This window comes from Cyanobium sp. WKJ7-Wakatipu, from assembly GCF_024345355.1.
GTDB classification, from domain to species: domain Bacteria; phylum Cyanobacteriota; class Cyanobacteriia; order PCC-6307; family Cyanobiaceae; genus Cyanobium_A; species Cyanobium_A usitatum.
This window is the reverse complement of sequence record NZ_JAGQAY010000006.1, coordinates 52,374-106,360: the sequence shown is the minus strand read 5'-3', so window position 1 is coordinate 106,360 and position 53,987 is coordinate 52,374. Positions and strand designations below refer to the sequence as shown.

General features: G+C 64.1%; 61 protein-coding genes and 2 tRNA genes (2 of these 63 cut by a window edge). 36 read left to right on the top strand and 27 right to left on the bottom strand.

What is annotated here, in order from left to right:
• The 3 genes in view from KBY83_RS05950 to KBY83_RS05940 are tightly spaced (each overlapping or abutting the next) and all read left to right on the top strand, a layout consistent with a single transcriptional unit that may run on beyond the window.
• On the top strand, nt 1-570 hold the 3' portion of the coding sequence (locus KBY83_RS05950) for an ABC transporter ATP-binding protein (protein ID WP_255018716.1). Its footprint begins 195 nt before the window's first position; the window shows 570 of its 765 coding nt (coding positions 196-765); the start codon falls outside the window, past its left edge; it ends in the stop codon at nt 568-570.
• Entirely contained in the window at nt 567-1,283 is a 717-nt protein-coding gene (locus KBY83_RS05945) for an ABC transporter ATP-binding protein (RefSeq protein ID WP_255018715.1), read from the top strand. Before KBY83_RS05950 ends, KBY83_RS05945 begins: the two co-directional genes overlap by 4 nt.
• Nucleotides 1,284-1,979: a phosphoribosylanthranilate isomerase gene (locus KBY83_RS05940; RefSeq protein ID WP_255018714.1), complete on the top strand. Its 696-nt coding sequence runs from the start codon at nt 1,284-1,286 to the stop codon at nt 1,977-1,979.
• 32 nt (nt 1,980-2,011) lie between these two features.
• Here KBY83_RS05940 and ggt read toward each other — a convergent pair whose 3' ends face one another.
• From ggt to KBY83_RS05925, 3 genes are read right to left on the bottom strand one after another with little or no spacing between them, the layout of a single operon-like run.
• Entirely contained in the window at nt 2,012-3,820 is a 1,809-nt protein-coding gene (ggt, locus tag KBY83_RS05935) for a gamma-glutamyltransferase (RefSeq protein ID WP_255018713.1), read from the bottom strand.
• Nucleotides 3,817-7,608: a hydantoinase B/oxoprolinase family protein gene (locus KBY83_RS05930; protein ID WP_255018712.1), complete on the bottom strand. Its 3,792-nt coding sequence runs from the start codon at nt 7,606-7,608 to the stop codon at nt 3,817-3,819. The genes ggt and KBY83_RS05930 overlap by 4 nt, the downstream gene beginning before the upstream one ends.
• The gene (locus KBY83_RS05925) at nt 7,592-8,080 is read right to left on the bottom strand and encodes a YajQ family cyclic di-GMP-binding protein (RefSeq protein ID WP_255018711.1); all 489 of its coding nucleotides are present in this window, start codon (nt 8,078-8,080) and stop codon (nt 7,592-7,594) included. The genes KBY83_RS05930 and KBY83_RS05925 overlap by 17 nt, the downstream gene beginning before the upstream one ends.
• A 55-nt stretch (nt 8,081-8,135) precedes the next feature.
• On the opposite strand from KBY83_RS05925, the gene KBY83_RS05920 reads away from it, so the two are divergent.
• From KBY83_RS05920 to KBY83_RS15470, 3 genes are all read left to right on the top strand, one after another.
• Complete coding sequence (locus tag KBY83_RS05920) at nt 8,136-8,393, top strand: hypothetical protein (protein ID WP_255018710.1); 258 nt, start codon at nt 8,136-8,138, stop codon at nt 8,391-8,393.
• Complete coding sequence (locus KBY83_RS05915; RefSeq protein ID WP_255018709.1) at nt 8,390-8,557, top strand: hypothetical protein; 168 nt, start codon at nt 8,390-8,392, stop codon at nt 8,555-8,557. Before KBY83_RS05920 ends, KBY83_RS05915 begins: the two co-directional genes overlap by 4 nt.
• 80 nt (nt 8,558-8,637) lie before the next feature.
• Entirely contained in the window at nt 8,638-8,913 is a 276-nt protein-coding gene (locus KBY83_RS15470) for an NUMOD4 domain-containing protein (protein ID WP_396093507.1), read from the top strand.
• Here the strand turns inward: KBY83_RS15470 and KBY83_RS05910 are convergent.
• Nucleotides 8,895-9,191 (bottom strand): hypothetical protein, encoded by a 297-nt coding sequence (locus KBY83_RS05910; protein WP_255018708.1) that lies wholly within the window; start codon nt 9,189-9,191, stop codon nt 8,895-8,897. The two genes, KBY83_RS15470 and KBY83_RS05910, sit on opposite strands and share 19 nt — an antisense overlap.
• A 139-nt stretch (nt 9,192-9,330) precedes the next feature.
• On the opposite strand from KBY83_RS05910, the gene KBY83_RS05905 reads away from it, so the two are divergent.
• From KBY83_RS05905 to KBY83_RS05890, 4 genes are all read left to right on the top strand, one after another.
• A complete protein-coding gene (locus KBY83_RS05905) occupies nt 9,331-10,512 on the top strand; it encodes a hypothetical protein (RefSeq protein ID WP_255018707.1) in 1,182 nt (393 codons plus the stop codon).
• Nucleotides 10,513-10,766: 254 nt separating this feature from the next.
• A complete protein-coding gene (locus KBY83_RS05900; RefSeq protein WP_255018706.1) occupies nt 10,767-11,300 on the top strand; it encodes a hypothetical protein in 534 nt (177 codons plus the stop codon).
• Nucleotides 11,301-11,453: 153 nt separating this feature from the next.
• A complete protein-coding gene (locus KBY83_RS05895; protein ID WP_255018705.1) occupies nt 11,454-11,708 on the top strand; it encodes a hypothetical protein in 255 nt (84 codons plus the stop codon).
• The gene (locus tag KBY83_RS05890; RefSeq protein ID WP_255018704.1) at nt 11,708-11,896 is read left to right on the top strand and encodes a hypothetical protein; all 189 of its coding nucleotides are present in this window, start codon (nt 11,708-11,710) and stop codon (nt 11,894-11,896) included. The genes KBY83_RS05895 and KBY83_RS05890 overlap by 1 nt, the downstream gene beginning before the upstream one ends.
• A 48-nt stretch (nt 11,897-11,944) precedes the next feature.
• Here KBY83_RS05890 and KBY83_RS05885 read toward each other — a convergent pair whose 3' ends face one another.
• Nucleotides 11,945-12,955 carry a hypothetical protein gene (locus KBY83_RS05885; RefSeq protein WP_255018703.1) on the bottom strand — a complete coding sequence of 337 codons (1,011 nt, stop codon included), beginning with the start codon at nt 12,953-12,955 and terminating at the stop codon, nt 11,945-11,947.
• Between the two features lie 239 nt (nt 12,956-13,194).
• Entirely contained in the window at nt 13,195-15,924 is a 2,730-nt protein-coding gene (locus tag KBY83_RS05880; RefSeq protein ID WP_255018702.1) for a DNA methyltransferase, read from the bottom strand.
• A 504-nt stretch (nt 15,925-16,428) separates the two neighbouring features.
• Between KBY83_RS05880 and KBY83_RS05875 the strand changes: the two genes are divergently transcribed.
• Genes KBY83_RS05875 through KBY83_RS05845 form a run of 7 tightly spaced genes read left to right on the top strand, consistent with a single transcriptional unit; the run spans nt 16,429 to nt 20,794 of the window.
• Nucleotides 16,429-16,716, top strand: a complete 288-nt coding sequence (locus tag KBY83_RS05875) for a hypothetical protein (protein ID WP_255018701.1) — start codon at nt 16,429-16,431, stop codon at nt 16,714-16,716.
• Nucleotides 16,716-18,215, top strand: a complete 1,500-nt coding sequence (locus KBY83_RS05870) for a terminase large subunit domain-containing protein (RefSeq protein WP_255018700.1) — start codon at nt 16,716-16,718, stop codon at nt 18,213-18,215. Before KBY83_RS05875 ends, KBY83_RS05870 begins: the two co-directional genes overlap by 1 nt.
• 52 nt (nt 18,216-18,267) lie before the next feature.
• Complete coding sequence (locus KBY83_RS05865; protein ID WP_255018699.1) at nt 18,268-18,852, top strand: hypothetical protein; 585 nt, start codon at nt 18,268-18,270, stop codon at nt 18,850-18,852.
• A 59-nt stretch (nt 18,853-18,911) separates the two neighbouring features.
• Entirely contained in the window at nt 18,912-19,229 is a 318-nt protein-coding gene (locus KBY83_RS05860) for a hypothetical protein (protein ID WP_255018698.1), read from the top strand.
• Complete coding sequence (locus KBY83_RS05855; protein WP_255018697.1) at nt 19,226-19,420, top strand: hypothetical protein; 195 nt, start codon at nt 19,226-19,228, stop codon at nt 19,418-19,420. Before KBY83_RS05860 ends, KBY83_RS05855 begins: the two co-directional genes overlap by 4 nt.
• Nucleotides 19,410-19,943: a hypothetical protein gene (locus tag KBY83_RS05850; protein WP_255018696.1), complete on the top strand. Its 534-nt coding sequence runs from the start codon at nt 19,410-19,412 to the stop codon at nt 19,941-19,943. The genes KBY83_RS05855 and KBY83_RS05850 overlap by 11 nt, the downstream gene beginning before the upstream one ends.
• On the top strand, nt 19,901-20,794 hold the full coding sequence (locus KBY83_RS05845) for a sigma-70 family RNA polymerase sigma factor (protein WP_255018695.1): 894 nt from the start codon (nt 19,901-19,903) through the stop codon (nt 20,792-20,794). The genes KBY83_RS05850 and KBY83_RS05845 overlap by 43 nt, the downstream gene beginning before the upstream one ends.
• On the opposite strand, the gene KBY83_RS05840 is transcribed toward KBY83_RS05845, so the two are convergent.
• The gene (locus KBY83_RS05840) at nt 20,791-22,119 is read right to left on the bottom strand and encodes a recombinase family protein (protein ID WP_255018694.1); all 1,329 of its coding nucleotides are present in this window, start codon (nt 22,117-22,119) and stop codon (nt 20,791-20,793) included. The genes KBY83_RS05845 and KBY83_RS05840 overlap by 4 nt on opposite strands.
• Nucleotides 22,120-22,399: 280 nt before the next feature.
• Between KBY83_RS05840 and glsA the strand changes: the two genes are divergently transcribed.
• Nucleotides 22,400-24,109, top strand: coding sequence for a glutaminase A (glsA, locus tag KBY83_RS05835; protein WP_255018693.1), 1,710 nt, complete (start codon nt 22,400-22,402; stop codon nt 24,107-24,109).
• 24 nt (nt 24,110-24,133) lie between these two features.
• Complete coding sequence (locus KBY83_RS05830) at nt 24,134-24,559, top strand: MAPEG family protein (RefSeq protein ID WP_255018692.1); 426 nt, start codon at nt 24,134-24,136, stop codon at nt 24,557-24,559.
• Between the two features lie 10 nt (nt 24,560-24,569).
• Here KBY83_RS05830 and KBY83_RS05825 read toward each other — a convergent pair whose 3' ends face one another.
• From KBY83_RS05825 to ebsA, 3 genes are read right to left on the bottom strand one after another with little or no spacing between them, the layout of a single operon-like run.
• Nucleotides 24,570-25,082, bottom strand: coding sequence for a DNA-protecting protein DprA (locus tag KBY83_RS05825; protein ID WP_254931240.1), 513 nt, complete (start codon nt 25,080-25,082; stop codon nt 24,570-24,572).
• A 36-nt stretch (nt 25,083-25,118) separates the two neighbouring features.
• Nucleotides 25,119-26,216: a phosphotransacetylase family protein gene (locus KBY83_RS05820; protein ID WP_255018690.1), complete on the bottom strand. Its 1,098-nt coding sequence runs from the start codon at nt 26,214-26,216 to the stop codon at nt 25,119-25,121.
• Nucleotides 26,217-26,252: 36 nt separating this feature from the next.
• Nucleotides 26,253-26,630, bottom strand: a complete 378-nt coding sequence (ebsA, locus tag KBY83_RS05815; protein ID WP_255018689.1) for a type IV pilus biogenesis protein EbsA — start codon at nt 26,628-26,630, stop codon at nt 26,253-26,255.
• Nucleotides 26,631-26,709: 79 nt separating this feature from the next.
• On the opposite strand from ebsA, the gene KBY83_RS05810 reads away from it, so the two are divergent.
• The gene (locus KBY83_RS05810) at nt 26,710-27,450 is read left to right on the top strand and encodes an NAD-dependent epimerase/dehydratase family protein (protein WP_255018688.1); all 741 of its coding nucleotides are present in this window, start codon (nt 26,710-26,712) and stop codon (nt 27,448-27,450) included.
• On the opposite strand, the gene map is transcribed toward KBY83_RS05810, so the two are convergent.
• Nucleotides 27,447-28,304 carry a type I methionyl aminopeptidase gene (gene map, locus KBY83_RS05805; RefSeq protein WP_254998145.1) on the bottom strand — a complete coding sequence of 286 codons (858 nt, stop codon included), beginning with the start codon at nt 28,302-28,304 and terminating at the stop codon, nt 27,447-27,449. The two genes, KBY83_RS05810 and map, sit on opposite strands and share 4 nt — an antisense overlap.
• Before the next feature lie 149 nt (nt 28,305-28,453).
• On the opposite strand from map, the gene rplS reads away from it, so the two are divergent.
• From rplS to gltX, 4 genes are all read left to right on the top strand, one after another.
• Nucleotides 28,454-28,963: a 50S ribosomal protein L19 gene (rplS, locus tag KBY83_RS05800; RefSeq protein WP_255018687.1), complete on the top strand. Its 510-nt coding sequence runs from the start codon at nt 28,454-28,456 to the stop codon at nt 28,961-28,963.
• 92 nt (nt 28,964-29,055) lie between these two features.
• A tRNA-Trp gene (locus tag KBY83_RS05795) sits at nt 29,056-29,128 on the top strand.
• 352 nt (nt 29,129-29,480) lie between these two features.
• Nucleotides 29,481-29,554, top strand: a tRNA-Asp gene (locus tag KBY83_RS05790).
• A gap of 74 nt (nt 29,555-29,628) precedes the next feature.
• Complete coding sequence (gltX, locus tag KBY83_RS05785) at nt 29,629-31,062, top strand: glutamate--tRNA ligase (protein WP_255018686.1); 1,434 nt, start codon at nt 29,629-29,631, stop codon at nt 31,060-31,062.
• Here the strand turns inward: gltX and KBY83_RS05780 are convergent.
• From KBY83_RS05780 to KBY83_RS05770, 3 genes are read right to left on the bottom strand one after another with little or no spacing between them, the layout of a single operon-like run.
• The gene (locus tag KBY83_RS05780; RefSeq protein WP_255018685.1) at nt 30,994-32,244 is read right to left on the bottom strand and encodes a cation:proton antiporter; all 1,251 of its coding nucleotides are present in this window, start codon (nt 32,242-32,244) and stop codon (nt 30,994-30,996) included. The genes gltX and KBY83_RS05780 overlap by 69 nt on opposite strands.
• Nucleotides 32,241-32,483 (bottom strand): hypothetical protein, encoded by a 243-nt coding sequence (locus tag KBY83_RS05775; protein WP_254959672.1) that lies wholly within the window; start codon nt 32,481-32,483, stop codon nt 32,241-32,243. Before KBY83_RS05775 ends, KBY83_RS05780 begins: the two co-directional genes overlap by 4 nt.
• Nucleotides 32,441-33,028 (bottom strand): DUF1643 domain-containing protein, encoded by a 588-nt coding sequence (locus KBY83_RS05770; RefSeq protein WP_255018684.1) that lies wholly within the window; start codon nt 33,026-33,028, stop codon nt 32,441-32,443. The genes KBY83_RS05775 and KBY83_RS05770 overlap by 43 nt, the downstream gene beginning before the upstream one ends.
• Nucleotides 33,029-33,061: 33 nt before the next feature.
• On the opposite strand from KBY83_RS05770, the gene KBY83_RS05765 reads away from it, so the two are divergent.
• Genes KBY83_RS05765 through cysS form a run of 4 tightly spaced genes read left to right on the top strand, consistent with a single transcriptional unit; the run spans nt 33,062 to nt 38,362 of the window.
• Nucleotides 33,062-33,400 carry a nucleotidyltransferase domain-containing protein gene (locus KBY83_RS05765; RefSeq protein ID WP_255018682.1) on the top strand — a complete coding sequence of 113 codons (339 nt, stop codon included), beginning with the start codon at nt 33,062-33,064 and terminating at the stop codon, nt 33,398-33,400.
• A complete protein-coding gene (locus KBY83_RS05760; protein WP_255018681.1) occupies nt 33,397-33,789 on the top strand; it encodes a HEPN domain-containing protein in 393 nt (130 codons plus the stop codon). The genes KBY83_RS05765 and KBY83_RS05760 overlap by 4 nt, the downstream gene beginning before the upstream one ends.
• A gap of 41 nt (nt 33,790-33,830) precedes the next feature.
• Complete coding sequence (gene polA / locus KBY83_RS05755; protein WP_255018680.1) at nt 33,831-36,905, top strand: DNA polymerase I; 3,075 nt, start codon at nt 33,831-33,833, stop codon at nt 36,903-36,905.
• A gap of 11 nt (nt 36,906-36,916) precedes the next feature.
• Complete coding sequence (gene cysS, locus KBY83_RS05750) at nt 36,917-38,362, top strand: cysteine--tRNA ligase (protein ID WP_255018679.1); 1,446 nt, start codon at nt 36,917-36,919, stop codon at nt 38,360-38,362.
• A gap of 29 nt (nt 38,363-38,391) precedes the next feature.
• Here the strand turns inward: cysS and KBY83_RS05745 are convergent, their stop codons facing one another.
• Nucleotides 38,392-38,616 (bottom strand): hypothetical protein, encoded by a 225-nt coding sequence (locus KBY83_RS05745; RefSeq protein ID WP_106633117.1) that lies wholly within the window; start codon nt 38,614-38,616, stop codon nt 38,392-38,394.
• Between the two features lie 19 nt (nt 38,617-38,635).
• Nucleotides 38,636-39,316 carry an RluA family pseudouridine synthase gene (locus KBY83_RS05740; protein WP_255018678.1) on the bottom strand — a complete coding sequence of 227 codons (681 nt, stop codon included), beginning with the start codon at nt 39,314-39,316 and terminating at the stop codon, nt 38,636-38,638.
• A gap of 44 nt (nt 39,317-39,360) precedes the next feature.
• Between KBY83_RS05740 and KBY83_RS05735 the strand changes: the two genes are divergently transcribed.
• Both KBY83_RS05735 and KBY83_RS05730 read left to right on the top strand, forming a co-directional pair.
• Nucleotides 39,361-40,611, top strand: a complete 1,251-nt coding sequence (locus KBY83_RS05735) for a 1-deoxy-D-xylulose-5-phosphate reductoisomerase (protein WP_255018677.1) — start codon at nt 39,361-39,363, stop codon at nt 40,609-40,611.
• Nucleotides 40,608-40,946 (top strand): ferredoxin, encoded by a 339-nt coding sequence (locus KBY83_RS05730; RefSeq protein ID WP_255018676.1) that lies wholly within the window; start codon nt 40,608-40,610, stop codon nt 40,944-40,946. The genes KBY83_RS05735 and KBY83_RS05730 overlap by 4 nt, the downstream gene beginning before the upstream one ends.
• Here the strand turns inward: KBY83_RS05730 and KBY83_RS05725 are convergent.
• From KBY83_RS05725 to KBY83_RS05705, 5 genes are all read right to left on the bottom strand, one after another.
• The gene (locus KBY83_RS05725; protein WP_255018732.1) at nt 40,930-41,922 is read right to left on the bottom strand and encodes an alpha/beta fold hydrolase; all 993 of its coding nucleotides are present in this window, start codon (nt 41,920-41,922) and stop codon (nt 40,930-40,932) included. The genes KBY83_RS05730 and KBY83_RS05725 overlap by 17 nt on opposite strands.
• A complete protein-coding gene (locus tag KBY83_RS05720; protein ID WP_254959678.1) occupies nt 41,919-43,346 on the bottom strand; it encodes an NAD(P)(+) transhydrogenase (Re/Si-specific) subunit beta in 1,428 nt (475 codons plus the stop codon). Before KBY83_RS05720 ends, KBY83_RS05725 begins: the two co-directional genes overlap by 4 nt.
• On the bottom strand, nt 43,346-43,651 hold the full coding sequence (locus tag KBY83_RS05715) for an NAD(P) transhydrogenase subunit alpha (protein WP_106633123.1): 306 nt from the start codon (nt 43,649-43,651) through the stop codon (nt 43,346-43,348). The genes KBY83_RS05720 and KBY83_RS05715 overlap by 1 nt, the downstream gene beginning before the upstream one ends.
• Complete coding sequence (locus KBY83_RS05710; protein ID WP_241518373.1) at nt 43,651-44,784, bottom strand: NAD(P) transhydrogenase subunit alpha; 1,134 nt, start codon at nt 44,782-44,784, stop codon at nt 43,651-43,653. Before KBY83_RS05710 ends, KBY83_RS05715 begins: the two co-directional genes overlap by 1 nt.
• 103 nt (nt 44,785-44,887) lie before the next feature.
• Complete coding sequence (locus KBY83_RS05705; RefSeq protein WP_255018675.1) at nt 44,888-45,076, bottom strand: hypothetical protein; 189 nt, start codon at nt 45,074-45,076, stop codon at nt 44,888-44,890.
• 127 nt (nt 45,077-45,203) lie between these two features.
• Between KBY83_RS05705 and KBY83_RS05700 the strand changes: the two genes are divergently transcribed.
• The 3 genes from KBY83_RS05700 (at nt 45,204) to trxB (ending at nt 48,535) form a co-directional block, all read left to right on the top strand.
• The gene (locus KBY83_RS05700; protein WP_255018674.1) at nt 45,204-46,661 is read left to right on the top strand and encodes a DEAD/DEAH box helicase; all 1,458 of its coding nucleotides are present in this window, start codon (nt 45,204-45,206) and stop codon (nt 46,659-46,661) included.
• Nucleotides 46,662-46,786: 125 nt separating this feature from the next.
• Nucleotides 46,787-47,011 carry a hypothetical protein gene (locus tag KBY83_RS05695; RefSeq protein ID WP_254936627.1) on the top strand — a complete coding sequence of 75 codons (225 nt, stop codon included), beginning with the start codon at nt 46,787-46,789 and terminating at the stop codon, nt 47,009-47,011.
• A gap of 144 nt (nt 47,012-47,155) precedes the next feature.
• Nucleotides 47,156-48,535 (top strand): thioredoxin-disulfide reductase, encoded by a 1,380-nt coding sequence (gene trxB / locus KBY83_RS05690; protein WP_255018673.1) that lies wholly within the window; start codon nt 47,156-47,158, stop codon nt 48,533-48,535.
• A 9-nt stretch (nt 48,536-48,544) separates the two neighbouring features.
• On the opposite strand, the gene infA is transcribed toward trxB, so the two are convergent.
• Nucleotides 48,545-48,811 carry a translation initiation factor IF-1 gene (gene infA / locus KBY83_RS05685; RefSeq protein WP_094560946.1) on the bottom strand — a complete coding sequence of 89 codons (267 nt, stop codon included), beginning with the start codon at nt 48,809-48,811 and terminating at the stop codon, nt 48,545-48,547.
• A gap of 197 nt (nt 48,812-49,008) precedes the next feature.
• Between infA and KBY83_RS05680 the strand changes: the two genes are divergently transcribed.
• Nucleotides 49,009-49,707, top strand: a complete 699-nt coding sequence (locus KBY83_RS05680) for a pseudouridine synthase (RefSeq protein WP_255018731.1) — start codon at nt 49,009-49,011, stop codon at nt 49,705-49,707.
• Nucleotides 49,708-49,713: 6 nt separating this feature from the next.
• Here the strand turns inward: KBY83_RS05680 and KBY83_RS05675 are convergent, their stop codons facing one another.
• The 4 genes from KBY83_RS05675 to KBY83_RS05660 form a co-directional block, all read right to left on the bottom strand.
• Nucleotides 49,714-49,929 (bottom strand): hypothetical protein, encoded by a 216-nt coding sequence (locus KBY83_RS05675; protein WP_254936629.1) that lies wholly within the window; start codon nt 49,927-49,929, stop codon nt 49,714-49,716.
• A gap of 66 nt (nt 49,930-49,995) precedes the next feature.
• Nucleotides 49,996-50,958, bottom strand: coding sequence for an NAD(P)H-binding protein (locus KBY83_RS05670; protein WP_255018672.1), 963 nt, complete (start codon nt 50,956-50,958; stop codon nt 49,996-49,998).
• Nucleotides 50,959-51,039: 81 nt separating this feature from the next.
• On the bottom strand, nt 51,040-51,141 hold the full coding sequence (petM, locus tag KBY83_RS05665; RefSeq protein WP_106633132.1) for a cytochrome b6-f complex subunit PetM: 102 nt from the start codon (nt 51,139-51,141) through the stop codon (nt 51,040-51,042).
• A 23-nt stretch (nt 51,142-51,164) separates the two neighbouring features.
• The gene (locus tag KBY83_RS05660) at nt 51,165-52,271 is read right to left on the bottom strand and encodes a N2,N2-dimethylguanosine tRNA methyltransferase (protein WP_255018671.1); all 1,107 of its coding nucleotides are present in this window, start codon (nt 52,269-52,271) and stop codon (nt 51,165-51,167) included.
• Nucleotides 52,272-52,329: 58 nt separating this feature from the next.
• Between KBY83_RS05660 and KBY83_RS05655 the strand changes: the two genes are divergently transcribed.
• A complete protein-coding gene (locus KBY83_RS05655; protein ID WP_255018670.1) occupies nt 52,330-53,304 on the top strand; it encodes an alpha/beta fold hydrolase in 975 nt (324 codons plus the stop codon).
• 36 nt (nt 53,305-53,340) lie between these two features.
• Complete coding sequence (ilvN, locus tag KBY83_RS05650) at nt 53,341-53,871, top strand: acetolactate synthase small subunit (RefSeq protein ID WP_106633134.1); 531 nt, start codon at nt 53,341-53,343, stop codon at nt 53,869-53,871.
• On the opposite strand, the gene KBY83_RS05645 is transcribed toward ilvN, so the two are convergent.
• Nucleotides 53,868-53,987, bottom strand: partial view of a peptidylprolyl isomerase gene (locus tag KBY83_RS05645; RefSeq protein WP_255018730.1) — the 3' end only. The gene runs 594 nt beyond the window's last position; only the last 120 of its 714 coding nucleotides appear in the window; its start codon lies off the right edge, out of view; the stop codon is at nt 53,868-53,870. The two genes, ilvN and KBY83_RS05645, sit on opposite strands and share 4 nt — an antisense overlap.

The following is a 53,987-nucleotide window of genomic DNA, read 5'->3' as shown; positions in this document are numbered from 1 at the left end:
AGCCTTGCTGGCCTCAGCAGCCACCGCATTGCCCGCCTCGGCATCGCTCGCACCTTCCAGAATCTGCGGCTATTCAGCAGCATGAGCTGCCTTGAAAATGTGCTCGTGGGAATGCATCAGCACGCCCGTCAGCAGCCCCTCGCAGCCCTGCTGCAAACCCAGTCCTTTCGCCGCCGCGAATCCCAGCTGCAGCAACAGGCTCTAGATCTGCTTGCTCTATTCCAGCTGGAAGCCGCCGCCCACCAAGACGCCGCCAGCCTCTCCTATGGAGACCGACGCCGGCTGGAGATGGCCCGGGCCCTGGCCAGCCGTCCCCAGCTCCTGCTGCTCGATGAGCCGGCCGCTGGCATGAACCCCTCAGAGAAGGATGAGCTGCGGGAGCTGATTCGGCGCATCCGGGACCAGTTCAAGCTGACGGTGCTGATCATTGAGCACCATGTGCCCTTGATGTTGGGCCTGTGCGACCGGCTGGCGGTGCTCAACTTCGGCCAACGCATCGCCCTGGGCAGCCCCGACCAGGTGCGGCGCGACCCGGCGGTGATCGAGGCCTATCTCGGAGGCACCCCATGAGCGCTCCCCTGCTCGAACTGCGCCATCTGGTAGTTCGCTACGGCAGCATCACCGCCCTGCATGGCATCGATCTGACGGTGCAGGCCGGCGAGCTGGTGACCCTGCTGGGAGCCAATGGTGCAGGCAAAAGCACCACCCTGCGGGCCATTTCCAAGCTGATTCCAGCCGCCGAAGGCGAGATCCTCTGGCACGGCGGCTCGATCCTCCGCCTCCGCACCGAACGCACCGTGAAACTGGGGATCAGCCACTGTCCCGAAGGCCGGCGGGTGCTCAGCCGCCAGTCGGTGGCCGACAACCTGGCCCTCGGCGCCTGGTTGCGTCGCGACCGGGCCAATATCGCCGCCGACCTGGACCACTGCTACTCCCTGTTCCCGAGGCTGGCGGAACGACGCCAGCAACTGGCCGGATCCCTCTCCGGCGGCGAGCAGCAGATGCTGGCCATTGCCCGCTCCCTGATGGCCCGGCCCACCCTGCTGATGCTGGATGAGCCCAGCCTGGGTCTGGCCCCGAAGCTGGTGGGTGAGGTGATGGCGGCCCTGGCCCAACTGCACCGAGATGGCCTCACGATCCTGCTGGTGGAGCAAAATGCCCAGGCAGCCCTGGCCATCGCCGATCGGGGCTACGTGCTCGAAGCCGGCCAGTTGACCCTGCAGGGGCCGGCAGCCCAACTGCTGGCGGATCCGAGCCTGCGGGCGGCCTATCTGGGCGGCTAGGTGCAGGTGAGTCCCTGGACGGCTCCTCTGAGGGTCAAACTCTGCGGCATCCGCAGCCGGAGCGATCTGGCTGCGGCCCTGAACGCCGGCGCCGATGCGCTGGGCTTCATCGTCGGTGCCCGCCACCGCACCGAAGACGAGCTGACTCCAGCAGCAGCGGCGGCGCTGGTGGCCCTCCTGCCGCCGTTCACGGGCAGCGTGATGGTGACCCATCTGCAGCAGGCAACGCCGATCATCGAGCTGATCCGGGAGGTGGGCGCCACCACCCTGCAGCTGCAGGATGGGATCGCACCCCAGGAGCTGCAGGCCATCCGCAGCGCCCAACCTGGCGTGAAGCTGATCCAGGCGATCCATGTGGGCGATGGCGACCAGTCCATCGCCGCAGCCATCGCAGCCGAGCCGCTGGTGGATGCCCTCCTACTGGATTCCCGCACGGCCGATCGCATCGGCGGCACCGGCTTGCCCCACGACTGGAGCGTCAGCCGCCGCATCGTGGAGCAGATCGGCAAGCCGGTGATCCTGGCGGGCGGCCTGCGGCCGGAGAATCTGCAGGCCGCACTGGAGACGGTGCGCCCCGCGGCAGTGGATGTGAACTCGGGCATCGAAACTGCCAGCGGAGCCAAGGATCCGCAGCGCGCTGAGGCCTTCGTGCAGATCTGCCGCCGCTGGGGCCCGCTGCCGCTGCCGCCCCGTTGATCGCCGCATGGGCTCCTGCCCCCCCATCCCGATTACGGCACCGAGCCAACCGGCGGCTTGAGCTGCAGCTCGCCAATGGCGGCGGCATCGAGACGGCGGGGATCCGCCACTCCCAGGCTTCCCCCCTCGGCCAACACCTCCACGCTGTTGGCCGAACCCATGGCGGCGGCCACCACCACCCGGTGACCCTGCCCTTCCAGCAGGCGCAGGGTGTCAGGGCTCAGTCCCTGTTCCACGCTGATCTGATCGGGCCATAGCTGGGAGTGAATGCGGGGGCTGGCCACGGCTGAGGCCAGGTTCAGGCCATGCACCATGCGGTTGAGCAGCACCTGCAACACGGTGGTGATGATGCGACTGCCGCCAGGGCTGCCGGTAGCCAGCCAGGGCCGGCCATCGGGGCGAAACACCAAGGTGGGCGTCATCGAGCTAAGTGGTCGCTTCCCCGGGGCGATGGCGTTAGCGCTGCCCTGCACCAGCCCGTAGGCATTGGCAACGCCGGGCTTGGCAGTGAAGTCGTCCATCTCGTTGTTGAGCAGGAAACCAGCGCCGGGAACGCTGATGCCACTGCCATAGGCGAAGTTGAGGGTGGTGGTGAGGGCCACCATCCCCCCTTGGCGATCGGCCACTGAAAGATGGGTTGTGTTGGTACCACCTGCCTGGAGGCCCTGGGCCGCTAGCTCGCTGGCGGGGCGATGGCGCTGAAGCTGGATCTGGGCCCGCAACCGCTCCGCATGGGCCGCACTCAGCAAGCGCTCCAACGGCATCTCCACCTGATCGGGGTCGCCTAGCCAGTGGTTGCGATCGCGATAGGCAAGGTTCATCGCCTCCACCATCCGGTGCAGGCTGGCGGCGCTGTTGAGACCCAGCTCAGCCAGGGGCATGGGCTCGAGCACCTGGAGCAGTTGCAGCAAAGTGACGCCACCACCACTGGGGGGCGGCATGGTGAGCACCGGATGGTTGCGGAATCTCACCTGCAGGGGGCGCACCAGCTGAGCCCGGTAGCCCTTGAGGTCGGCATGACGAATCAGGCCGCCCCGTTGGCGCATCAAGGTCACCAATGCGTCAGCGATCGGCCCCTCGTAGAAGCCCGGCTCGCCCTGGGCGGCGATGCGCCGCAGGCTGGAGGCAAGCAGGGGCTGGCGCCACAGCTGGGCAGGCCGCAGGTGGCGCTTGAGAAACAGCTCGCTGGAGGTGGGGTCTGCCTGCAGCAGGGGTGTGGCCTGGCGCAGGGAATCGGCTAGTTCCTTGCCCACAGGAAAACCGCGGCTGGCCAGGCGGATCGCCGGCGCCATCACCGCGGCCCGAGAGAGCCGGCCGTAGCAGCGCTGGCTCAGCAACAGACCGGCTGGGCTGCCAGGAACGGCCACACTCAACAGGCTGCGGGTGGCCCGCTCACGATCCACCTCGCCTTCGGGGCCGAGGAACATCTCAGCGGTGGCTGCTAGGGGCGCCGTCTCGCGAAAGTTCACGGCCACTGCCGTGCCACGGCCAAGGCGCAGCTCCTGGGCGCTGGGGCAGCCGCGAGCCGCAGCCGGTGATGGCCCCGGCAGCCACAGCAGCAAAAAACCACCGCCGCCGAGGTTGCCCGCCTGGGGCAGGGTGACCGCCAGGGCAAAGGCCGTGGCTACCGCCGCATCCACCGCATTGCCGCCGCTGGCCAGGATCTCAGCGCCCGCCAGCGATGCCCAGCGCTCCTGGCTGGCCACCATGCCGGCAGCAGACCACTGGGGGTGGAAGCGCTGGCTGCGCTCCTGCAGCACCTCTGCCTGGGCTGGTGAGGTCAGCAGCGTCGCCAGCGCCAGCCACGACCAATTCGACCAATTAATGGCAACAGGGCTCATGGCCTGCTGGGGGCGCCGAAGCCCCCACCCCCCGGGGTCTCAATGCGCAGGGCAACACCTGGCTGGAGCTCCAGTTCGCAGCAGCCATCGAGCTGCCGGCTCGAGCCATCAACACCGATCCAGGTGTTGCGGCCGCAGGCGCCCGGCAGCCCGCCGGCCAACCCCGCGGGAGCCACCCGCCGCGCACCGGAGATCAGGGCAACGGTCATCGGGGCCAAAAAACGCAACTGCCGCACCGCCCCATCGCCGCCACGAAACCGCCCATCCCCGCCCGATCCGGCCCGGATCCCAAAGCGCTCCAACCGCACCGGAAAGCGCGTTTCCAAAATTTCCGGGTCGGTGATGCGGGAGTTGGTCATGTGGCTCTGCACCGCAGCCGCACCATCAAAGCCGGCACCACCGGGGCGGATGCCAGCACCACTGCCCCCACCGATCGTTTCGTAGTACTGGCATTGGCCATTGCCAAAGCTGAGGTTGTTCATCGTGCCCTGGGCGGCGGCTTGCACCCCCAGCGCCGCAAACAGAGCGTTGGCTGCCGCTTGGGAGATTTCCACATTGCCGGCAACCACCGCCGCTGGCGGATTGGGATGCAGCAGGGAGCCCGGCGGCACGATCAGCTCGATCGGCTCGAAGCAGCCAGCATTGAGGGGGATCTGTTCGCCCACCAGGCAGCGAAACACGTAGAGCACCACAGCCTTGGTTACGGCTAGAGGGGCGTTGAGATTGCCGCTGTGCTGGGGCGAGGTTCCGCTGAAATCAACCTGGACCCGGCGAGCCTCAGCGTCGATGCGAACAGCTACCTGGATGAAGGCGCCGTGGTCGAGCTCCACCCGGGCAGACCCGTCGCTGAGGTGAGCAAGTGCCTGGCCCACCGCCTCGGCACCATGGGCTTGCCCGTGGGCCATGTAGGCCCGCACCTCGTCGAGGCCATGGCGCTCAATCAAGCGCCCCAGCTCCTGAACACCCAGCCGGTTAGCCGCCGCCTGGGCCTGCAGATCGGCAAGCAACTGGTCGGGGTTGCGGACTGGATGACTACCTGCAGCCAGTCGCTGCCGCCACAGCGACTCATCAAAGTTGCCGTTGCTCAAAAAGGGCACGTTGTCGAGTAGCAGGCCCTCATCGTCGATGCTGCGACTGAAGGCCGGCATCGAGCCAGGGGTGATGCCGCCCACATCGGCGTGGTGGCCCCGGCAGGCCACAAAAAACAAAGGGGCCCCAGCCTGGGAGTCGCCCAAACCAGGGACAAAAACCGGCGTAATGGCAGTGATGTCTGGAAGGTGGGTACCGCCGTTGTAGGGATTGTTTGACAACACCACATCGCCAGAAGCCAATGGTTGGCGCTCGCCCCGGGCGATGGCGGCCAGCAGGCTGACCACGCTGTCGCCCATCGAACCGAGGTGCACCGGGATATGGGGGGCATTGGCTACCAGCTGACCCGCCGCATCGAAGAGGGCGCAGGAGAAATCGAGCCGCTCGCGGATGTTCACCGAGCGGGCGCTCTGCTGCAGCCGCCCACCCATCTGCTCGGCGATGGCGGCAAAGCGGTGGTTGTAGAGCTCAAGCAGGGTGGGATCGGGCCCCTGCTCCACAAGCTCAACAGCCTGGCCAACCCCGCTGCTGGCCGCAGCTGTGCAGTCCCGCTCCAACAGCAGGGCTCCATCGGCCAGCACCAGGGCTTGCCAGCCGGGCTCCAGCACGGTGGTGGTAGTCGCATCGACAACCAGGGCTGGACCCTGGAGCCTTTGCTGGGGCAACAGCTGGGAGCGCTGCCACAGCGGCACCGGCTGCCAGCCGGCCGCCTCACCCAGCCACAGGGGAGTGGTTGGGGCAAGCGGGGCTGCAACCTCCACCTGTTCTGGAACCACCGCCAGTCCTCCAGCCACCGCCGGGGGAGCCAGCTCCACAAGCAGGCGCTCCACGATCCAGTCTTCGCCCACCGGGCCATAACCGAAGCGCTGCAGATGGGCGGCGCTAAAAGCTCGCTGCAGGTCTTCAACCCCTTGCTCGTCTGGCAACCACGCCACCTCCAGACCCCGCTCACTGCCGGCGGCCCGCAGCTCCAGCTGCACCCCGATCCGGCCAGTGGCCCCCTCGGCCAAATCCCCCAGCCGGCGCAGGTCGGCGAGCCCCTGCTGCTCCAGCTCGGCGCAGCGCTGACGCAGCAGGGGCAGGCTGTCGGGGCGCAGCGGCAACCGCGGCGAGCACTCCAGCAGCAACCTCTGCTCGGCCATGCCGAGGCCATAGGCAGAAAGCACCCCAGCCAAGGGGTGGAGCAACACCCGCGTCACAGCCAGCACCTCGGCCAGGCGGCAGGCGTGCTGCCCGCCAGCACCGCCATAGCTCACCAATAGGGCCTCGCGCAGGTCGTGGCCGCGTTGGATCGAGATACGGCGCAGGGCTTCCGCCATCGTTTCGATGGCTATCTGCAGGGCGCCTGCCGCCAGCCGCTCCGGACTGACCCCAGGTGCCACCGCGGCCATCTCAAGCGCCAGCTCCGCAAACCCCCGCCGCACCGCTTCCCCATCAGCGGGTTGGTCGCCCTTGGGACCAAACACCGCTGGCAGGGCGGCAAGCGGCAGACGGCCGAGCAGCACATTGGCATCGGTGATGGTGAGCGGCCCGCCGCGGCGGTAAGCCGCCGGACCGGGATCAGCTCCTGCAGAAACAGGCCCAACCTGCAGCCGCCTGCCGTCAAAGCGCAGCACCGAGCCGCCGCCAGCAGCCACGGTGTGAATCGGCAACATCGGAGCTTGCAATTCCAGCCCAGCGATCTCGGTAGCAGGGCTGCGCTCCCAGGCCAGATCACCGCCAGCGCCTGAGAGGCAGCGGTCATCGAAATGGAACACATCGGTGGAGGTGCCACCCATGTCGAAACCAACGATCGGCTGCGGCGGCAGCCCAGCGGCAGCAAGGGCCCTCCTGCCCACTGCCACGGCGCCCACCATGCCTCCGGCCGGCCCCGAGAGGATCGTGTCTTTGGCCAGCAGCAGCTCAGGCGCTGCCAGAGCCCCACTGGATCGCATCACCCGCAGCCGGGTTGCTGGCCCCAAGGCCCGCTGCACCTGGCGCAGGTAGCGGCCAAGCACCGGCGCCACCGCCGCCTCCACCAAGGCGGTCTGGCCGCGGGGCACGAGCCTTGGCTGGCCACTGAGCCGATGGGAGAGCACCACGGCCTCGAAGCCCAGGGGTGCGAGCCACTGCTCCAGCTGCAGCTCCTGGCTGGGATTGCGGGTGCTGTGCAGCAGGGCTACCGCGCAACTGCTGTAGCCGTCGGCCTGGGCTTGCAGCAGCTGCTGCTGCAAATCCTCTCCCCATCGCAGCGCCTCAAGCTCGAATCCCTCCGCATCCAGGCGCCCGTCCACCTCCAAAACCCGCACCCGCAGGGGGTTGGGCCGCTGAATGGCCAGGGCAAAGAGGTCGGGGCGGTGCAGGTCGCCGATGCTGAGCAGGTCGGCAAAGCCGCGGTTGATCAGCAGCAGCACCCCGGCGCCGCGCTGCTCCAGCAAGGCGTTGGTGGCCACGGTGGTGCCGAGCCTCACCTCCCGCACCAATCCCAGCGGGAGGGGGCTGCCGGCCATAACGCCGGGCTCCTGGCTCAACAGCGCAGCTATGGCACGCACGGCCGGGTCCCCCGGGCACTCCGGCTGCACCGACAGCACCTTGCGCACCAGCAGCTCGCCAGCGGGGCTGCAGCCCACCACGTCTGTGAAGGTGCCACCCCGATCAACCCAGAACCGCCAACCAGGGGCGGCACAAGCCGGCTGCACCGGCTCAGCGGTAGTTCTCAAACTGCAAAGGCACTTCCACGTCCTGGGCCTTGAGCAGGTTGATCGCCTGCTGCAGGTCGTCCTTGTTTTTGCCGGTGATCCGCAGGCTTTCGCCCTGGATCGAAACGGTCACCTTCTTGAGCTCGTCGCGCACGGTTTTGCTCAGCTGCTTGGCCAGCTCAGAGCTCAACCCTTTGCGCAGTTTCACCACCTGCTTGACCCGGTTGCCCCCCACGGGCTCGGGGCTCTGGAAGTCAAAAATCTTCAGCGAGAGGTTGCGCTTGGTTGCCTTCTGGCGCAGCACGTCCTCCACGGCCTGGAGGGTCATGTCGCTGGCGGTGGTGATGGTGAGGCTCGCCTCCTCCACCTCGATTTCGGTGTTGGAATCCTTGAGGTCGTAGCGGGTGCCCACGTCGCGGCGCACCTGATCGATTGTGTTAACGAGCTCCTGGCGATCGAAATCGCTCACCACATCAAAGGAATAGGTGCTCATGACGACTCAGTGCGCTCACTGGGTCTGAACACTACCCGCCTACCTCTTAGCCGACATGGACGACAGAACCCTTGCCCGCAATCAATCAACCCCCACCTTTCCCCGCCGTGAGAAGGGAGCCAATGGCCAGTGGGCGATCACAAGCCCACCCAAGTCAGTGCCGCCTGCACCGACCCTGGCCGAACGGATAGCCGAGGCCGAAGCGTATTTGGCCAAACCCCCCATCTATCACGGTGACAAAGCTTTAGCCGCCACCAAGCAGTACCTGCTTCAGCTCCGCGCTGAACTGCAGCAGCAGGAGGTGCAGGCATGACCACCACCTACCAGCCGCTAACCAGCGACCTGCTCGATGCAATCGCCGCTCACCTCAAGCGCCGTGGTATCGCCTTACAAGGTGAGACAGCGGAAATGTTTGTGTCGCTGGTGTCACCAAAGATCCGTGATCTCGTCGCCCTGGTGCAGGAGCTTGACGGTTGACCTACCAGCGCCTTCCTTGGGTTTACATCCCCAAGCCATCGCCTGATCCAGCAAAGGATGCCCTACCACCTGGCGTTCGTATGCGCAGACGGTGGCCTGAATGGCGTCAGATCCCCCTCTACGAAAACCGCTACGCACTCTCATCTGATGGCCGTGTCCGCAAGCTGGAGAGCATTGACCCCAAGCAACCAGACCGCCGTCTAGGTGCCTTTATGACCCAATGGCCAGCGGCAGGTAATCGGTGGACAGTTCGCTTGGTCAGGGGGACGAAAGTCTGCAGCCATTTCGTTGATGAATTGATGGCCGAGGTATTTGGAGATCAGGCCAATGCCATTGATTACCAGCGGCAGCCGTGAGCCCTGCTGCCACGGTTCAGAGCGGCGGTGGCCTTGGCGGCGGCATGTTCTGCCTCCATGCGATCGGCCTGGGCGATGTAGCCGCTACCGATGGCACGGTGCAAGCCAGCAATCAACCCAATCGGCATGGTGAGCAATACACCAGCTACCGGGTGCAGGCTCTGCACTTCAGGCAAAACGACGTTGGTAACAAAACGGTCACAGCCGTCGGCGTAGTCAACTTCGTCAATGCCAATCCCACGGATTTGGCTGCTGCGGTACTTGCGGGAGCGGCTCACAATCAATCCCTTTTAGGCAACAAATCTAGCTAGCGGTGGTAGCAAGGCAACTGAATGCCCCGGCTAGCGTCAACCTATCCCAGATACGAAAAAAGCTCCCCGTGCCCTGCCCGGACTTGGGAGCCTTTCCGTTACCCCAATGACTCTAACCCTCCAACAGGCTCAGCGCCTTCACAGCCTGATCGTTGATCGGAAGTTTGATTGGCTCCGCAAACCACCAGCCAAAGACTGGTTCACAGTCAACAATTACCCGATCAGACCAGAACACCTACTCAGCGGCGAGCCCACTGCCACTCGTCCTGGCCAAGGTCTAACCCGCTGGCTGGTAATCGATATTGATGCTGGCGGTCGTTACCACCCAAAGAACAATCCTGACGCCATCCCGAAGATCCTGCAGCTGCTAGCTGAGCAGGGCCTAGAAGGCGTCCTGATCGTTCAGAGCAGCGATAGCCGGGGCATTCACCTCTGGGTGCCAATTCCGCCCCAGCTGACAAGCATCGTTGCTAAGTGGCTTGAAGATCTGATCCGCCTCGCTGGTTTTCAGGTTCAACCCGGCCACCTTGAGCTGTTTCCCAACGTCACAAAAAAAGGTTCGCTGCCGTATGGCATCCGCCTGCCACTGATCGCCCCAGACAGCTGCGTCCTCGATCAAGACCTCACACCCGTCCATCGAGATGTCGGCGCCTTCTGTGACCAGTGGGAGGCCGCTCTGGCAGTCAATGACTCCTTTGCCCTTGCGCCAGGTCGTGATGCTGACCCTGATGCCCGTGGTTACTGGCATTTGATCCCAGAAGCGCGATACAGGCTTCAGCGTGGTTTCACTGGCCCAAAGCAAACCGATGAGTTAGCAGCTCAAGCGGCGTACCTGGCGGCATGGGAAGGATTGAGCGGTGCTGCCCTTCAGAAACGCATGTGCGCCCTATTGCTAGCGGCGCCAGGGTGCAGGCAGTTCAGCAGTCACTATCGGCACATTGCAGCCGGCACACTCGTTCATTGGTGGCAGCACTACAGCAAACATGGCGGTGAGCGATGCAAGGCCACTGCCGGTCAATCTGAATACGCCCGACCCAAGGCTTACACCCATAACGCTGATTTGGCCTCTGGAAGGGCTCAGCTCATTGAACAGGCTGTCCTGCAGCTAAGTGACGCCGGACTGGCCTTCCCGACCCTTACGGCAGCCCGTGAGGCAGTAGCAGAGCTGGTGAAGCAACAGAGCGGTAAGAAGCCCGGCGTCAACACCTTGAGAAAGCAGGATCAGCTCCTTTTAACCCTCCTGGAGACACCCCTAGCTAGCTGTATCGATACAGCAGTAGCTAAGTAGTCCATGAGGTCTGATAAAGCCTGTCAGGCAGGTCGTTATCACACCCATAGCCAGAATACGTAGTTAATAGCTTGACCTGAACTCTCCTTGCCCATCACTTCCCATCACACCAAACCCAATCGGAAAAATTTCGACTTCGATTTGGCTGTGTGACGGCCTAGCTAACAGTGGTCGATAGGGAGGGATACACCGCAGCTACGCCGGCTAGAAACTCAGGCAGAATGCTCTCCATGGAACGCACGGAATCTTCCTAAATGACTCAAACCGCAATTCGTCGCAAGCTGAGTAAAGAATTGCAGGAAAGAGCGTGGGATATGTATTGCAACTGCGTTGCGCAGAACCAGATAGCGAGGCAGCTCGATGTTGGAGAGGCCACGGTTAGCCGTTGGATCAGAAAGAAGCAGGAGACACACCCGGCGGCATCAATGACCCCAGAGCAGCTGCAAACTGATGCGTTCGTCAGTCTTCAATCCGCTGGCCTGATGCTTCGCACCGAGGCCGCTGGCTACCGGCAACGAGGGGAGCCAATCCCGCCGGGGTTGCTGAACATGGTGTCGCTGCACTCGGATCGGTTTGCCAGGTGGGCAACACGCCTATCTGCCGTGCCTCAGGCCGTGGTGGAAGTGACAAACCAGTTCGACTCGGCGCTTTGGAGCGGATTGCTTGGAGCAAATCACCAGCAGGCGATGGCTGATGCAAGCGCGGTGGAGGTACTGCCTGAAGCTGTCTCACCAGCTGTTGAAATGTGCCAATCTCAAGAATCCAATGTGACAGTTAGTCCAGGATGAGCCTGTCCAAAGCTGAAAAGCATTGCTGTAACTGACTTGCATAACTGCTTGAAATGCAGGTACTCAGATCAGGTATGCAGGGCCTTGTTTTTCAGTGGTAGCAAGGGATCTGGCTTGTCCAGCTAGATAGACTGGTGCAGTTGTCTACCAGTCTTGGCCCAGTCTCAAGATCGCCGCTGCCGGTACATCGCGCACCAGGGGCAGAGCCTGACGGTGGGGGCCTGGGCAGAGCAGCGCAATATCTCCCCGAGGGTGCTGTCAGAGCGGCTGAGCAAGGGTTGGCCTATTGAGCGAGCGCTTACCTATCCCTGCCGCAAGGGCTACCTGCAGGGCCGTGCAGAGCAGCTAGCTAAGGGCAGGGCATGGTGGCGGGCCAATGGTCAGGCATGGCGTGAGCGCCGGCGCTGATGACTGGTAAGCGGCGGGCAAAGCGGGCAGCTGATGGTGAGCTGACGACTGGGCGGTGGGAGGGCTACCTAGCCAACCAGGAGGCGCTGGAGCAGGCCTTAGGTGTTGATGGGGCAGCGATGGCCAGGCAACGAGCAGAGGCGTTGCGGGAGGGCGGCTGGGGTGCTGTGTTCGATCGAATTGACTAGATCGCCAGGGGTGACGGATTCGCCCACCCTGGCGCCAGGTAGCTGACCTCACCCGACCACGGCTGCGGCGGCGTCCCCGGTGATCGCAGCGGGGAGAATGGCCCGCTTCACCTTGTTGCGGTGGCGGCTGAAAGTTTCAGGCCTGACTCCTAGAGCAGCGGCTGCCAGCTTCCCGCTGCCGTATTCGGCAAGGTGAGCTTCCAGTGCTTGCCAGCCTTCGGCGGTGGCCGGGAATAGGGACGCCATGGTGGTGCGGGCCACCTCAGGCTCAGGCTCAGGCTCAGCGAGCACCACGGGCTCGGGCTCCGGCTGCTTCACCTCTGGGGCAGCCACTGGGGTGGGTTCAGGCGCTGGGGATTCCTGCCAGGCAGCGGCCTGTTCTTCCGCCTCCATGGCATCCAGCAGGCTGTGCAGGGCCTGGAGGATGGTGTCCAGCTGGCTTTCATGCTTCAGGCCTACGGGTGTGGACTTGAGGGCTGCCAGGGCGGGGAGCACCTTTTCCCGAGTGTTGTGGACGTAGCGGGAGCGTTTGCCGGTGGTGGTGTAGGTGGCGGCCACCGTTTCAGCGTCTACGTCCACGGCACCATCGGAGCCGGGCAAGGCGGGCCGCTCGGGCCGGTTCATGGCGCGTAGAGCTTCCAATGCCCCGCGCATGGATTGGATGGGGGCTGCGCCTTCGGGTAGATCGGCCATGAAGTCCATGAGCCGTGGCCAGCCGGTGCTGACGGTGATGTAGTTGAGAACCTGGGCTTTCTTTAGGCCGGTGAACTGTTCGGCATCGCGGAAGAACACGCTGGCGATACCGCCGGGGCCTTTTTTGCCTTTGGGGTAGAGATCGCGGATACGGGCTAGTTCATCACCGATGGATTTGCAACGTGGGAGGACCACGCGGCGCATTACTTGGTGAAGGATGCCTTCTAGTTGCTGGTGCTGCTCACGGATGGCCAGGAATCCCTGGAGCACGTCTTCACGGAGGTTGAGAGCGCCTGTGGACGGGGCGAGAGCTTCAGTGCCGTTACCGGCCTCCAGCGGGTCGGCCTTTGCGGGCTTGGGTGTCATAGCTGGACAGAGTGTTAGACGTTGCTAGGCGGGCTGCCGAGCCCAAAGCAGCTTCAGCACAGGGCAGCAAGTCAAAGCATAGCAAGAATAAGGTCCAACGCGTTAGACCTTATTTATTAGTATTTCTGATGGGGCCAGGTGCCGCTACCGCTGGCGAGGGTGAGGTATTTACCCCTGAGAAGCCCTTGCACACGAGGCAACCGGCGGCAGGGATGAGGCAGGTAATTGGGGCGAGGCCTTTAGGAGGCGCTAGGGGAGCTGTTGGAGGGCGGCGCCCAAGGCCCAACTACCGACTCCCCCGCTGCCTCCAGTTCCGCTAGCTCCAGGTTCAGGTCTAGGAGGTTGCTGAGGATGTCTTCGCTGGCTTTCCAGCCGTATGCCTTGAGCACAAGGGCATCGAGGCCCCGGTGGAGCTTGGCGAGCTGACTTGCGGGTTCGTGGATGTAGGCGTTGTAAATGTCGGTGATCCCCCAGTTCTTCGCAAGCATCACTTCATTGCGGTACTCGTTGAGGGTGGACATCGCCTGGCGGATCTTCTGGACCAGTTCGGGGGCGACAACCTGGGGGAAGGGAAAGGTCTCGAAGATCGAGTCATGGGTGTAAGCCGTTCTGTCTTCCAAGGTGCCTTTCTGGGCGTGCATCCAGGTGCGGTGAACGGATGATGTCAACAGGGCCAGGATGTAGTCGTCGTCGCTTGCTACCACCTTGTTCTTGTTTCCACAAAGCCAGTTCGGCTGACATGGGAGAAAGATCGCCCATTTCGAGACTTCAGGGACGGCGAAAAAACGACTCAACGGTTCCAGTGCTTCTCTCATCGCGGCATTGGTCCTCTTAAATCGCCACCACTTTTCACGCATCACCTGCTCACGATTTGACTGCCTCTCGACCCGAACCAGATCCACCACTTGCCGAAACGGTGAGGGGTAGGCCTCGATCTCTTCGAGCGGGCGATCACCAAAGTCGATAATCCAGCGATCGGGCTCCCCTAAGGGCCGCTTTGCGAGATTGCTGCCCATGGAGAACGGCTTAACCACCTCAGCGTTCCTTGGATCAGCAGCCAACCACTCCGCCGCTGTCCCAGGGTCAACATTGAATCCCTTACCCACGGGTATGACGCCTTGGAAGCAGCTGCCCTTGTTTGCCCCCAGTGCCATGGCCTCGCTCACATCCACGCTGGAGCGCAAGCTGGAGTTGATGCTGTGAACGGCTTCACCATCAAGCCGGAAGCCGCCCGCAGCCTCTTGGCTCCAGTTGACGATGCTGACGTGGACATTGGCCTCCCCAGACCACGGCTGGGTTGAGATCGCCGAATGGATGTGCCCGCCGTTGTCTCGGATGTAGTCGAGGGAAGCCCGGCGGCTCTTGCCGTGGCGGATCGAGTTGGTGGCCACCAGTCCTGCCCTGCCGTCAGGCTTGAGGTTCTCCTGGGCCAGACGGAACCAGTAGGTGCAGAAGTCCACGCTGTCTCGCACCTCGGGGAACCGTTGAAAGACCCGCTCGACGTACTCATCGCCCAGGTTGTGCCGCATGTGCTTACCTCCCAGAAACGGTGGGTTGCCCACGTAGGCATCCGCCTCCGGCCATGGCGTAAACAACGCATCCGCCACCCTGATGTTGTTGTCGAGGTTGTCGAGAGGCAGATCCCGTTCGGTGAGCCCCAGGCGATCGTTAGCCACCTTGCGGGCGATCATCAGCGTCACCCTTGCCAGCTCAACCGCGAAGGGGCTGGTGTCCATGCCGAAGAACTGCAACGGCGTCACCAGGCCCAGAACCCCCTGGTCCTTCTTGGCTTCGGAGGTGCGTCGCTCGTCGATACGCCGAAGGATCGACACCTCCAGATCCTTGACAGCGTTGTAGCCCATGTAGAGAAAGTTCCCAGAGCCGCAGGCCGGATCGCAGACGCGGTACTGAGTCAACGCTTGCCGAAGGCTCTCTAGCTCAGAGATGCTGCTGGCCTGTGCAATTCGCTCCTCCCAGGGCTCCACGATCGTGGGCCGGATGATTTGCAGCATGTCCACCTCACTGGTGAAGTGCTGGCCGTGGGCGTGGCGTGTGGCGTCATCGCTGCTGGCTTCAAAGATGTTCCCGAAGATGCTGGGCCGCACCCGCTGCCAGTTCTCCTCGGCGCTGGCGGTCAGCAGATCCAACTCTTCTGAGAGCAGCTCCAGCCTGGGGATGTGGGCGAAGAGCCCGCCGTTGAAGTAGGGCGTCCCCTTGAACTGCCCGCCGGGCGTGATGCCGGGGGTGTTCATCTCGCCGAACAGGTTGCCGAGCACGTCGTAGCTGCTTTGGCCCCCCTTGCAGACGTTTATGGCGACCGTGAACTGCAGGTTCGGCAGCAGGCCCCGATCCTCAGCGAACAGGCTCAGGACGCACTGGAGTACGAACCGCTGGGCCTCCAATGCCGTGAACGCGCCGCTTGCCTCGCCCCGTTTCCGCAACCGCCTGAACAGTTCCCCCATGCTGCGGGCCTGGGCCTCCGTCACCTCGATCTGGTTGAGGCCGAAGTGCACCGGCTGATCGGTCTTGCTGAGAAAGGCGAGGGACGAGGACTGGGCCGCCAGATCTGCGACCCGCAGCTTCACAAGGGGTTCATCTACGAGCTGGTTGAAGTCGTAGACCCACAGCTCATCGAAATTGCAGAGCACCGAGTAGAGCGGTTTGGGTGCGAGGTATATCCAGTACCTCTGCAGTTGTGGGAAGTGGGGCTCCAGAGCTTTGCCCCGGCTCTTCATCTCGATCAGCACCGTGGCTCGTGTTCCCTCGATCAGGGCATCCGCGCTACCCATCCCGCCATTGAGGCTGCCCTTAGGAATCTTGCGCTCAAAGGTGGTGCCCGCCTCCACTGAATCGGCCCAGCCCCAGGCCTGGAGCAGCCGGTTCACGTAGGTCTGGGCCTCGCTGTCCTCATCGCCTCGGATCGTGGCCACCCAATCGGCGAAAGTCTGTAAGGCCTGGGATGTGCTCAACGGGGGGAGCCTCGTGACCGCTGATTGTGACAGGGACTACTCAAACCAGACAGCACCGTGCGCCTTTCAAGCCAGCCAGTCACAACCCCAGGAAGTGGGAGGCGAAGCACCGGACTGAGGCCGAAGCTGCCGCTGATCGGGAGCGCGATGAACAGGGCAGGTTCATCCAGGCCCCAGTGACACTGGAGGCTGGCAGGGATGACGAATCCGCCCGAGGCATCCGCCGCCGGCTGCAGATTTGGCGCCCTCGTCAGACTGGGAGCAGACGACATAGGCCCCAGTGAAAACCCTTCCGAGCAGCAGAAAACCAGGCGGTGAAGATGAATCCTTGATTGCCAGCAGAGCAGCAATTCAGGCCGCCGATTCAGCGGTGGCACGATTCAGCCCCAGCGCATTTCAGAGCCCTGCAGCTGCCACCAACCGGACCGGCAGGGACCAGGGCGAAACCTGGCGCGGCACTCAACCACTGGGCGGTAAAAGCTCAAGCGTGGGCAGCCTGGGCCTGTGAGCCATCGCGCTGGGATAACGGCCCCACAGGGCTACCAGTCGGCCAGTCAGTTGAGCCTGGCCGGCGGCAGCCAATACCTGAACAGCCTCGATCGTGAGCAGCGAGAGGTGGTCGAGGTTGTGGGCCCTGGCAGGTTCAAGGTCAGCACCGACGACGGCGCTGAAGAGGTTGCTGGTGATCATTTCGTGCTGGTGAATGGCTGCCTGCTGATCCGCTCACCACAGGGCAATGATCTGCGCTGCTGGGCGGCCGGGTGCTGGCAGGGCATTGAGCTGATCGGCTGATGAGCAAGCCCAAGATCGATCCAAGGGCCGTCCCTCAGCCGCTGCGGTGGCAGATGGAGGTATTAGCCCAGCCAACTAGCAGCTGGGTGGCGTTATGCGGCGGCCGCTACTCAGGTAAGAGCCATCTGAGCATCCTGTTATTGGTGCAGGCCCTGGGCCCGGTTGAGCTTGGCGGCCACGGTGAGAGCTTCAGGGGCTTGATCCTCCGCTCTGATTTGGAGGGCTTGAACAAGCTCACCGAAATGGCCAGCGCCTTCATTCAGGTGCTGTTTCGTGGCAAAGCCCGATACGTCAAGTCGGAGCGCCGCTTTTACCTGCCAAATGGCGCCACGCTCAAGTTTTCGCAGTTGGGCGATGAAGCAAGCGCAACCCGTTGGCAGGGTCAGGACTACAGCTGGTGCCTGCTGGACGACGCCGGCCTGATTCACCCTGATTTGGTGCGGCGGGTGATCACCAGCCTGCGCACCAGCAACGCTGCCATCACGCCGCGATTGGTGGCGACGGCTAACCCAGGCAACCGTCATTCAGCTACCTGGGCCAGGTTGCTATCTGAAGCGCCTAAGGGTGACATCAAGCCATTCCAGAGCAGGGAGTTTGGCGGTAAAACCTGGGTCGTCAGCAAAAGCAATATCTATGACAATCACGCTCTCACGAAAGAGCAGCGTGATGATTACATCGAGATCCTCAAGGCCAGGGCAAATGGTCGCAAGGCGGTCGAGCAGGCTGAGATATACGGCAACTGGGATTTTCCCAGCGGCGGCTTCTTTGCCAGCTTGGATGCTTCCAGGGTGCAAGTGCCTGATGGGCATTTTTCAAGCCCTAGAAGGTACGAATGGGCTGGTGAGCTGCTGCCGCTGGTGAATCCCCAGAACTGCTGGTTGACATGCGACTGGGGCGGCGGGATGAGCCCCAGCTGGGTTGGCCTAGCCGTGCAGCTGCCTGACCCGATCGTGCTGGCTGATGGCCGGCTGCTGGGTCGTGACAGCCTGGTGATCGTTGACGAGTTCCACACCGCCACGACAGGCCTTTCCGGTGATCTGGATGTGGAGCACAGCAACGGGCAGCACGACACCAGCACCTTCACCGCTGGCGTATTTCAGATGTGCAAGCGCTGGGGAATACATGCCGCTGACATCCACCTAAGCAAGCGAATCATTGATGCAGCCGTAGGCGCCAGAACTGGCTCTAGATGCGGCAGCATCGCCAATGAGCTAGCGGCAGAGGGATTGCCATGGACGCCTGGCCCAAAGGGCGAGAGAAGCGTCGGCTGGAGCCTGATGGGCAAGTTGTTCTCTCAGTGCTGTTTTCCAGCGCCTGGCCTATTCGTAAGCGAGCGGTGTGAATACTTCTGGGCAACAGTGCCAGTGCTTCCGATTCACCGCAACCGGCTAGATGATCTGGAAGGCCCTGATCACGCTGCTGATGCAGTGCGCTACCTGGCGATGAGCGCTCTGGGGCATGTTGGCGGCACGATGGTTGGCGGCCCGATGACTTACTGATCGGGACAAAATACAGCCGTGGCTAGCGTGGTAGTACCACTGAATCACAGCCATGGCCATTCAAAAACCGGCGGCGCCGGTTCTGCACGATCGCTCTCAAGTTTGGGAGCAAGCTGCTGCATTCCTGCGCAGTAAGGGTCTACAAGCCCCTACAACCAAGACGAAGTTCGATGCCTGGCTACAGACCAATGCTGGCGCCAAATCGACACTGCTGGTTGATTTTCCAGCTGCTGCCGTTGAGCTTGGTGAAGAGATCGATTGCCCTGCATTTATTGCTGACCTGAAAGCCAATCCGCCTGAGCTGCCGTCTATTGGCCTGGGGCGGAAGGTGCTGGATGAAAACCTCAGCGAGGCTCAGCTGAAGGCGCTGCTAGTTGATCGCCCTGCCGTGCTCAAGACGCTGCTGGAATCGATCGAGCAATGGCGTGATTCAATCAGCGGCCCTGAGGCCATCAAGGCCGTGCAGGAGCGCATGGCAGCCGTCGCCCAGGCCAATGCCGCTGAGCAGGCTGCTGCCCGTACTGCAGGGGCACCAGTGGTCCGTGCCGTGGCCGAGGCCAAAGCTGCTGAACGCCGTCAACTGATCAAGAAGGTCGAGGCCCTGCAGGCCACCGGCAAATGGCATCCCCCAGCGTGATGGCAGCACCCATCGTTCGCCGGCCGCCAAAAACTGCTGCATCGGTCTTGGCGTATGCAATGACCCGTCGTGGGCAGGGTGAACCACCGGCAGATGCCACCATCACTGGCTGGCTGCGCAGTCGGCCCGAACGCTTGGCCTGGGCTGTGAGCAATCGGCCGGCCGAAGCAATGGCCCTAGGGCTGATCGATCGCCCCATCCCACGGGTGCTCTGCGATCTGCGCCACTCCAGCCTGCCGCTGGACCCACGGTCACAAACCGCCGTGAGGATGTGCCTGGCCTTGAGTGGTGTCACCAGACAGGAGGTTGAGACGGCCCTGGCTGATCGCGCTCACCTGCTGCAAACGGTGCTCGGGCTGCTGGAGGCAGAGCAATGAAGGCGGGTGACTTGGTGATGCTCGACCTGGGCCCACAGCACCCTGCCCAGCTCCGTCGTGCCGTGCCAAAGATGGCCGTGGTGGTGAATGTCGATCTGCCTTGGATCGAGGTCAGACCTACAGGTGAGCAGCGGCCACCAGTTGAGACATATTTTGTCCCCGCCAATGAGGTGAGACTTCATGCCGATTGACTTCGATGAGCTGCGGCGGCACCGGCAGTTACATGCACTGCACGGTTATCGAATGGGTCACGATGATGCCTATGCGGCTGAGCATCGGCGCCGGCAGAAAGCTGATCGGCAGCTACGCGAAGCAAAGGAAGCCAAGGTGAAATGGCTGCTGTCTGTATCGCCAGAAGTAGGCGATCAGGTCGTTATCTGCCTGCCTGACAGCAAGCACGATGGAGCAACTGGCACGGTCAAGGCGATCCGCATCGATCACGCCTGCGCTCAAGTGCTGGCCACCATCGACCTGAAGCCCAGAGCCCGCACAACGGCCTTGCCGGCCTGGGCCAGACGGCAACGGGGATACAACCCTCAGCCGCATGGCGTAGTCACCCTGGCGCCGTTGGTGCAGCGCATTGAATCAATCAGCGTCCTGCATCTCCGACCGGCTCAGGTATCGTCAGAACAGCTGGCGGCGCTGGCTGAAAACCAAACAGTGCCCCAAGAATGCGACAGCCTTCCAACGCTGATGGAACCGGCCAATTCCTGACGAATGCCGGCCGTATCCCCCTGCTACGGCCTGATGAAGAGCTGCACCTAGGCAAACGGGTGCAGGCCTTAATGCAGCTGCTAGAGGCCAATCCAGACGGCCCCTACACCCCAGCAGAACACCGGGCACTTAAAACCGGCCGTCGTGCGAAGGAACGCATGATCGCTGCCAACCTCCGCATGGTTGTGAGCCTGGCAAAGAAGTACACCCAGCGCGGGGCAATGGTTGGTATGTCTCTCGATGATCTGATTCAAGAAGGTTGCATCGGGCTGACCCGTGGCGTTGAAAAGTTCGATCCCACCCGTGGCTACAAGTTTTCAACGTATTCGTACTGGTGGATTCGCCAGGGAATTGCCCGTTCCTTGGGTCGAGGCCTGATCTCCCTGCCAATCCATGTGTCAGACGCATTAAATCGAGTTGCTGCTGCCCGCAGGGCCCTAGCGCTAGAAGGCATCGAGCGCCCGACCTTTGAGCAGCTGGAGCAGCGGACTGCATTAACCGCCCCCGTACTGCGGACAGCGCTGGAGCATGGCTACCAAGCGCGGGTGGTGGCCAGCCTCGATGCCCAGATGAAAGAAGACGGTTCAACGCTGCTGGAGACGATTGCAGGAGAGAGTGAAGATCACCTCACCCGAACAGCGTTATGGGATGTGGCCGAGCAGCTGAAGGCGCTGCTACCTGACGAGATGGCCCTTTGTGAGTTGAGGCATGTCGAGGGCGAGACCTTCAACTCGATCAGCTCGGTGATCGGCGGCGTTAGCCGGGCCGGTGCCAAGGTTCAAGTGGAGGCAGCGCAGAAACGGCTCCGTCGTGTGGCTGGTGAAGGTGTCCTGGAGCTGCTGGCCTGTTAGGCCTGGCGGTAAATCGGCGTGATCGGGGCACCACCACGGCCCACCCTTACCTCCGTCAGCAGTTCATTCAGCACCGCTCGCATCTCATCAGGCTCCGCTAGCTCAAAGGTGCCGGCCTCCTTGAACAGCTCCGTGTAAAGCGCTAGCTGCTCTGGGTCGATCCCTACCTGTGGCCGCTCCAATCCCTTCAGCTCAGCGGCAATCTCCGCTACGGCAAGCTCTGCCGACTTGCGGTGAGGGTTGCGCATCAGGTGCGCCTGTGCGGCCTCTAGCTCGACCAGCAAGGGCGCTCGCCTGGGATCTGCATCGCCTGGCCCCAATGCCACCTCCGCTAGCCGTGCTGCCTGCTCACGGCAATGCCCGATCGCCAGGCTCAGCACCGTTGCCTCTTTCACCCCTGCGCGGTTCTTGCACAGCCGGTAACGGCAACGCCACCATGCTGTCCCCGCGCTGGTGTTTCTGGTGAGGCGATGGCTACAGCCATGGCACTTCAACAACCCCGTCAAGGCGTGTCTTGGCTCCCCGCCGCCAGGGCTATTGACTTCAAAGCGGTTTTTCGTTTGCCGTAGCCGGATCGACAGGTGCTGCCAATCGGCCTCACTGATCAGGGCGGCGTGTTGGTCGTAATAAATCTCATCCCATTTGGAGCCCCATGATTTGCCGCTGCTCGGATCGTGGAGGTGAGGGACATGGCCTCTGATGACGGGATTCACCCACCAGGCGATCAGGTTCGATGCTGCTGGCGTCCATGGGCACCAGCTGGGCAGCTCTCTTGCCACACGGCTGAAGCTGCGGTGACGCTCCAGTTCTTCGATCACCCGCAGCGCATGAGCCCAGTTTTCTGGATGCGGCAGGAGCTTGCCATCGTGCTGTTCGTAGCCAAACGGCACACGGCGGCGCAGTGATCGGCCCTGCTTGCGCATGGCAGCGAACTGGGTCTTTAGGCGCTGGCTCAGCATTCGCTTTTCGTGCTCGGCCACCGTGGTGAGCATCCGGCTGATCAGAAAGCCACCGGGCGTAGCCGATTCGATCTCACCACCATCGAGAGCGGTAACGGTGACGCCTTTCTCGGCGCACATGGCCAGCAGGGCGTCAGCAAACTGTGCATCCCTGCCCAGGCGGTCAACCCTGGTGATGCTGATCTGATCCACCTCGCCACGTTCAAGGCGCTTGATCAGTTCAAGAATCCCAGGTCGGTCGTTGTTGCCACCGCTGATCAGCTCTTGGATGACATCGGCGCAACCGGCATCGCGCAGCCGCGCAACCTGATGCAGCAGGGCATCTGCCTGCTCATCTTTGCTGGCACGGGCGTAGCCGAGGTGCATGGGGCAGTTGCTGACCTACCCATCATGCCGTAGCGTTGCGCCATGCGCACCTAGTCTAAGGAATAGGTGTCGGCCATCGGAACGGGAGCTGAGAATCAGCACAAACGTTGCAGGAGCCTAGAAAAGAACCTCCGACTCGCCACCCCCCTGGCCAGCAGGCTCAGCCAGCGCCGCCGGCAGGTCGAACGGGCAGCTCGCCAGTGGGGCCTTATTCGGTAGCAACCACTACCATTGCCATGGGTGTATGTGATCAGTGTGGCCGCAAAGCCGTGAGCGCTCCATGGACCGCATGCAAGCGCTCTACGCGAGGGCCGAACGGGACGGCTCCGTGTCCACCGCAAGCCTGCGCCATCACCTGCTTGCCAGCGGCCTGCAGGCCGACGACAGCCGGCTAGCGCAAACGTTTCAACAGCTCAACAGGCTCGGCGATGGGCCCCTGAGCCTCGAGGCCTTTTCCGCCCTGGTGGGGCCCGAGCTGCTGATGGTGTCGCGCGCACTTCACCAGCAGCTGGTAATTCCGGAATGGCAGGACTTCCTCCAGGACATTGACTACCTCTTCCAACGGGTGTCAGCCAACCGCGGTGGCGCCAACGCCGATTACATTCCGATCCTGAGGGATGCAGACCCCGAGCGCTGGGGTGTTGCGATCTGTTCTGTAGACGGACAGCGCCTGGCCCTCGGCGATGTGGATGTCCACCACTCGATCCAGTCGGTATCGAAGCCGATCACCTACGCCTACGCCCTCAGCCGGGAAGGCCCCGAGTTCACCAACCGGCACGTGGGGGTGGAACCCTCCGGGCTTCCCTTCAATGACCTCAGCCTGCTGCCAGACCACAGGCCCTTCAACCCGAACGTGAATGCCGGCGCCATCATGATGGCCGGCCTGGTGGCCTCCGGGTTTCCTGAACTTGATGCCCGGGAAATCACAGGCCAGCTGATGGAACTGCTGGCGGAGTTGTGCGGCCACTGTGGACCGGTTCGCTTCAGTGAAATCACGATGGAGTCGGAGCGGGCCACGGCCAATACGAACTTCGCCATCGCCTATCTGCTGCAGGGCGGCATTGGCCTGCCCCGGGGCATGGATCTCCACAAGATGCTGGATGTCTACTTCTCCTGTTGCAGCATCGAGATGACCGCCCGGATGCTGTCGGTGGCAGCCGCCACCCTGGCCAATGGGGGCGTCTGCCCGATCACGGGACGCCAGGTGCTCTCCACTGAGATTGTGAAGCGCACCATGGCGATCATGCAGACCTCGGGCCTGTACGACAACGCCGGCGTGTTCACCCTGGAGGTGGGGCTGCCGGCCAAATCGGGCGTGGCTGGATCGGTGCTGGTGGTGGCTCCCAACCTGCTCGGCCTGGCGACCTTCTCACCACGGCTCGATGCCTACGGCAATTCAGTGCGGGGCATTGCCCTCTGCAAGCAACTGGGGGAGCGCTTCCACCTGCACATTTACGACAACCTCTCGGGAGGCAACTCAGGGGGCAAGCGCGACCCGCGCGCTTCCCGCCAACGCAAGAACCAGGACCTCTCCGATCTGCGCTGGGGAATCGTGTATGGCGACACCAAAGCGCTGCTGGTGCGGGATCTAATCCTTAACTGCATCGTGGACATCAGCCTCGCCGATGGAGAGCTGGAGGCCTCCGAGCTGACGGTGATGGAAAGGATCTATCAAGAGCTGATGGAAACCCCAGCCGAGCCCGGCGCCTTCGAAGCCCTGGCCAAGGCCCGCAGCCTGCCGGATCAGCAGCCCGCCGCCCCCTTCGAACGCTTGATTGCAGAACTGGCCGAGCAGCGCAACCTCATCGACGACAAAGCCCGCCGGATCATTCTTGAAACCGCCTTTCGGGTGGCCTGCGCCGATGGAATGATCGAAGCGCAAGAGCAGGAGCAACTGCACGCCATCGCCGGGGCGCTGGGCATCAACGAGGAGGTTGTGCAGCTCGAAATCAACGCCTTTGAGCGTGCCCACCAGCGGGGCGAAACCTAGGCTGGGGTGCAGCGTGCAGCGCCCATGCCCCTCTCCCCCCAACTCGCCCCTTTCGCCTGGTCGTTGCTGCTGGCAGCTGGCGTGGTGGTATTCAGCATTGTGCCCCTGGGCGCCGCCCGCTCCAAGGCCAATTTCCAGATGGCCGACCTGGGCGCCCCGCGGGCGATGTTTGAGCGGCTGCCGGCCTGGGGCAAGCGAGCGGCCTGGGCCCACCAAAACTGCTTTGAATCCTTCACCCTGCACGCGCCCGCTGCCCTGCTGTGCCTGGTGGTTGGTGTCACCAGCCCGGTAGCCATCGCCGCGGCCTGGATCCATCCCCTGCTGCGCCTGGCCTACATCGGCATGTACGTAGGCAACGTGCCCCCGCTGCGAGGCCTCTGCTGGGCAGGCGCCCTCACCTGCAGCGGTTTGCTCTACGTCGAAGGCCTTAAAGCGCTGCTGGGCTCCTAAGGCCAAAGATTTAATCGAAAAACATCACACTCACCACCTTGCCCATGTCCTCTGCGACCCGGCAGCTGGCTAGCAAGGTTTCACTGTCGTGGAAGGCGTAACAAATCAGCTGATCGCAACGACTGATGATGTCTTGGTTGCAGAGGCTGCTTGCCATCGGCAGGGGCAGCTCATCGTGCTCTGGCTTCTCCACCAGATGCAGCACTCGCTCCAATTGATCGCGAGACTCTCCGGGTTGGCGATCAAGGCTCTGGGGCAAAAGCACGGTAAGCCTGGCCGGATCAATCTCCAGCACGCTGCGAATCACCGCCGCGTTAACGCCCTGGGATCCAGAGGTAATCAGATTGTGACCCTCCTGGGCCAGGGAGCGGGCCACTAATTCGACCAGATGGATCGAAACCACGGGCACATGGCGACTACCCAAAATTGCAATCCGACGCTTGCTGCGGTCCTGGAGCATCGCCAGTTCCTGGGCCAGGGTGTCGATACGATCAATCGACGGAAGATCAAGGGACCGCGACACCAATAGCCACCTGTCAGTCCTTTGAAACTAGCAGCGTTATTTCATTAATGCGGGCAACTGCAACCGAGCAAACAGGCGCTCGAAATTGCAATGCTCTTCCACCAGCCGGAAGGCAAAGCTTGCCTTCACCACTTCGTGCAGACGCACATGACCAAAGGCCTGCTCAATCACTTCCACCGTAGTGAGGGTGTCGTGCTCCACCTTGAGCAGGGGCACTTCGAGCTCCTCGGCCCGGTTGAGCAGCTGGGGCAGCGGGTCTCCAGCACCCGTGAGAATCAGGCACTGGGTTGATGCCTCCAGGGCTGCCAGCTGAATATCGGTGCGATCAGCGCCAGTCACCACCGCCATGTTGCGGCGGCGCCGGAAAAACTCCATTGCCGAGTTGACGTTCATGGCGCCAATCGAGAGGGTTTCCACCAGGAGATCGAGCCGTTCCGGGCAGCACAGCACCTGGGCACCTAGCCGCAGGGCTAGCTCCTCCACCGTGACACTGCGCAGCAGCGGGCTCTGGGGCATGACGCCAAGCACCGGCAAACCAAGGCGCTCCAGGGCAGGTACCACTTCGGCGCACAGCTGGGCCACAAGCCCCGGCTTGACCGCATTGAGCACCACCCCCGCCAGATGCTCACCCAACTCGGCCTGAGCCGCCAGGAGCGGGTCGATGCTGCAGCTATCGATCCAGGGATGGACCAGCAACACCGATGCCTCCAAGCCCCGGGCCAGCTGGGCCAGGCTGAGGCCGTAAAGCAATCCCTCATGCAGGCTGCCGGCAGCTTCCAGCAGGGTGAGCCCGTCGCTGGCGGCGGCCAGCTGCTGACGCAGCTGCTCAAAACCCGAGCCGGGATCCAAGTCACCCTGCAGCAGCCGCCGCTCTGCCGTGGCCGGATCGAGCACATGCAGGGAGGGAATCAGGTTCGCTTCCGGAAGCCCCAGGGTGGCGCCGATGAAACGCACATCGGCATCCAGCAGAGGCGCCTGGCTGGCAGCATCCACCGGGCTATCGAGGCTGGTGGCTAGGGGCTTGCCAAAACGCACCGGTACCCCTTGACGAGCCAGCTGGCGGGCCAGGCCAAGCACCACCGCCGATTTGCCACTGAAGGATTCGCAGGAGCCGATCAGCAAGGTGGGGGCCATCGGTCAACCTCGCTTGGGGGTGTCTTGAAGCGAAATTTAGGCGGCGCTGCCCACTGCTTCGGTAGCAAGGGGCGGCTGACCCAGCAACAGCCACTGCCAGAAACTCGCCGGCAACTGCTCCCCCTCCCGATCCATCAACCACTGCACCAGCTGGTGGCAGGGCAACTCAAAGCTGTACTTCACCTCTGGTAAATCAGGAAAAGTCAAATCGCAGTGGAGAATTTCCTGGGGTGCCGTTTCACCACTCCAGCTCAGCCGCAGCATGTGGCTACGCCCCCCCTGCAGCAGGCGCTTACCGGCCCAATCGCCCGCCAGCAGGACCGCCAAAGCACTCTCTAAAGGCATCAGCCGCCCTAACCCCCCGCAGTAAGGAGCAAATAGGGGCACTAGCGGCGCAACAGTATCAGGGATCATGCCAGTGGGCATCAAGGCGGCGTATACGTCATCTATTTACGGCCATGCTGACGCGTCAGCCGCCGTTTATGCCAGGCAGATGACCAATTTTGATGGATGCCGGATCGCGGTTACCGGTGCGAGCGGCAGCCTGGGTGGGGCTCTGCTCCAGGAGCTAGCCCAGCAGGGCGCCTCGCTGGTAGCCCTCACCAGCAGCAGCGAACCCCTGCTCCTGCTGGATCCTGCTGGCACAGCGATTCCCCTAGAGCAGGTCTGCTGGCAATGCGGCCAGGAGCAGGAGCTACGTGGGCTACTGGAGCGGGTAGACATCCTGGTGCTGAACCACGGCATCAACCAGCAACAGCTCCGCAGCCGCTCTGCCACGGCGCTTGCCCTGGAGGTGAATGCCCTTAGCAGCTGGCGGCTGCTGGAGCTGTTTGCCGAGGTGGTGCAACAAAGCCACCGCCCAGAGCGGCCCAAGCCCGAGGTGTGGATCAACACCTCGGAGGCGGAGATCCAGCCAGCCCTCAGCCCTCTCTATGAATTGAGCAAACGACTGCTAGGCAGTTTGGTGAGCCTGCGTGCCCTGGATCTCTCTGGTGCCAGCGGGCCCCTGCGCATCCGCAGGCTGGTGCTGGGGCCATTCCGCTCAAGCCTCAACCCAATCGGGGGAATGGGGCCGGGATTCGTGGCCAATCAGGTAATTGCCCAGGCCCGATTAGGGCTCAGCCTGATCATCGTGACCCCAAACCCCCTCACCTATGTGTTGATGCCCCTAAGCACCCTGGCGCGTTGGGGCTACTTCAAGCTGCTGACGCGGCCAAGCCCCGGCCAGCCCTAGAAATCGCGGTCGGTGAGGATTTCGCAACCGTCGCTGGTTACGGCGATGGTGTGCTCCCACTGGGCCGACCAGCTGCCATCAACGGTCACCACGGTCCAGCGATCCTTGAGGGTGCGGCAGGCCTTGCTGCCGGCGTTGAGGATCGGCTCCACTGCCAGGGTCATGCCCGGGCGCAGCTTCATGTTGGGCAGATCTCGGGTGCGGAAGTTGAACACCGAGGGCTCCTCGTGCAGATTGCGGCCCACTCCATGGCCCGTGTAGTCCTCCACCACCGCAAAACCGTGGGCCTCGACGTGATCTTGGACCGCTCCAGCGATGTCGAGCAAGGTGTTGCCCGCCTTGATCTGGCGCAGCCCTTGCATCAGCGATTCCTGGGCCACCCGGCAGAGGGTCTGGGCCTCCTCGGTGGCGCCTTCACCTACACAAAGGCTGACGCAGCTATCGCCGTGATAGCCGTCGAAGTAGGCACCGGTGTCGATCTTCACCAGGTCGCCGGCCTGAATAACCCGTTTGCTGTTCGGGATGCCGTGAACTACTTCGTTGTTGATTGAGGCGCAAATGCTGGCCGGGAAACCGTGATACCCCTTGAAACTGGGAGTAGCCCCCATCTCGCGGATGCGCTTCTCGGCATGGCGATCGAGGTCGCCGGTGCTCATGCCGGGGGCAGCCAGCTCCAGAATTTCGCGCAGCACCGTGGCCACAATCCGGCTGGCCTTGCGCATGGTGTCGATCTCGCGGGCCGACTTGATCTCAACGCCGCGACGCCCCTTCTGGATGCGTGGACCGGTTTCAACGGTGGGGGAGGCAACCGCCGCGCCCTTAGTGCTGGCAAGTAGGTCGGCAAACAAATTCATGCAATGACCCACCGGCAGCTATCCGGCAGCGATGTAGGGCAGAACTGAAAGCTACCAATGGGACTGGACCGCTGTGGCAAAGCCGGGATAGCAATTGGGGCACCACGAGCCGGTACACTGGATCTTTGGCCAGGCGTAGCGGAGCTGAGATGGCAACGGAGTCGACAGAAAATCAAGCAGCTGATCAGGTGGTAGATGCCACCGAGAGCACGGCCGCTCCTGCGGCCACCGCGAGCACTGCAGCTCCTGCGGCCACCGCGGTGCAAGAAAAACCGGCCGCCACAAAGGCCAAAACCGGCAAACTCAGCGCCCAAGAGCTGATCCGGGCCTTTGAGGCAGAGCAACTTAAAGACGAGCTGCCCGACATTTACGTCGGCGACACCGTCAAGGTGGGTGTGCGCATCCGCGAAGGCAATAAGGAGCGTGTGCAGCCCTATGAGGGCGTGGTGATCGCTAAGCGCCATGGCGGCCTAAACGAGACCATCACGGTGCGCCGGATCTTCCAGGGCATTGGCGTGGAGCGGGTCTTCATGCTTCACAGTCCTCAAGTTGCCTCCGTCAATGTGGAGCGCCGGGGTAAGGTGCGTCGGGCGAAGCTCTTCTACTTGCGCGACCGGGTGGGTAAAGCCACGCGCGTCAAGCAACGCTTCGACCGCTGAGGTTGCCAACGCAACGTCAGCCTGCCGTCTTGGGATTCCTCTAAACAGCTGGCTGATTAGCTGCGGTCTCCTATTTACGGGGCATCGGCCATGCGCCGTTAGTTCAGTTGGTAGAACGCAGGTCTCCAAAACCTGATGTCGGGGGTTCAAGTCCTCCACGGCGCGTTCGATGCCCCAATTTGCAGTTTGCTGGTTTGAGCATGGAGTTGGATTTACAACCCGGAGATGTGGTCAAGGTGCTCGAATCAGCCGCTCTGGGCTGGGTTCGAGCTCGGGTGATACGGGTGAAATCCGGTGGCAGGGTGGTTGTGCAGAGCGACCAAGGTCGTGAATTCACAGCCCGAGGCAATCAGGTTCGTTTGATTGAGCCAGCAGGGTTTAGGCCCTGAGATTCATGCGGCTTTTATGCCGATCCGCAATGCCGGTCTGCCCTAAACCAATTGGTTGACGAGCGGACCGGCCATCACGGATACTTTCAAAGTCGCCTCCGCGACACAGTTAGCCTAAAAGGCTGCCTGGGACTGTAGTTCAACCGGTTAGAGCACCGCCCTGTCACGGCGGAAGTTGCGGGTTCGAATCCCGTCAGTCCCGTTCCATTTCAATTAGGAGTTGTCCCTGTGGATGCTGCGCAGTCCGTAGCAGGGCAACCTTCTTCAGATCGCCAGGTGCGTGTTCGCCTCGCCCCGAGCCCAACGGGCACGCTGCACATAGGCACCTCCCGCACAGCAGTCTTCAACTGGCTTTATGCCCGCCGCCTGGGCGGTCAGTTTTTGCTGCGCATTGAAGACACCGATAAAGAGCGCAGCAAGCCCGAATACACCACCAACATCCTCGAAGGGCTGCAGTGGCTGGGGTTGCAATGGGATGGCGAACCCGTGATTCAGAGCGCTCGCATCAGCGAGCACCGGGCCGCCATCGAGCAACTGCTTGCCTCCGGCCACGCCTACCGCTGCTACGCCAGCGAGGCGGAACTCACCGCCATGCGGGAGCAGCAGGCGGCCAGCAAGCAGGCCCCCCGCTACGACAACCGCCACCGCGACCTAACGGCCGAGCAGCAACAGGCCTTCATCGCCGAGGGGCGCCAAGCCACCATCCGCTTCCGCATCGACGACGACGCCACGATCACCTGGAGTGACCTGGTGCGGGGCGAAATGCGCTGGGCCGGCGCCGATCTAGGTGGCGACATGGTGATAGCCCGCCGCGCCGCCGCCGACCAGATCGGCGACCCCCTCTACAACCTGGTGGTGGTGGTGGACGATGCCGCCATGGCAATCAGCCATGTGATCCGCGGCGAAGACCACATCGCCAACACCGCCAAACAGCTGCTGCTTTATCAAGCCCTTGGCGCCGAGCCCCCGGTGTTTGCCCACACCCCCCTGATCCTCAACCAGGAGGGCAAGAAGCTCTCCAAACGCGATGGCGTCACCTCGGTGAGCGACTTTCGGCAGATGGGCTACACCGCTGAAGCCCTGGCCAACTACATGACCTTGCTGGGCTGGTCGCCGCCGGAGGGGATGGGGGAGCGCTTCAGCCTGGCTGAGGCTGCGGCAGCGTTTTCCTTCGAGCGGGTCAACCGCGCCGGCGCTCGCTTCGACTGGGACAAGCTCAACTGGCTAAACGGCCAGGTGCTGCACGAGCTGGGCCCCGAGGCCCTGCGGCAGCAGCTGCTGCCCCTCTGGGCCGCCGCGGGCTGGCCGGCTGATTCCAGCGGCATCAGCGCAGATCCCGGCTGGCAGCTACAGCTATGTGAGCTGCTCGGCCCCTCCCTCACCCTGCTGGCCGACGGTGTCGACCAGGCCCGGCCGTTCTTTGCAACCCCAGCCCTCAACGAAGCTGCCAGCGCCCAGCTCGAACTCGAGGGTGCCCGCCCAGCTCTGGCAGCCCTGCTGGAGCAGTTGCCGCCGGGTGGCCTGGAGCCCGATCAGGCCCAGGCGCTGCTTGGCGAGGCCGCAACTGCCGCTGGCGTCAAGAAGGGCGTGATCATGAAGAGCCTGCGGGCAGCGCTGCTCGGCAGCCTCCAGGGCCCAGACCTACTTGCCACCTGGCTGCTGCTGCACCGATGCGGCGACGACCGCCCCCGCATCGCCCGCTGCCTCTGAGAGGCCAAGCCAGCGGGCCAGGGGGCCGGCGCTTAGGCCCTGCAGCCCCACGGTGAGCAGGATCGTCAAAAACACCAACCCCTGAAGACGGCCGGCCCCCACCACTCCCGCCTGCTCAAGCCGAATCGCAAACAGACTGGCCACCGCCGCGGTAACGATGCCTCGGGGCGCCAGCCAGCTCATCAGGGCCCGCTGGGGCAGGCTGAAATCGAGGCCCCAGGTGGCCAGGCCGATGGCCACGGGGCGCACCAGCAGCATCAAACTCAGCACACAGGCCACCCCCCCCCAGCCCAAGGGGCTGAGTTCGGCCCAGCTCACATCTGCGGCCAGGAGGGGAAAAAGCATCGTGATCGCCAGCTGGGCCAACTGACGAATCAACTCATCGAGCTCGGCGGCATCGGTATCGGGCCGGCGACCCACCACCACACCAGCAGCCACGGCCGCTGGCAGCCCCGATTCGGGCAGCAGCAACTCACAGCCACTAAACATCAGAAACAAGGTGCCCAAGGTGAGCTGGAGCCGCAGGGCCCCGGCCGGCTGGGCGGGGATGCGGCGCAGGGCTTCGGCCAGCAGCCAGCCGCAGAGCGCACCGATCGCCACACCGCCGCCGAGCCGTTGCAGCAGCCCCAGGGCCAGCTCCCGCCAGCCATGGAGGTCGCCAAGGGCCAGCTCCAAAAGCAGTAGCGCCAGCACGGCACCAATCGGCTCCAGGATCAGGCCCTCCCCCTCCAACACCTCGCCCAGGGGTGGCGCCAGGCGGATCTGCCGCACCAGGGGGGTTACCACGGTGGGGCCAGTGGCCAGCACGATGGCGCTGAACACCGCCGCCAGGGACCAGTTCAGCCCCGCCAACCAGTGGGCGGCCAGCAGGCCAGCGGCGAGTCCGAGCACCAGGCGCACCAGCACGATGCGCAGCACCGCCTGCTTGGTGGCATCACCGGGCAGGCGCAGGTTGATGCCACCGTCAAACAGCACCAGACTCACCAGCAGGCCCACCACCGTGCCCAGACCCGCACCCAGGTCGAGGGGTTCTACAAGGCCAAAGCCGGAGCGGCCGATCACCAGGCCGGCGCTGAGCAGCAGCACCACCCCAGGCAAGCCGGTGAGCCAGGCCAGGGCCTGAGCTGTGGCCCCGGCAAAAACCGTGACCCCCCAGAGCAGACCCAGCCGCTCAGGCGTCATTCATCGAGGGCGTTGAACTTGGGCTCCACATGAATGCCAATCACGCCGTTGGGTCGCACCACCAGATACTCGCCCTCCAGGTCGCCGATCGGCACATTCACGAAGGCGTCTGGGGCGGAGGCGGTAAGCACCCCTCCATACCACTGCTGAAAGGCCTCCAGGGTGGGGAAATGGACGGTTTCGGTCTGGCCGCCGCTCATATGCAGATGCACGGCGTAGCGGCGGGGGATGCGGGACATGGGGGCGCGCCAGGCAGCGAAACGGAGGTGCCCACAGGATGCCCCAGGGTCTGTTGGTTGTGCCAGGTGAGTGGCTGCAGCGCAACATCGCTGGCCAAATAGAGGGGATGGCGGGGCTGGCCGGCGGCGGTGAGACCCAGGGCCCAGAGAGCACGCCCCTGCACCAAGGCCAGCACCTCCTGATCGCGCCCCCGCCAGGCACCCTGGTTGCCCCAACCCAGCCAGAGGGTGGCTTCAGGTTGGGCCGCCAGGCGCCGCTGGATCCAGGAATCAGCCTCTGCCCCCAACGGATCAGCTAGGCGGCGCAGCACCGCCGGCGATGGGCTGATGCGCGCAAACAGGTTGAGCACCTCGAGGCTGCCGTAGCCCCAGCGCTGGGCAAAACCCACCAACCGCCGCAGGGTGGGATCGTCGCGCTGGCCATCGGCCCGCGACGGATTGAGGCCGATGAAGAGCAGCCGTGGCGCCGCGGGCTGCCACAGGCGCTCCAGCCACCAGCGGTACTGGCCGCAGGGGCTGAAGGCGGCTGCCAGCGTGGTCGCCAAGACCGGATCCGTCAAAGCTCCTAATCTGAGTCCATGGCAAGCCTGGCCGCTATTCGCACCGCACGCCGCCAGGAGCGGCTCTCCGCCCTACGCCAGGGAGCAGCCACCACAGCTGCCGCCTGGACAAACGCTGAGATTTGGCTGTTCGGCTCGCTGGCGCGCGGTGACTGGGACGCCTATTCCGACGTAGACCTGCTGGCCATCGCCCCCACCCAGGTGGCCGCAGATGCCTTGGCCGATGCGCTGCTTGAGGCACGGCTGGGCGACGACGTGCTGGCGCTGACCCATGAGCGCTGGCAGCAACTCCGGCACGGCGACGATCCCTACTGGCGGGCCATCGGCCGCGACGCCCTGCGCCTGGATCAGCCATGACTCCCCGGGTTGAAGCCTGGATCCGCCAGGCCCAAAACGATCTGGAGGCAGCGGGCCTCACGGCCGGCCAGGGGTTCCATGCCCAGGCCTGCTACCTGGCGGGTCAGGCCGCCGAAAAGGCGCTCAAGGCCCTGGTGCTGGCAGCCGGGATCACACCGCCATACAGCCACTCCCTCGAAAAGCTGGTGGAACTGCTGCAACAGCAGGGCCTAGATCTCCCTGCCCTGGCTGAGCTGCATCTCAAGGCGCTCACGCGCATGAACAGCGCCAGCCGCTACCCCCAAGGCGATGAGGCCCCGGCTGATCTCTTCGATGCCAACGACAGCACCACCGCCCTGGGCACTGCGGAGGCCGTGGTGCGGATCGCCATGACCCAACTGCAAGCCTGAGCTCTGGCAGGCTGACCCGACCCATCACCCCTGGCAGCACCGTGGCCCCTGGCACCAAGCCCCTGCTGCTGCTGATCGACGGCCACTCCCTGGCCTTCCGCAGCTTTTACGCCTTCGCTAAGGGGGGCGAAGGGGGGCTGAGCACCAAGGCGGGGGTGCCCACCAGCGTCACCTACGGCTTCTTGAAGGCCCTGCTCGACAACTGCAAAGGCCTCAAGCCCAATGGACTGGTGGTGGCCTTCGACACGGCCGAACCCACCTTCCGCCACCAGGCCGATGCGGCCTACAAGGCCCACCGGGATGTGGCGCCGGAGCACTTCTTCGCCGATCTGGCCAACCTGCAGCAGATCCTGGCCGAGAGCCTCGACATACCGCTGGCGATGGCACCGGGCTTCGAGGCCGACGACGTGCTCGGCACCCTGGCCAACCGGGCCGCCAACGCCGGCTGGCGGGTGCGGATCCTCTCGGGCGACCGCGACCTGTTCCAGTTGGTCGACGACGAGCGTGACATCGCCGTGCTCTACATGGGTGGCGGCCCCTACGCCAAAAACAGCGGCCCCAGCGAGATCCGCCGCGAGGGCGTGATCGCCAAGCTCGGCGTCACCCCCGAAGAGGTGGTCGACCTCAAGGCCCTCACCGGCGACAGCTCCGACAACATCCCGGGGGTAAAGGGCGTGGGCCCCAAGACCGCCATCAGCCTCCTCAAAGAGTTTGAACATGTGGACGGCATCTACGCGGCGCTGGATGCCCTGGAGCAGGCGGGCCCCAAGGCCAAGGACCCCAAGGGCGTGCTTAAGGGAGCCCTGATCGAAAAGCTGCGCGTCGACAAAGGCAACGCCTACCGCTCGCGCATGCTGGCCGAGATCCTGATCGACATCCCCCTACCGAGCGAGCCCCGGCTGGAGCTGGGGGCCGTGCAGGCCGAAGCCCTGGCCGGCAGCCTGGAGGAGCTGGAGCTTTACAGCCTGGTGAAACAGGTGCCCAACTTCGCCCAGCTGTTCTCGGCCGTGCCGCCGCAGCCCAGCGAGGGATCCAGCCCCGCGGGCGGCAAAGCCGTCACAGCCGCCGCCCAAACCGCCACTAGCGGCAGCCCAGAGGCGACACCCCCTGAAGAAGCCCCAGCCCTGCCGGCCCTCCAGCCCCAGCTGATCACCAGCCCCGAGGCCCTTGCTGCCCTGGTGCAGCGCCTCAACGGCTGCACAGATCTGGGCCGCCCCGTGGCCCTAGACACCGAAACCACCAGCCTCAACCCCTTCCAGGCTGAGTTGGTGGGGGTGGGCGTGGCCTGGGGAGATGGCCCGGGGGAACTGGCCTATATCCCGATCGGCCACCATCTTCCCGAGCAGCTACCAGCGCAGCAGAGCCAAGCCAGCGGGGACATCCAGGAGCTTCTGAAGATCCCTTCTGGAACCTCAACAGAAAGCGCTCCGGGAGGTTGTACAGATGTACAACCTCCTCAACAGATTCAGCAACTGCCCCTAGCTGCGGTGCTCACGGCGCTGGCCCCCTGGCTGGCCAGCGCCTCCCACCCCAAGGCCCTGCAAAACGCCAAGTACGACCGGCTGATCCTGCTGCGCCACGGCCTGCCCCTGGAGGGGGTGGTGATGGACACGATGCTGGCCGATTACCTGCGCGATGCCGGCGACAAGCACGGCCTCGATGCCCTGGCCGAGCGCAACTTCGGCTTCAGCCCCACCAGCTACAGCGCGCTGGTGCCCAAGGGCGCCAATTTCGCCGCCGTGGCGATCGACGCAGCCGCCCTCTACTGCGGCATGGATGTGCACCTCACCTGGCGCCTGGCCCAGCTGCTGCGCCGCGAGCTCAACGCCATGGGCGCTGCCCTACCCGAGCTGCTCGACCAGCTGGAGCTGCCCCTCGAGCCGGTGCTGGCCCTGATGGAGGCCACCGGCATCCGCATCGACACCGCCTACCTAGGTGAGCTCAGCGCCGAGCTCAAAATCACCCTGGATCGCCTCGAGGGCGAGGCCAAGGCCGCCGCCGGGGTGGACTTCAACCTGGCCTCCCCCAAACAGCTGGGCGAGCTGTTGTTCGACACCCTTGGGCTGGATCGCAAGAAATCGCGCAAAACCAAAACTGGTTGGAGCACCGATGCCACCGTGCTCGAGAAGCTCGAAACCGATCACCCAGTGGTGCCCCTGGTGCTGGAGCACCGCACCCTCAGCAAGCTCAAGAGCACCTACGTGGATGCCCTGCCGGCCCTGATGGAGCCGGAAACCGGGCGGGTGCACACCGATTTCAACCAGGCCGTCACCGCCACCGGGCGCCTGAGCAGCAGCAACCCCAACCTGCAGAACATCCCGATCCGCACCGAGTTTTCGCGGCGAATCCGCAAGGCCTTCCTGCCGGAAGCGGGTTGGAGCCTAATCAGCGCCGACTACTCCCAGATCGAGCTGCGCATCCTGGCCCACCTTTCTGGCGAAGCGGTGCTGGTGGAGGCCTACCGCACCGGCGACGACGTACACGCCCTCACCGCCAGGCTGCTGCTGGAGAAGGACACCGTGACCCCGGATGAACGTCGCCTGGGCAAGACGATCAACTTCGGTGTGATCTACGGCATGGGCGCCCAGCGCTTCGCCCGGGAAACGGGCGTGAGCCAGGCCGACGCCAAAGAGTTTCTGGGTAAATACAAGCAGCGCTACCCGAAGGTGTTCGCCTTCCTGGAGCTACAGGAGCGGCTTGCCCTGAGCCGGGGCTACGTGGAAACGATCATGGGCCGCCGCCGCCCCTTCCACTTCGACCCCAATGGCCTGGGCCGCCTGCGCGGCAAGGATCCCCTCGAGATCGACCTGGAGGTGGCCCGCCGCGGTGGCATGGAGGCCCAACAGTTGCGGGCTGCTGCCAACGCACCGATCCAGGGATCCAGCGCCGACATCATCAAGCTGGCGATGGTGCAGCTGCACCGGGAGCTAGAGGCGGCCCAGCTACCCGCAAGACTTTTGCTGCAGGTGCACGACGAACTGGTGCTGGAAGCGGCTCCCGAGGCCCTCGAAGCGGTGCTCACCTTGACCCGTGAAACCATGGAGCGGGCCGTGGCCCTGTCGGTGCCCCTGGTGGTGGAGACGGGCGTGGGTCCTAACTGGATGGAAGCCAAGTAACCAGCAGCTCAATGACCCTGCGCCTCACCAACACCCTCACGCGCCGCATCGAGGAATTCCAGCCGCTCGAGCCGGGCCAGGTGAGCATCTACTGCTGCGGCGTGACGGTCTACGACCTCTGCCACCTGGGCCATGCCCGCAGCTACATCGCCTGGGATGTGCTGCGCCGCTACCTCACTTGGAGCGGCTACCGGGTGACGTTTGTGCAGAACTACACCGACATCGACGACAAGATCCTGGGTCGCGCAGCGGAGGAGGGCAGCTCGATGCAGGCGGTGAGTGAGCGCAACATCGAGGCCTTCGTGACCGACATGGCCCGGCTAAACATCCTGCCGCCCGACCGTATGCCGCGGGCCACCCAAAGCCTGGACGCCATTCGCAGCCTGATCACCGAGCTGGAAGCCAAGGGGGCCGCCTACAGCGCCGATGGTGATGTCTATTTCGCCGTGATGAAGCATGCCGGCTACGGCAAGCTCTCCGGCCGCGACCTGGCTGAGCAGCAGGACAACGCCGCCGGCCGGGTAGCCACTGCAGAGGAGGCCCGCAAGCAACACCCCTTCGACTTCGCCCTCTGGAAGGGCAGTAAACCCGGCGAACCCAGCTGGGAGTCGCCCTGGGGTCCAGGCCGGCCCGGCTGGCATATCGAGTGCTCAGCGATGGTGCGCGAGGAGCTCGGCGACACGATCGACATCCACCTCGGTGGCGCCGACCTGATCTTTCCCCACCACGAAAACGAAATTGCCCAGTCGGAGGCAGCCAGCGGCCACCAGCTGGCCCGCTATTGGCTGCACAACGGCATGGTCAATGTGGGCGGCCAGAAGATGTCCAAATCCCTGGGCAACTTCACCACCATCCGCGCCCTGCTCGATTCCGGCATCACGCCGATGACATTGCGTCTGTTCACCCTCCAGGCCCACTACCGCAAGCCGCTCGACTTCAGCGCCGACGCCCTTGAGGCCGCCGCCACCGGCTGGAAGGGTCTCAACTCGGCCCTGGGCCTCGCCGCCTCCACCTCAAGCGCCGACCCTGGCGCCACCCAAGAGCTCGCCGCCGCCCGTGCGCGCTTCGCCGCCGCCATGGACGACGACCTCAACACCTCCGCCGCCCTGGCGGTGCTGTTTGAGCTGGCCAAGCCCCTGCGAGCCCTCGCCAATCGGCTGGAGCGCGGTGACAGCAGCGCCGCCGCTGAGGCCCGGGCGCCAGAGCTGGTGGAGCAAGGCCAGCTGCTGTTGGAACTGGCCGGAGTGCTTGGCCTCGAGAGCGAAACCGAAGCCATAACCAGCAGCACCAGCCCAGGCCCCAGCGACGCCGAGATCCAGGCCCAAATCGATCAGCGTCAGGCCGCTAAGGCCGCCAAGGATTTCCCTGCTGCCGACAGCATCCGCGATGGCCTGAGGGCCCAGGGCATCGAGCTGATCGACAGGCCTGGCGGCATCACTGAATGGCTGCGGGGCTGAGTGTCTCCCTCTGCAGCGCAAGCCCCTACTCAGTCCTCGCTCGGCTCGGGTGCCTGCCGGCCCTGCATCATCCGCTCGATCTTGCGAATCCGCTCCAGGGTGGTGGTCCACACCTCTTTTTGAAAGCCCGGCTCACAGCCATCCACCAGGGCCTGCAGGTCCTCTTGCCGCTCGAAGGCATCCCAGAGCTGGCGCTCGAGCTTGGCCCGGTCGATGAAGTTCCAGCGCTGCAGCCACACGGGCAGTGCCGCCATGGGAAAAGTTCAACTGGGATCAGTTAAGGAGATCCACCCCCACCAGCCCATCGCCAAAGCAACGGCTGCGCAGATGCAGCGGCTTGCCCGTGGCCGGATGCAGCAGCTGCAGACCAGCGGCATGAAGCTGCAGCCGTGGCGCCGCGGCAGGTTCGCCGTAGAGGGGGTCGCCATAGATGGGATCGCCCAGCACCGGATGGCCAAGGTCCGCCAGGTGCACCCGCAACTGGTGAGAGCGGCCGGTGCGGGGTTGCAGCAAAAGCAAACTCGCGCCCTCGAAGCGCCGCAGCACTCGCCAGCGGGTGAGGGCCGGCTTGCCCCCCTGCTCTAGCGGCACCACCCCATAGCGGGGCGGTCGAGTAGCGATTCGGGCTAGCGGCTGGTTGATTACCCCGCCCCGATCCGCAGGCAGCCCCTGCACCACGGCCAGGTAGGTCTTGCGCACGCGCCGCTCGGCGAAAGCGGCACTTAGGACCCGATGGGTGGTGGCGTCTCTGGCCAGCAGGATCAGCCCCGAGGTATCGCGATCGAGGCGGTGCACCAGCCTTGCCTCCGGCCACCGCTCCTGGGCCCTACTGATCAGGGAATCGGCCAGCTCGGGCCCAAGCCCCGGCTGGCTAAGCAGGCCCGAGGGCTTCAGCAGGGCCAGCAGCCAGGGATCGGCATAGAGCACACAACAGCCGTGATCACTTCGGGGCATCCTGCAGGGTCAATGGGAGACTTGCCACCACTTGAGTTGCCGCCGTGAAAGCCCTCTCCGTGCTCGGCTCCACCGGCTCGATCGGCACCCAAACCCTTGAACTGGCCGAGGAATTCCCGGACCGCTTCCGGGTGGTGGCCCTCACGGCCGGCAACAACCTGGATCTGTTGGTGAGTCAGATCCAGCGCCATGCGCCCGAAGTGGTGGCCCTGGCCAATGCCGAGCGCGTCAGCGAGCTGGGCGAGCGACTGCAGGCCCTCGAACCCGCCGCCAGGCCCGCCCGAATGCCCGAGCTGCTGGGGGGCTCTGAGGGCCTCTGCGCCGCCGCCGCCTGGTCCACGGCCGACCTGGTTGTTACGGGGATCGTGGGCTGCGCTGGCCTGCTGCCCACCCTGGCCGCCATCCGCGCCGGCAAGGATCTGGCACTGGCCAATAAGGAAACCCTGATCGCCGCCGGGCCCGTGGTGCTGCCGGAGCTGGAGAAAAGCGGCTCACGCCTACTGCCGGCTGATTCCGAGCACTCGGCGATCTTCCAGTGCCTGCAAGGCACCCCCTACGCCGAGACGGCGCGGCTCTCCACCGGCAGCCCCACCCCGGGCCTGCGCCGCATCCAGCTCACGGCCTCCGGCGGCGCCTTCCGCGACTGGGCTCCGGCAGACCTCCACAAGGCCACCGTGGCCGATGCCACCAGCCACCCCAACTGGAGCATGGGCCGCAAAATCACCGTGGATTCGGCCTCCTTAATGAATAAGGGCCTGGAGGTGATCGAGGCCCACTACCTGTTCGGCCTCGACTACGACCACATCGAGATCGTCATCCACCCCCAATCGATCATCCATTCGATGGTGGAGCTGGCCGATTCCTCGGTGCTGGCCCAGCTCGGCTGGCCCGATATGAAGCTGCCCATTCTTTATTGCCTCAGCTGGCCCGAGCGCCTGAGCACCCCCTGGCGCCGGCTCGATCTCACCGAGGTTGGCCAGCTCAGCTTCCGCGCCCCCGACCCGGCCAAATACCCCTGCATGCAGCTGGCCTACGCGGCCGGCCGCGCCGGCGGCACGATGCCGGCGGTAATGAACGCCGCCAACGAACAGGCCGTGGCCCTCTTCCTCGAGGAAAGGGTTCACTTCCTCGATATCCCGACATTGATCGACGGGGTGTGTGATCGCCACCAAGTCGATCACATGGCCAATCCCTCCCTAGACGACGTACTGGCCGTAGACGCATGGGCCCGTCAGGCCGTGCATGAGGCTGCAGCCCGGCTCCAGGCAAAGGCGCCGGCTGCGTTGCCGGCGTGATCTCGCACCACCTGCTGCTCTGCGCCACTCCAAGCAAGGCGCTCTGCTGCCCCGATCCCGCCGTAGGCGTCGCCAGCTGGGAGACCCTCAAGCGCCTGGTGCGCGAGCTGGGCCTCGAGGATCCGGCCCGGCCCGAGGGGATCGTGCTGCGCACCAAGGCCGACTGCCTGCGCATTTGCGCCGAGGGCCCCATCCTGCTGATCTGGCCCGAAGGCAGCGTTTACGGCGGCGTCAGCCCGGAGCGGATCGAGCCAATCCTGCGGGAGCACGTGATCGGGGGCAGGCCGATTGAGCAGTGGATCATCAAGCGCATGAGCCTCAAAGCTGCCGCCTAAGCCAGCTCGCCACCAGCTGATCACCCCAGCAGCTGAGTGGCTCATCACCCACCCCATGGAAGCCGTTATGGCCGCCATGGGCCGTGAGCACCACATCAAGGCCAGGAAGGTGCTGCTGGGCCAAGAACTGGGCGCCACTGGCCGGCACCCAAGGGTCGTCGAGGGAGTGCAGCAGCAGGCTCGGCGGCAAATCGACCGATGCTGAAAGCAGACGCGGCAGGGGCGAAGCCTCCCGGTAGTAATCGTCAACGGAGGCGTAGCCCCAGCGAGGGGCAGTGATAGCAGCATCGAAGCTGCGAATCGAGCGGGGCCGCTCTGGCCCCTGCAGGGCCTGACTCTCAGCGTCGCTAACCCCAAATGGATCGGCCAGGGTCTGGGCGCAGAGCCGGCGCAGCAGCCAGCGCTGATACACCCGGTTGCGGGGCAGCTCGATCTGCTGCGAGCAAAGGGCCAGATCAAGCGGGCTGCTGGTGCACACCACACCACTCAGCACCCCCGGACTAGCCAGGCAGGCATTGAGCAGCATCGTGCCGCCCAACGAAATCCCCACACCAAAAAGAGGCAGGCCACCGGCCCGCTGCTGGGCCAACTTCAGTACGGGCAGCAGGTCGCGATCGCAACGGGCTGCATAGGTGCCCGGCGCCAGGGGCCTGCCCGGTCCGGCACCCCGCAAATTCAGGCGCCACACCGCGAAGCCGGCGGCTTGAAGGCTGAGGCCCATGCGCCGCAACCCCTCCCGTTCGCTCGATCCACCCAAACCGTGCAGTAAAAGCACAAGTGCCCTAGGTGCCCCAGCAACTGGCGAATCAACCAGCGCTAGCAGGGAGGCATCACCGCCCACCGCAATGGGGAGCGGTTCACCGAGATCTAGGGGCAGCTTTGGCGGGCTGAGGGTGTCTCGCAGGGTCTGGAGATCGGGGCCGATCCAGGGCCAGCGTTGCTTAAAAACAGGGGGTGTCAGGGAGGGCTGCCTCAGGCGGCCACCTTCTTACCAACCCCCATGCTGCGCAGCTCGGTGAGCAGGCCGTTGAGCACGGCCTTGGCATCACCAAACACCATGGCGGTCTGGGGCAGCTCAAAGAGGGCGTTTTTAATGCCTGCATAGCCAGCTCCAAGACTGCGCTTAACAACAAACACCTGGCGGGCTTGGTCCACCTCAAGCACGGGCATGCCATACAGAGGGCTGGTGGAATCGGTCTTGGCGTCTGGGTTAACAACGTCGTTGGCGCCCAGCACAATCACCACATCGGTGCGGGGGAATTCAGGGTTGACCGTGTCCATCTCCAGCAGTTGCTCGTAGGGCACATCGGCCTCTGCCAGCAGCACATTCATGTGACCAGGCATACGCCCAGCCACCGGGTGGATCGCATAGGTCACCTCCACGCCGTGGTTTTCCAGCAACTTGGAAAGTTCGCGCAGGGCGTGCTGGGCTTGGGCCACCGCCAGGCCATAGCCGGGCACAAACACCACTCGCTCAGCAGCCTCGAGGGCAAGAGCGCATTCCTCAGCGCTGCAGCTGGTGATGCGGGTGTAGCCGGCCTCTTCGCCGCCACCGCCCACCGGTGCCGCCCCACCAAGGGCGCCTCCAAACAAGACGCTCACCAGGGAGCGGTTCATGGCGGTACACATCACCTGGGTGAGGATCAGGCCCGCAGCACCCACCATGGCGCCAGCCACGATTAGGAGTTGGCTGCCAACGACGAAACCTGCTGCAGCTGCGGCTACTCCGGAATAGGAGTTGAGCAGCGAGATCACGACAGGCATGTCGGCACCGCCGATCGGCAGGGTGACGCCGATACCCAGTAGGGAAGAAGCCACCACCAGCACCCAAAGAGGGGCTCCCGCCATATCGCCAGGGAGGGCAATCGCACCTGCCAGGCAGGCCACCGCCAGTGAAATATTCACTGCGTGGCGCATGGTGCTCTGGGTCCAGCTGGGGGTATCAATCCAGCCCTGCAACTTGCCCATCGCCACGATCGAGCCACTGAAGGTGATCGCACCAACGAACACCGAAATCACGATCGAGATCTGCTCCACCAGGCCGGAGGAGCCCTCCCCCGGGCTAAACAGCGCCACCCCAAGAGCCACCAGCAACGACGCCATACCGCCGCAGCCGTTAAACAGCGCCACGGTTTCGGGCATGGCAGTCATCGGCACCCGCTGGGCCGTAATCAGGCCGAGCACACCGCCCAGGCCAGTGCCGATCGCTACCCAAAGCCAGGCTTGGGGGGAGAGGGGTTGCTGAATCAGTAAGCCAAGCACGGCCAGGCCCATGGCCAGGGCCGCCAAACCATTGGCGGAGCGAGCGGTGCTCACCTTGGAGAGGCCCTTGATACCGAGGGCCAGCAACAGCACGGCACCCAGATCGATCAGGGCGGGCAAAAGATCAAGTCCAGCCATCAGCGGGTCCCTCCGGTGCGGGGTGATTTGCGCGAAAACATGGCCAGCATGCGGTCGGTGACCAGGAAGCCGCCAACGACGTTGAACAGGGCAAAGCCCAGGGAAAGCGAGCCGAGCACCAGCAGGGGCAGCTGGTCATTGGCCTGGGCGATCAGGGTGAGCGAAGCCAGCACGGTGATGCCGCTGATCGCATTGGCACCACTCATCAGAGGGGTGTGCAGGGTGGGAGGCACCTTGCCGATCAGTTCGAGTCCCAAAAGGCTGCCCAGCAAGAGCACCCAGAGGGCTTGGGTCAAGGCACTCATCAGTTAGCTCCGGAAACGAGGTCAGGGAAACGGCAGGCGCCATCGTGAGTGAACAGGCAGCCGGCCACGATCGGGTCTTCCTGGTCGAGCTGGAAGCCGTCTTCACCCAGCACGTGCTCCACCAGGGCCGCCAGGTTGCGGGCGTAAAGGGCGCTGGCGTGGTTGGCAACGGAGCTGGGCAGGCCATCGCCACCAATCAGGCGCACGCCGTGGCGCTCCACGGTTTGGCCGCAGACCGTGCCGGCGCAGTTGCCGCCCTGGGCCACGGCCAAATCCACCACCACTGAGCCGGGGCGCATACCCGCCAGCATCTCATCGGAAATCAGCATGGGTGCTCGCCGGCCCGGCACCTGGGCGGTGCAGATCACCATGTCGGCCAGGGCCAGCTGATCGGCCAACTGCTGGCGCTGGGCAGCCAGAAAGGCTTCGCTAGCCGCCTTGGCGTAGCCGCCGGCTTCAGCTGGGCGCTCCTCCTGCTCGGGAGGGGAAATAAACCTGCCACCCAGAGACTCAACCTGCTCCTTAGCCGCGGGCCGCACATCACTGACATAGACCACCGCGCCAAGACGCCGGGCGGTTGCCAAAGCCTGCAGCCCCGCCACCCCTGCGCCCAGGATCAGGGCCCGAGCCGGCTGAATTGTGCCCGCCGCTGTCATCAACATCGGCACGTAGCGATCTAGGGCTGCAGACGCCAGCAGCACCGCCTTGTAACCGGCGATGTTGGCCTGGGACGACAGCACATCCATGGACTGGGCCCTGCTGATCCGGGGCAGCAGCTCCAAGGCCAAGGCCGACACCCTCCGGGACTGAAGCTGTTCCACTAGGGCGATGGCGCCATAGGGGGAGAGCAGACCAGCCAGCAGGGTGCCGGGCCGCAGCTGATCCAGCACCTCGGCAGCTGGTGGATTGACGCAAAGCACCGCATCGACGCCAGCGCCTAAATCTGGGCCTGGGGCAACAAGACGGGCTCCAGCCGTTTCAAATTCATGGTCGGCATAGCCGGCCGCCAAGCCAGCGCTTTGCTCAACTTGCAGCGTCAGCCCCCGGGCCAGCAGCCGGCGAACGGTTTCGGGAGTTGCGGCAACCCGGCACTCTCCCGGGTTGCGTTCCCGCAGGATCAATACTTCAGCCAAGTGGGTCCCCGGAGGCCATTGATCTATTAGGGGGTGTCTCCCCTCGCCTGAGCAACACAACTGCAGCAAATGTGCGCAGTTGCCCATCCAAGCCAGGTGGAGCTCAAAACAGGGGAAGCAACTCCTGTTCAACGCAGCTGGCCTGCGGCAGGGCGCCCTGGTGACGCAGCTGGCGCGCCCGCAGGATGATCGGATCGATGTCGCATTCAAGAGCCCAGCAGCGGTTTAGATGCCAAAGCTGCAAGGCGGGAGCCCAGGCCCAGGCATCCGGATCGGGGCAGGAGTTCGCCATAGGGAAAACAACATGGGAGCCGGGGGTTGAACTGAAACTAGGCACGCTGGGCCATAAGCCCATAGGCCAGATCACCCATTTGCAGGTGGCCTGCTGACGCCAGGGCACCTCTGGCCACAATGGCGTGATGGGATTTCCTTCCTTCGACCTGGGCATCCCGCCGCCCACAACAACCGCCGTGCGACCCAGGCAGTGGCAGAGCCGCCTGATCCAGCTGCTGCGGGCCCGCCTGCTCAACCACCAGCCTGGCGGCCATGACGTGCTGATCCATGCAGGACCGGGTGCGGGCAAAACCCTGGGAGCCCTGCTCAGCTTCATCACCCTGCAGCGGGAGGGGAGGCTCGATCGCTTTTTGATCTTCTGCCACCGGAGCTCAATCGCCCGTCAGTGGCTGGGAGCTGCGGAGCGCCTCAACCTGCGCCTGCTGGAGTGGGACCCGGAGCAGGGGCTATCAGCCCTCGAAGCAAATTCAAACTGGGATGGCCTGCTGCTCAGCTATCAGTGCACGGCCCGGCACCGCCTAGCCCTCGAGGCAGCCCTACGCCGCATAGCTCTGGGAAGCTGGCTTGCCATTGCCGATGAAGTGCACCACCTGGGCCTGGATCCGGATGAACCAGAGGCTGCGGCCTGGGGTTTCGCCTTCAGCCAGCTCACCGCTCCAGCCCAGCTGCGACTCGGCCTCACCGGCACCCCTTTCCGCGCCGACAACCTGGCCTTTTGCGCCGCCCGACGGGTAAAGGTGCGCGAGGGAAATCAGGTGATCGAACGCATCGCCCCCGATTTGAGCGTGGAACCCCGCCAGCTGATCTTGGCCGGCGATGTGCGACCCCTGGAATTTCGCTTCCAGGACGGCTGGGTAGAGCACGGCAGGCCCCATGCCTCCGCCGACACCGAAACCTCGCCCCTTTCAGCTGAAGCGCGGGAGAGCTGGCGAGCCCGCAACTTGCGCCGCGCCATTCAACTCGGAGATGCCAGCAGCATCGCCCTGCGGCTACTGCTTAAGGCCCGTCAACGGCTGGAGCGAGTGCGGGCCGACCACCCCGAGGCGGGCGGGCTGGTGATCGCCCGCGACATCGCCCACGCCAGGCGCATCACCGGGCTGCTGGAGGAGGAGGGCGACCGGGTACACCTGGTCCATTCCCAGGACCCGGAGGCCAGCGCCCGCCTGGCCGCCTTCCAGGCCGGCGAGGCGGACTGGCTAGTGAGCATTGATATGTGCGCCGAGGGCTTTGACGCCCCAAGACTGCGGGTAGTTGCCTACCTCACCACGGTGGTAACTCGCAGCCGCTTTGTACAAGCCATCACCAGGGCTGTGCGCATGGATGGCCAACGCGCCGCCATGGAGACCGTGCCGCGGCAACCGTCCTATGTGTTCGCCCCAGCCGACCCATTGCTGATGAGCTACGCCCGCAGCTGGTCCCTCAGCGAGCCCTACCTGATCAAGCCGAAGCAAGTGGCTACAGAGCCTGTCTCACTCGCTGGTAACCAGGGAGGTTCCCTACCCCTGCAGGCGGTAGAAGCAAGGATCGGTGCTGTGATCAGCATGGGTCCGGAGCTACCTAGTTTTCTGCAGCGAACGGCCTGAAACATGCTTTGGCGATACAAGGCTTAAGCGCAAATGTGCGACGTTGTGTCAACCAATACCTTCCCAGGGCCCGTAGCCCGTCAGCGTGGTGAAGCCCAAGGGGAGAGGGGAGCATGGATGCTGCAGTGAATCGCCGCCTAACCGTTGCTGTCAGCTGGGCTTTGGCCCGCCGAGCCACCCTCGACGCCCTCGAACATTTCGAAGAAAGCTTTGCGGTCACGGAGGAATTCCGAGAATGGCTGCTCTGCCTGGAAGAGCACCCGGAACTCCTTGCTGCGAGTGTGTTGATGGTGCCAAACGACCTTGGGCAGGGCATCCGGCCCGCCAGCGACGGCATCCTGGAAATCTGAGCCGATTTGAGATGCAAATCCGCAGCGAATTACATCTCAAATCTAAAGCAAATCTAAAGACATTTACGCCCGAGGTGCCAGGCCCTTTGTCCAAGCTGCCGCGCTGATCTCCTAGGCTCAACTCATAGTCAATCCGCTTAAGTAATGACGGTTTCGGGGCTTTCAGTCGAAAACCTGGTGATCGTGGGTTCAGGGCCCGCTGGCTACACCGCCGCCATTTACGCCGCCCGGGCCAATCTCAGCCCCGTGCTGATCACGGGCTTCCAGGACGGTGGCATCCCTGGCGGTCAGCTGATGACCACCACCCACGTTGAGAACTTCCCCGGCTTTCCCGACGGGATCATGGGGCCGGAGCTGATGGACAAAATGAAGGCCCAGGCAGTCCGCTGGGGCACCCGTCTGATCGAGGCAGATGCCACGGCGATCGACCTGTCCCAGCGGCCCTACCGCATCACTGCCGAAGGCCAAACCATTGAAACCCAGGCAGTGATCCTGGCCACCGGCGCCAGTGCCAACCGGCTAGGCCTGCCAAGCGAGGAGCGCTTCTGGAGCCTGGGGATCAGCGCCTGTGCGATCTGTGACGGCGCCACGCCCCAGTTCCGTCAAGCCGAACTGGCCGTGGTGGGTGGGGGCGATTCCGCCTGTGAGGAGGCTGTTTATCTGACCAAATACGGCAGCCAGGTGCACCTGATCGTGCGCGGCGAAAAGCTGCGGGCCAGTGGCGCCATGGCCGATCGGGTGCTCGCCAACCCCGCCATCACCGTGCATTGGAACCGCCAAGTGGCCGATGCCAGCGGTGGCGACTGGCTAGAAGCAATCACCCTCAGGGATCCCAGCAGCGGCGCCAGCGAGGAGCTGCCGGTTAAGGGCCTCTTCTACGCCATTGGCCACACCCCAAACACCCGCCTAGTGCGGGGCCAACTGGAGGTTGATAGCCACGGTTACCTGGCCACCCAGGCTGGCCGCCCCGAAACCAGCGCTGCCGGTGTCTACGCCGCTGGCGACGTGGCCGATGCGGAATGGCGTCAGGGCATCACCGCCGCTGGTAGTGGTTGCCAAGCTGCCCTGGCCGCTGAGCGCTGGCTCACCCATCACGACCTAGCCGTCACGGTGAGCCACGAACCAATAGAACCGGCCACCGTCGGCGAACCGGTGCGCACTGCCACCAGCGACGCCGACAACTATGACGCTGACGCCCTTTGGCAGAAGGGGGGATTTGCCCTGCGCAAGCTTTATCACGACAGCAGCAAGCCCCTGCTGGTCGTTTACACCTCACCGACCTGCGGTCCCTGCCACGTGCTTAAGCCCCAGCTCAAGCGCGTGCTCGATGAGCTGGGCGGAGCTGCCCAAGGCGTGGAGATCGACATCGAGGCCGAGCAAGAAATTGCCAGCCAAGCCGGTGTTACCGGTACCCCGACGGTGCAGCTGTTCCACAACAAGGAGCTCAAGCAGTCCTTTAAGGGCGTCAAGCAGCGCAGCGAATTCAAAGCCGCAATTGAAGCCCTGCTAGCCGTTGCGGTCTGAAAGGTGCGCTCAACGCCGCCTGGGCCCACCTGGGCGGTTGCCGCCGGGACGGGGGCCTGCAGCCGCATTGCGCTCCCGGTAGGTGATGCGGCCGCGGGTGAGGTCGTAGGGGCTGATCTCAACCAGCACCTTGTCACCCGCCAGCAGCTTGATCCTGAATTTGGTCAGCTTGCCTGCCGCCCGGCAGAGACATTGGTGACCAGCCGGCTGTTCCAGGGTCACCAGGTAAAACCCGTTTCCCTGTTCTTTTTCAATCACACCGGAGGTCTCGATCATGCGTGGGCGCTGTCTGGAGGTTCAATCGTTCCAAATAGCTTAATTGCCGCTCGACAGGCGATAGGGTCTGGCTCTCTCATGCCGTTTTGGCTTCACCATGGTTTTGCCGCCGCTTTCGTTGGATCTGGGGCTGCTGCTGATCTCCATAGGTGTGGTGAACCTCTGGAAAGCCCGTCAAGCCAGCTGAACCAAGGCCACTGACCACCCTTCTTTTCCATAAGCCCTACGGGGTTTTAAGCCAGTTCACGCCAGAAGCCGGCTGCGACTGGGGTTGTTTGGCGGAGTTCATCCCGATTCCGCAGGTTTACGCCGCCGGCAGGCTCGATGCCGATAGCGAGGGATTGCTGTTACTCACAAGCAATGGCCGCCTGCAGCAGCGCCTCACCGACCCCCGCTTTGGCCACTGGCGCCGCTACTGGGTGCAGGTTGAAGGAGAGGCAGCTGCCCACCCTGAGGCTTTGGAGCAGCTGCGCAGCGGCCTTTTGATTCAGGGGCAACGCACCCTGCCGGCTCGAGCCCAGGCGATCAGCGATCCATCCCTGCCCGAGCGCACCCCACCGATCCGTCAGCGGGCCGCGATTCCCACCAGCTGGCTGCAACTGGAGCTGCAAGAAGGCCGCAACCGTCAGGTGCGTCGCATGACGGCCGCCGTAAATCTGCCCACCCTGAGGTTGCTGCGGGTCGCCATCGACCTGATGGACGGCGCCGCCCCGCTCGAGCTCAATGGCCTGGCACCGGGGCAATGGCGCGAGGTGGACGAAGCCGAAAGTCAGCGCCTGGAGCGGCTGCTTAAGCCGTCGCGGGCCATGGGAAAAATCTCGCCTGGTCGGGTCTCACCTGGTCGGGGTGGCCGCGCCGGGGGAGGGAAATCAGGGCGGGGCGCTGGGGGCGGATAGGGCGGCTTAGCCGAGCACGTCCTTGAGCTCCCGCACGCTCTGCAACTGGCCGTAGTAGTAGTTGGCACGGGCCCGCCGGTCAGCATCATCAAGGCCATCGAAGGCATCGAAGCCCAGGGTTTGCCATAGCTCGTGGCCACAGGCCCGATTGAGCTCTTCGGTGGCCTCCGCCTCAAGGTTGGCCAAGCGGCGCTGCAAGTTTTTGATCTGGGCAACCGACATTCACTCTCCCAAGCAACCAAATAATAGTACAGGCGAACTTGTGGCCGCGGTCGTAGGCGCCAAGGCCTAGAAGGGCAGCTTCTTCTTGGCTTCCTTATCGAGATCAGTCTCCATCTCACGCAAGCGGCGCAGGATCGTGTCGTAGTACTCCTTGAGGTAGCCCTCCAAGCCGGTGGTTTCAGCCGAATCGAGCCCAAAGGCCGCGTAGCTGGCCTCCATTGGAGCATCTAGAGCTGTGCCCCCACCGGTGACTGCCTCAAAAGTCAGCCGCTCGGCCACATTGAGGCTGGCCTCAAAGAAGCCGGTCACAGACCGCATCAACCCCAGCAAGGCAGGCGGCACTCGGAAAGTGCGGGCCTCCTTACCCGTGAACCGCTCACACAACTGGGTGATTTCGCTAGTGGTCCAGGCCCGGGGACCCACCACCGGAAACGCTTGGCGCACGGTTTCCTCACGCTCCAGAGCCGCTACAGCAAAGCGGGCCATGTCCTGGGTGTTCATATAAGCGATTGGGGTGGGCGAGCCACTCACCCAAACCGTCTGACTTTCCAGCACAGGAATCGCAAACTGACTGATCACTCCCTGCATGAAGGCAACGCCGCGCAGGATTGTGTAATCAAAATCCGAGGCCATCAGCCAGTCTTCGGCGCAGGCCTTGATGTCCATCAAGGGCACTTCGCGGTGCTTATGCGCATCTAGCAAGGACACAAACACCAGACGCTTCACCGAGGCGGCCTGGCAGGCGGCAAATAAATTCTGGTTGCCTTTCCAGTCGATGTCATAGGAGCTGGCGGAGTCCGTGGCGCGGGCAGTAGCCGCATCTATAACTGCGTCCTGACCTTCCAGGGCATAGGCGAGGCTTTCAGGCTCGAGCAGGTCGCCGCGGGTGAGCTCGCAGCCCCATTCCTGCAGGAAAGCGGCTTTACGGGGGGAGCGCACCATGCAGCGAACCTGATGGCCTGCATCGAGGGCACGGCGGGCAATTTGCCGGCCCAGGGTGCCCGTTCCGCCAACCACCAAAACCTGCATTAGCAACCTTCAAGCGGGCCCGAGCCTAGGTGTCCGACGGGTCGAGCCGGGAGCAGGGCGGATCTAACTGGCCTTTGGGGCTCAGTCGTTGTCGGCCAGCTTCAAAAGCAGGGCTCCGCCGGCAAGACCAACGGGAATCAGTATCCAAAACAAAGCTGCGGTACCGAAAATTTCAGCAGCCATGGCGAAATGAGTGGAAGTCCATCCTATTTAGCAGTGCCAGTGGCCATTCCAACCAACTGAGCGGCGGTCTGCAGGATCTCGCCCCAGGTTGCATCGCTGCGCAGCTGACCCGGCATCACCCCACTGACCTGGGCCGACCAGCCCCCCTCCCGCAGGGCCGCCACCAGGCTGAGCAGCGGTGGCGCCCCTCCCTTAAGGCGGCGCGCGATCTCGGCCATCGGCCAGCAGCGGGCCGGCAGTCCCCTATCCGCAAGCAGGCGGGCAAGCAGGCGAGCCCCCTCCGTACTGAGGTTTGCCCCTTGATCAACCTCAGCGAACGCCTGCATTTCAGCCAGCAGCTCAGGCTCCTGCAACGGGCCGATCCACAGAGGACCGCTGATCGCCAGCGGCGCAATCTCGCCGGCAGGGCAATGGCAGGGCAGCCACTGACGTAAGCGAATCAACGGCTGCACCTGCTGATCGCCGCAGCCATGGCAGTGGGCCAGCATGCCGAGGTGATGCTCCTCCCCTGGCTCGCTGCGGCGGCGCAGGCGCACCGCGCTGCGAAAGGTGCGCCCTTCACTGAAGCTAAATAGGGGCTCGATGCCCCGGCCCAAGGCCCAGGCCGCTCGAGCCACGCTGCCAAGTTGCAGGCGCAGGGCCAGCTCCCAGCTGGCGGGATGGGCCCGGGCCGCCGCCCCCAGCAGCCGGATCGCAGCCGGGCGGTCGTGGCCGGTGGGGGAGCGGCCATCGGTGCTGGCTAGGTAAAGCACACCGCCGAAGGACACCGCCTCCAGAGCTAGGGGCAGCAGGGCCGTGGGGCAGCCAAAGCCATCCAGGTCTAGGAGCTCGAAACGCTCCTGGCGCTGCAGGCAATCCGCCAGCAGGTGCTGGGCAGTAAGGGCGCTGCAACGCAAACCTGCCAGGGATGCCAGGTTTTGACGCAGCAAAGGCAGCCGATCCGGATCAGCATCGTTAGCCCACACCGCCGCGGCTCCACCCTCCAGGCCGTAGCGCAAGGCCCGGATGCCGCAGCCGGCCATGGCATCGAGCACCCGCAAGGGCCCACGGGCCGCCAGCGTGCGGGCGAGCAGCACCCCCAGATCCCGAGAAGGACGCGACTCCGGCCTAAAAAAACCGGCGCCGGGCAACAGGCGAGCCCATCCTTCGCAATAGTAAGCGTCGGTGTGCTGGCTCAGGAGATCAACCGTGGCTGCAACAGTCCAGCCTGCACCTCCACCCGCGGCGGACGGCAGCTCAGGGGCGGAGTGGGGCACACACGCCGATTGGCTCTGGCGAGGTGAGCGCTGCCACTGGCGGGTGCTGGGGGAAGAAAATGACCCGGCCCTGGTGCTTGTGCATGGCTTCGCCGCCGGCAGCGGCCACTGGCGCCGCAACGCTGCGGTGCTGGCTGCAGCCGGCTGGCGGGTCTACGGCATTGATCTAATCGGCTTCGGCGCCTCAAGCCAACCGTCCCTGCGACTGGACAACCGCCTCTGGGCCAGGCAGCTGCAGGCCTTTCTCGAGCAGGTGGTGCAGGGGCCAGCCGTGCTGGTGGGCCATTCCCTCGGCGGCCTAGTGGCTCTCAGCTGCGCCGTGTTTTTTCCCCAGCTGGTGCGAGCAGTCGTGGCAGCCCCCCTACCCGACCCAACCTTGCTGCTGGCCGGCAGCAGCAGCCCACCCCGCCGGCGGCCCTGGCAACGCCGGCTGCAGCGCTGGCTCGTGACCCTGCTCTGCCGGCTGCTACCCCTGGAGCTACTGGTGCCCCTGATTGCCCACTCGCCCCTGCTGGATTTAGGCATTCAGTCGGCCTACAGCGAAGCGGTGATCGGCGACAGGGACCTGCACCGGCTGATTGCCCGGCCAGCCCGGCGGCCTGGAGCGGTGCGGGCCCTGCGGGCGATGAGCATGGCCATGGCCCTGCGTCCCCACGGGGCCACCGCCCCAGCCCTGCTGCGAAGGCTGGGGCGTCCCCTGCTGTTGATCTGGGGGCAGCGCGACCGACTGGTGCCCGTTCAGGTGGCCCAGCAGGTGCGGCGACTGCGGCCCGAGCTCCCCCTAACGGTGCTGCCTGGCAGTGGCCACTGTCCCCATGACGAACATGCCGATGCCTTTAATGCCGCCTTACTTCAATGGCTTGACCAATTGCCAGCCGCCGAGACCCTTTCTGGGCCTGGGCGGTAACTTGGAATGCAGCCAGCGCAACGGGTCCCTCAGGAGATGAAACACACCCTTTCGGTGTTGGTGGAAGACGAATCCGGTGCCCTCAGCCGCATCTCCGGCCTATTCGCCCGCCGCGGCTTCAACATTGAAAGCCTGGCGGTGGGTCCCGCTGAAAAAGCTGGCATTTCCAGGCTCACCATGGTGGTCGCAGGCGACGATCACACCCTCGAGCAGATGACAAAGCAGCTCGACAAGCTGGTCAACGTGCTGGGGGTAATTGATCTATCCCACATACCTGCCGTGGAGCGGGAACTGATGCTGCTGAAGGTGTCGGCTCCTGCCGAAACCCGCAGCGCCATCCTGGATCTGGTGCAGGTGTTCCGCGCCAATGTGGTCGACGTGGCCGATGACGCCTTGACGCTTGAGGTGGTGGGCGATCCGGGCAAGCTCGTCGCACTCGAACAAGTGATGGAGAGCTACGGCATCCTTGAAATCGCCCGCACCGGCAAGGTGGCATTGGAGCGGGCTTCGGGCGTCAACACGGCTTTCCTGAAGGTCACCGCATCCAGCAAGCGGGTACCCGCCTAGGGATTTCCCTTCACCAACTTCCCGCCCGACACCAGCGTGGCCTTGACGATCTTGTCGCCCTGGCGGATCTGGTCGACCACCTCCATGCCCTTACTCACCCTGCCGAAGACGGCGTA

Excerpts from the sequence above, each read along its gene's own strand:
- KBY83_RS05870 (WP_255018700.1), top strand. The coding sequence starts at position 16,716 with ATGAGCAAGCCCAAGATCGATCCAAGGGCCGTCCCTCAGCCGCTGCGG.
- KBY83_RS05760 (WP_255018681.1), top strand. The coding sequence starts at position 33,397 with ATGACTCCCCGGGTTGAAGCCTGGATCCGCCAGGCCCAAAACGATCTG.
- ebsA (WP_255018689.1), bottom strand. The coding sequence starts at position 26,630 with ATGATCCCTGATACTGTTGCGCCGCTAGTGCCCCTATTTGCTCCTTAC.
- KBY83_RS05850 (WP_255018696.1), top strand. The coding sequence starts at position 19,410 with ATGCCGATTGACTTCGATGAGCTGCGGCGGCACCGGCAGTTACATGCA.
- KBY83_RS05855 (WP_255018697.1), top strand. The coding sequence starts at position 19,226 with ATGAAGGCGGGTGACTTGGTGATGCTCGACCTGGGCCCACAGCACCCT.
- KBY83_RS05890 (WP_255018704.1), top strand. The coding sequence starts at position 11,708 with ATGACTGGTAAGCGGCGGGCAAAGCGGGCAGCTGATGGTGAGCTGACG.
- KBY83_RS05775 (WP_254959672.1), bottom strand. The coding sequence starts at position 32,483 with ATGTCCCGCATCCCCCGCCGCTACGCCGTGCATCTGCATATGAGCGGC.
- KBY83_RS05720 (WP_254959678.1), bottom strand. The coding sequence starts at position 43,346 with ATGGCTGGACTTGATCTTTTGCCCGCCCTGATCGATCTGGGTGCCGTG.
- ggt (WP_255018713.1), bottom strand. The coding sequence starts at position 3,820 with ATGAGCCCTGTTGCCATTAATTGGTCGAATTGGTCGTGGCTGGCGCTG.
- trxB (WP_255018673.1), top strand. The coding sequence starts at position 47,156 with ATGACGGTTTCGGGGCTTTCAGTCGAAAACCTGGTGATCGTGGGTTCA.
- KBY83_RS05860 (WP_255018698.1), top strand. The coding sequence starts at position 18,912 with ATGACCCGTCGTGGGCAGGGTGAACCACCGGCAGATGCCACCATCACT.
- infA (WP_094560946.1), bottom strand. The coding sequence starts at position 48,811 with ATGATCGAGACCTCCGGTGTGATTGAAAAAGAACAGGGAAACGGGTTT.
- KBY83_RS05830 (WP_255018692.1), top strand. The coding sequence starts at position 24,134 with ATGCCCCTCTCCCCCCAACTCGCCCCTTTCGCCTGGTCGTTGCTGCTG.
- KBY83_RS05885 (WP_255018703.1), bottom strand. The coding sequence starts at position 12,955 with ATGACACCCAAGCCCGCAAAGGCCGACCCGCTGGAGGCCGGTAACGGC.
- petM (WP_106633132.1), bottom strand. The coding sequence starts at position 51,141 with ATGGCTGCTGAAATTTTCGGTACCGCAGCTTTGTTTTGGATACTGATT.
- KBY83_RS05820 (WP_255018690.1), bottom strand. The coding sequence starts at position 26,216 with ATGGCCCCCACCTTGCTGATCGGCTCCTGCGAATCCTTCAGTGGCAAA.
- KBY83_RS15470 (WP_396093507.1), top strand. The coding sequence starts at position 8,638 with ATGCGCAGACGGTGGCCTGAATGGCGTCAGATCCCCCTCTACGAAAAC.
- KBY83_RS05780 (WP_255018685.1), bottom strand. The coding sequence starts at position 32,244 with ATGACGCCTGAGCGGCTGGGTCTGCTCTGGGGGGTCACGGTTTTTGCC.
- KBY83_RS05740 (WP_255018678.1), bottom strand. The coding sequence starts at position 39,316 with ATGCCCCGAAGTGATCACGGCTGTTGTGTGCTCTATGCCGATCCCTGG.
- rplS (WP_255018687.1), top strand. The coding sequence starts at position 28,454 with ATGGCAACGGAGTCGACAGAAAATCAAGCAGCTGATCAGGTGGTAGAT.
- KBY83_RS05700 (WP_255018674.1), top strand. The coding sequence starts at position 45,204 with ATGGGATTTCCTTCCTTCGACCTGGGCATCCCGCCGCCCACAACAACC.
- KBY83_RS05925 (WP_255018711.1), bottom strand. The coding sequence starts at position 8,080 with ATGAGCACCTATTCCTTTGATGTGGTGAGCGATTTCGATCGCCAGGAG.
- KBY83_RS05920 (WP_255018710.1), top strand. The coding sequence starts at position 8,136 with ATGGACGACAGAACCCTTGCCCGCAATCAATCAACCCCCACCTTTCCC.
- KBY83_RS05810 (WP_255018688.1), top strand. The coding sequence starts at position 26,710 with ATGACCAATTTTGATGGATGCCGGATCGCGGTTACCGGTGCGAGCGGC.
- KBY83_RS05865 (WP_255018699.1), top strand. The coding sequence starts at position 18,268 with ATGGCCATTCAAAAACCGGCGGCGCCGGTTCTGCACGATCGCTCTCAA.
- KBY83_RS05765 (WP_255018682.1), top strand. The coding sequence starts at position 33,062 with ATGGCAAGCCTGGCCGCTATTCGCACCGCACGCCGCCAGGAGCGGCTC.
- KBY83_RS05900 (WP_255018706.1), top strand. The coding sequence starts at position 10,767 with ATGACTCAAACCGCAATTCGTCGCAAGCTGAGTAAAGAATTGCAGGAA.
- KBY83_RS05670 (WP_255018672.1), bottom strand. The coding sequence starts at position 50,958 with ATGCAGGTTTTGGTGGTTGGCGGAACGGGCACCCTGGGCCGGCAAATT.
- KBY83_RS05705 (WP_255018675.1), bottom strand. The coding sequence starts at position 45,076 with ATGGCGAACTCCTGCCCCGATCCGGATGCCTGGGCCTGGGCTCCCGCC.
- KBY83_RS05905 (WP_255018707.1), top strand. The coding sequence starts at position 9,331 with ATGACTCTAACCCTCCAACAGGCTCAGCGCCTTCACAGCCTGATCGTT.
- map (WP_254998145.1), bottom strand. The coding sequence starts at position 28,304 with ATGAATTTGTTTGCCGACCTACTTGCCAGCACTAAGGGCGCGGCGGTT.
- cysS (WP_255018679.1), top strand. The coding sequence starts at position 36,917 with ATGACCCTGCGCCTCACCAACACCCTCACGCGCCGCATCGAGGAATTC.
- ilvN (WP_106633134.1), top strand. The coding sequence starts at position 53,341 with ATGAAACACACCCTTTCGGTGTTGGTGGAAGACGAATCCGGTGCCCTC.
- KBY83_RS05840 (WP_255018694.1), bottom strand. The coding sequence starts at position 22,119 with ATGCACCTCGGCTACGCCCGTGCCAGCAAAGATGAGCAGGCAGATGCC.
- KBY83_RS05915 (WP_255018709.1), top strand. The coding sequence starts at position 8,390 with ATGACCACCACCTACCAGCCGCTAACCAGCGACCTGCTCGATGCAATC.
- KBY83_RS05945 (WP_255018715.1), top strand. The coding sequence starts at position 567 with ATGAGCGCTCCCCTGCTCGAACTGCGCCATCTGGTAGTTCGCTACGGC.
- KBY83_RS05745 (WP_106633117.1), bottom strand. The coding sequence starts at position 38,616 with ATGGCGGCACTGCCCGTGTGGCTGCAGCGCTGGAACTTCATCGACCGG.
- KBY83_RS05845 (WP_255018695.1), top strand. The coding sequence starts at position 19,901 with ATGCGACAGCCTTCCAACGCTGATGGAACCGGCCAATTCCTGACGAAT.
- glsA (WP_255018693.1), top strand. The coding sequence starts at position 22,400 with ATGGACCGCATGCAAGCGCTCTACGCGAGGGCCGAACGGGACGGCTCC.
- KBY83_RS05675 (WP_254936629.1), bottom strand. The coding sequence starts at position 49,929 with ATGTCGGTTGCCCAGATCAAAAACTTGCAGCGCCGCTTGGCCAACCTT.
- KBY83_RS05715 (WP_106633123.1), bottom strand. The coding sequence starts at position 43,651 with ATGAGTGCCTTGACCCAAGCCCTCTGGGTGCTCTTGCTGGGCAGCCTT.